Annotated in this window: 55 protein-coding genes (2 of these 55 cut by a window edge); 39 read left to right on the forward strand and 16 right to left on the reverse strand. The window is 62.8% G+C overall.

Translation table 11 applies throughout. The features are described from left to right. The 3 genes from hemA to PQU95_RS03555 form a co-directional block, all read left to right on the forward strand. Nucleotides 1-530 carry the 3' end of a glutamyl-tRNA reductase gene (hemA, locus tag PQU95_RS03545; RefSeq protein WP_272750720.1) on the forward strand. Its footprint begins 724 nt before the window's first position, so the window shows 530 of its 1,254 coding nt (coding positions 725-1,254); its start codon lies beyond the left edge, outside the window; its stop codon occupies nt 528-530. Further along, nucleotides 530-1,606: a peptide chain release factor 1 gene (prfA, locus tag PQU95_RS03550; protein ID WP_272750721.1), complete on the forward strand. Its 1,077-nt coding sequence runs from the start codon at nt 530-532 to the stop codon at nt 1,604-1,606. The genes hemA and prfA overlap by 1 nt, the downstream gene beginning before the upstream one ends. 206 nt (nt 1,607-1,812) lie before the next feature. Beyond that, nucleotides 1,813-2,016 (forward strand): YgaP family membrane protein, encoded by a 204-nt coding sequence (locus PQU95_RS03555; RefSeq protein ID WP_227301803.1) that lies wholly within the window; start codon nt 1,813-1,815, stop codon nt 2,014-2,016. Between the two features lie 77 nt (nt 2,017-2,093). On the opposite strand, the gene PQU95_RS03560 is transcribed toward PQU95_RS03555, so the two are convergent. The 3 genes from PQU95_RS03560 to PQU95_RS03570 are packed head-to-tail and all read right to left on the reverse strand — an operon-like array spanning nt 2,094 to nt 4,222. Next, nucleotides 2,094-2,954: a septal ring lytic transglycosylase RlpA family protein gene (locus tag PQU95_RS03560; protein WP_272750722.1), complete on the reverse strand. Its 861-nt coding sequence runs from the start codon at nt 2,952-2,954 to the stop codon at nt 2,094-2,096. Between the two features lie 36 nt (nt 2,955-2,990). Beyond that, nucleotides 2,991-3,455: a tRNA (uridine(34)/cytosine(34)/5-carboxymethylaminomethyluridine(34)-2'-O)-methyltransferase TrmL gene (gene trmL, locus PQU95_RS03565; RefSeq protein WP_026107703.1), complete on the reverse strand. Its 465-nt coding sequence runs from the start codon at nt 3,453-3,455 to the stop codon at nt 2,991-2,993. A gap of 38 nt (nt 3,456-3,493) precedes the next feature. Further along, nucleotides 3,494-4,222, reverse strand: coding sequence for a ComF family protein (locus PQU95_RS03570; RefSeq protein ID WP_272750723.1), 729 nt, complete (start codon nt 4,220-4,222; stop codon nt 3,494-3,496). 60 nt (nt 4,223-4,282) lie between these two features. Between PQU95_RS03570 and bioB the strand changes: the two genes are divergently transcribed. The 10 genes from bioB to creD all read left to right on the forward strand — a co-directional run bounded on the left by bioB (nt 4,283) and on the right by creD (nt 16,801). Further along, nucleotides 4,283-5,266, forward strand: coding sequence for a biotin synthase BioB (bioB, locus tag PQU95_RS03575; RefSeq protein WP_272750724.1), 984 nt, complete (start codon nt 4,283-4,285; stop codon nt 5,264-5,266). Between the two features lie 82 nt (nt 5,267-5,348). Next, nucleotides 5,349-6,500, forward strand: a complete 1,152-nt coding sequence (gene bioF, locus PQU95_RS03580) for an 8-amino-7-oxononanoate synthase (protein ID WP_272750725.1) — start codon at nt 5,349-5,351, stop codon at nt 6,498-6,500. A 251-nt stretch (nt 6,501-6,751) separates the two neighbouring features. Next, the gene (locus PQU95_RS03585; RefSeq protein ID WP_272750818.1) at nt 6,752-9,445 is read left to right on the forward strand and encodes a putative bifunctional diguanylate cyclase/phosphodiesterase; all 2,694 of its coding nucleotides are present in this window, start codon (nt 6,752-6,754) and stop codon (nt 9,443-9,445) included. A gap of 95 nt (nt 9,446-9,540) precedes the next feature. Further along, a complete protein-coding gene (bioH, locus tag PQU95_RS03590) occupies nt 9,541-10,305 on the forward strand; it encodes a pimeloyl-ACP methyl ester esterase BioH (protein ID WP_227301799.1) in 765 nt (254 codons plus the stop codon). Next, nucleotides 10,302-11,207 (forward strand): malonyl-ACP O-methyltransferase BioC, encoded by a 906-nt coding sequence (gene bioC, locus PQU95_RS03595; RefSeq protein ID WP_272750726.1) that lies wholly within the window; start codon nt 10,302-10,304, stop codon nt 11,205-11,207. Before bioH ends, bioC begins: the two co-directional genes overlap by 4 nt. Nucleotides 11,208-11,218: 11 nt before the next feature. Next, nucleotides 11,219-12,106, forward strand: a complete 888-nt coding sequence (locus PQU95_RS03600) for a patatin-like phospholipase family protein (RefSeq protein WP_272750727.1) — start codon at nt 11,219-11,221, stop codon at nt 12,104-12,106. A gap of 91 nt (nt 12,107-12,197) precedes the next feature. Further along, nucleotides 12,198-13,100, forward strand: coding sequence for a patatin-like phospholipase family protein (locus PQU95_RS03605; RefSeq protein WP_373321374.1), 903 nt, complete (start codon nt 12,198-12,200; stop codon nt 13,098-13,100). A gap of 66 nt (nt 13,101-13,166) precedes the next feature. After that, complete coding sequence (gene creB / locus PQU95_RS03610; protein WP_272750729.1) at nt 13,167-13,847, forward strand: two-component system response regulator CreB; 681 nt, start codon at nt 13,167-13,169, stop codon at nt 13,845-13,847. Further along, nucleotides 13,847-15,301, forward strand: coding sequence for a two-component system sensor histidine kinase CreC (gene creC / locus PQU95_RS03615; RefSeq protein ID WP_272750730.1), 1,455 nt, complete (start codon nt 13,847-13,849; stop codon nt 15,299-15,301). Before creB ends, creC begins: the two co-directional genes overlap by 1 nt. 90 nt (nt 15,302-15,391) lie before the next feature. After that, entirely contained in the window at nt 15,392-16,801 is a 1,410-nt protein-coding gene (gene creD / locus PQU95_RS03620) for a cell envelope integrity protein CreD (protein WP_272750731.1), read from the forward strand. 9 nt (nt 16,802-16,810) lie between these two features. On the opposite strand, the gene dinB is transcribed toward creD, so the two are convergent. From dinB to PQU95_RS03635, 3 genes are all read right to left on the reverse strand, one after another. Beyond that, on the reverse strand, nt 16,811-17,890 hold the full coding sequence (gene dinB, locus PQU95_RS03625) for a DNA polymerase IV (protein WP_272750732.1): 1,080 nt from the start codon (nt 17,888-17,890) through the stop codon (nt 16,811-16,813). Between the two features lie 9 nt (nt 17,891-17,899). Further along, nucleotides 17,900-18,205: an Rdx family protein gene (locus PQU95_RS03630; RefSeq protein ID WP_272750733.1), complete on the reverse strand. Its 306-nt coding sequence runs from the start codon at nt 18,203-18,205 to the stop codon at nt 17,900-17,902. Nucleotides 18,206-18,566: 361 nt separating this feature from the next. Next, on the reverse strand, nt 18,567-21,338 hold the full coding sequence (locus PQU95_RS03635) for an EAL domain-containing protein (protein ID WP_272750734.1): 2,772 nt from the start codon (nt 21,336-21,338) through the stop codon (nt 18,567-18,569). Nucleotides 21,339-21,451: 113 nt separating this feature from the next. Here PQU95_RS03635 and PQU95_RS03640 point away from each other — a divergent pair, with 113 nt between their 5' ends. Next, nucleotides 21,452-22,609, forward strand: coding sequence for a glycerophosphodiester phosphodiesterase (locus PQU95_RS03640; RefSeq protein WP_272750735.1), 1,158 nt, complete (start codon nt 21,452-21,454; stop codon nt 22,607-22,609). A 70-nt stretch (nt 22,610-22,679) separates the two neighbouring features. Here PQU95_RS03640 and PQU95_RS03645 read toward each other — a convergent pair whose 3' ends face one another. Continuing rightward, complete coding sequence (locus PQU95_RS03645; RefSeq protein WP_272750736.1) at nt 22,680-23,138, reverse strand: copper chaperone PCu(A)C; 459 nt, start codon at nt 23,136-23,138, stop codon at nt 22,680-22,682. Nucleotides 23,139-23,370: 232 nt separating this feature from the next. Here PQU95_RS03645 and PQU95_RS03650 point away from each other — a divergent pair, with 232 nt between their 5' ends. The 4 genes from PQU95_RS03650 (at nt 23,371) to PQU95_RS03665 (ending at nt 26,036) form a co-directional block, all read left to right on the forward strand. Continuing rightward, complete coding sequence (locus tag PQU95_RS03650; protein WP_272750737.1) at nt 23,371-24,015, forward strand: MarC family NAAT transporter; 645 nt, start codon at nt 23,371-23,373, stop codon at nt 24,013-24,015. Between the two features lie 45 nt (nt 24,016-24,060). Beyond that, nucleotides 24,061-24,888 carry an AraC family transcriptional regulator gene (locus tag PQU95_RS03655; protein WP_272750738.1) on the forward strand — a complete coding sequence of 276 codons (828 nt, stop codon included), beginning with the start codon at nt 24,061-24,063 and terminating at the stop codon, nt 24,886-24,888. Nucleotides 24,889-25,002: 114 nt separating this feature from the next. After that, nucleotides 25,003-25,719 (forward strand): AzlC family ABC transporter permease, encoded by a 717-nt coding sequence (locus PQU95_RS03660; protein WP_272750739.1) that lies wholly within the window; start codon nt 25,003-25,005, stop codon nt 25,717-25,719. Further along, the gene (locus PQU95_RS03665; protein WP_272750740.1) at nt 25,716-26,036 is read left to right on the forward strand and encodes an AzlD domain-containing protein; all 321 of its coding nucleotides are present in this window, start codon (nt 25,716-25,718) and stop codon (nt 26,034-26,036) included. Before PQU95_RS03660 ends, PQU95_RS03665 begins: the two co-directional genes overlap by 4 nt. Here PQU95_RS03665 and PQU95_RS03670 read toward each other — a convergent pair. The 7 genes from PQU95_RS03670 to PQU95_RS03700 form a co-directional block, all read right to left on the reverse strand. Beyond that, complete coding sequence (locus PQU95_RS03670; RefSeq protein WP_272750741.1) at nt 26,009-26,893, reverse strand: sterol desaturase family protein; 885 nt, start codon at nt 26,891-26,893, stop codon at nt 26,009-26,011. The genes PQU95_RS03665 and PQU95_RS03670 overlap by 28 nt on opposite strands. Nucleotides 26,894-27,110: 217 nt before the next feature. Next, nucleotides 27,111-28,205, reverse strand: a complete 1,095-nt coding sequence (gene rodA / locus PQU95_RS03675) for a rod shape-determining protein RodA (protein ID WP_272750742.1) — start codon at nt 28,203-28,205, stop codon at nt 27,111-27,113. Next, nucleotides 28,186-30,138: a penicillin-binding protein 2 gene (gene mrdA, locus PQU95_RS03680; protein ID WP_272750743.1), complete on the reverse strand. Its 1,953-nt coding sequence runs from the start codon at nt 30,136-30,138 to the stop codon at nt 28,186-28,188. The genes rodA and mrdA overlap by 20 nt, the downstream gene beginning before the upstream one ends. Nucleotides 30,139-30,140: 2 nt before the next feature. After that, on the reverse strand, nt 30,141-30,644 hold the full coding sequence (mreD, locus tag PQU95_RS03685) for a rod shape-determining protein MreD (protein WP_272750744.1): 504 nt from the start codon (nt 30,642-30,644) through the stop codon (nt 30,141-30,143). A gap of 3 nt (nt 30,645-30,647) precedes the next feature. Then, nucleotides 30,648-31,553 (reverse strand): rod shape-determining protein MreC, encoded by a 906-nt coding sequence (gene mreC, locus PQU95_RS03690; RefSeq protein WP_272750745.1) that lies wholly within the window; start codon nt 31,551-31,553, stop codon nt 30,648-30,650. 48 nt (nt 31,554-31,601) lie between these two features. Continuing rightward, entirely contained in the window at nt 31,602-32,645 is a 1,044-nt protein-coding gene (locus PQU95_RS03695; protein WP_017507473.1) for a rod shape-determining protein, read from the reverse strand. 40 nt (nt 32,646-32,685) lie between these two features. Next, the gene (locus PQU95_RS03700; RefSeq protein ID WP_272750746.1) at nt 32,686-32,874 is read right to left on the reverse strand and encodes a hypothetical protein; all 189 of its coding nucleotides are present in this window, start codon (nt 32,872-32,874) and stop codon (nt 32,686-32,688) included. Here PQU95_RS03700 and gatC point away from each other — a divergent pair. The 19 genes from gatC to lpxC all read left to right on the forward strand — a co-directional run bounded on the left by gatC (nt 32,860) and on the right by lpxC (nt 54,325). After that, nucleotides 32,860-33,147 carry an Asp-tRNA(Asn)/Glu-tRNA(Gln) amidotransferase subunit GatC gene (gatC, locus tag PQU95_RS03705; protein ID WP_026107698.1) on the forward strand — a complete coding sequence of 96 codons (288 nt, stop codon included), beginning with the start codon at nt 32,860-32,862 and terminating at the stop codon, nt 33,145-33,147. The two genes, PQU95_RS03700 and gatC, sit on opposite strands and share 15 nt — an antisense overlap. Before the next feature lie 66 nt (nt 33,148-33,213). Beyond that, complete coding sequence (gene gatA, locus PQU95_RS03710; RefSeq protein ID WP_272750747.1) at nt 33,214-34,665, forward strand: Asp-tRNA(Asn)/Glu-tRNA(Gln) amidotransferase subunit GatA; 1,452 nt, start codon at nt 33,214-33,216, stop codon at nt 34,663-34,665. Between the two features lie 156 nt (nt 34,666-34,821). Further along, nucleotides 34,822-36,255, forward strand: coding sequence for an Asp-tRNA(Asn)/Glu-tRNA(Gln) amidotransferase subunit GatB (gene gatB, locus PQU95_RS03715; RefSeq protein WP_272750748.1), 1,434 nt, complete (start codon nt 34,822-34,824; stop codon nt 36,253-36,255). Nucleotides 36,256-36,547: 292 nt separating this feature from the next. Then, nucleotides 36,548-36,994, forward strand: a complete 447-nt coding sequence (gene mraZ / locus PQU95_RS03720; RefSeq protein ID WP_272750749.1) for a division/cell wall cluster transcriptional repressor MraZ — start codon at nt 36,548-36,550, stop codon at nt 36,992-36,994. Continuing rightward, a complete protein-coding gene (gene rsmH, locus PQU95_RS03725) occupies nt 36,991-37,950 on the forward strand; it encodes a 16S rRNA (cytosine(1402)-N(4))-methyltransferase RsmH (RefSeq protein ID WP_272750750.1) in 960 nt (319 codons plus the stop codon). The genes mraZ and rsmH overlap by 4 nt, the downstream gene beginning before the upstream one ends. Next, entirely contained in the window at nt 37,947-38,225 is a 279-nt protein-coding gene (gene ftsL, locus PQU95_RS03730; RefSeq protein ID WP_017507467.1) for a cell division protein FtsL, read from the forward strand. The genes rsmH and ftsL overlap by 4 nt, the downstream gene beginning before the upstream one ends. Then, nucleotides 38,222-39,970 carry a peptidoglycan D,D-transpeptidase FtsI family protein gene (locus tag PQU95_RS03735; protein WP_272750751.1) on the forward strand — a complete coding sequence of 583 codons (1,749 nt, stop codon included), beginning with the start codon at nt 38,222-38,224 and terminating at the stop codon, nt 39,968-39,970. The genes ftsL and PQU95_RS03735 overlap by 4 nt, the downstream gene beginning before the upstream one ends. After that, nucleotides 39,967-41,457, forward strand: coding sequence for a UDP-N-acetylmuramoyl-L-alanyl-D-glutamate--2,6-diaminopimelate ligase (locus PQU95_RS03740; RefSeq protein WP_272750752.1), 1,491 nt, complete (start codon nt 39,967-39,969; stop codon nt 41,455-41,457). Before PQU95_RS03735 ends, PQU95_RS03740 begins: the two co-directional genes overlap by 4 nt. After that, on the forward strand, nt 41,441-42,808 hold the full coding sequence (locus tag PQU95_RS03745) for a UDP-N-acetylmuramoyl-tripeptide--D-alanyl-D-alanine ligase (RefSeq protein ID WP_272750753.1): 1,368 nt from the start codon (nt 41,441-41,443) through the stop codon (nt 42,806-42,808). Before PQU95_RS03740 ends, PQU95_RS03745 begins: the two co-directional genes overlap by 17 nt. Before the next feature lie 6 nt (nt 42,809-42,814). After that, nucleotides 42,815-43,897 carry a phospho-N-acetylmuramoyl-pentapeptide-transferase gene (mraY, locus tag PQU95_RS03750; protein WP_370630730.1) on the forward strand — a complete coding sequence of 361 codons (1,083 nt, stop codon included), beginning with the start codon at nt 42,815-42,817 and terminating at the stop codon, nt 43,895-43,897. 12 nt (nt 43,898-43,909) lie between these two features. Beyond that, entirely contained in the window at nt 43,910-45,274 is a 1,365-nt protein-coding gene (gene murD, locus PQU95_RS03755) for a UDP-N-acetylmuramoyl-L-alanine--D-glutamate ligase (protein ID WP_272750820.1), read from the forward strand. Beyond that, complete coding sequence (ftsW, locus tag PQU95_RS03760) at nt 45,274-46,437, forward strand: putative lipid II flippase FtsW (RefSeq protein WP_272750754.1); 1,164 nt, start codon at nt 45,274-45,276, stop codon at nt 46,435-46,437. Before murD ends, ftsW begins: the two co-directional genes overlap by 1 nt. Before the next feature lie 186 nt (nt 46,438-46,623). Then, nucleotides 46,624-47,721: an undecaprenyldiphospho-muramoylpentapeptide beta-N-acetylglucosaminyltransferase gene (gene murG / locus PQU95_RS03765; protein WP_272750755.1), complete on the forward strand. Its 1,098-nt coding sequence runs from the start codon at nt 46,624-46,626 to the stop codon at nt 47,719-47,721. Between the two features lie 40 nt (nt 47,722-47,761). Next, nucleotides 47,762-49,156, forward strand: a complete 1,395-nt coding sequence (murC, locus tag PQU95_RS03770) for a UDP-N-acetylmuramate--L-alanine ligase (protein ID WP_272750756.1) — start codon at nt 47,762-47,764, stop codon at nt 49,154-49,156. 43 nt (nt 49,157-49,199) lie between these two features. Beyond that, nucleotides 49,200-50,111, forward strand: coding sequence for a D-alanine--D-alanine ligase (locus tag PQU95_RS03775; protein ID WP_272750757.1), 912 nt, complete (start codon nt 49,200-49,202; stop codon nt 50,109-50,111). After that, nucleotides 50,101-50,829: a cell division protein FtsQ/DivIB gene (locus PQU95_RS03780; protein ID WP_272750758.1), complete on the forward strand. Its 729-nt coding sequence runs from the start codon at nt 50,101-50,103 to the stop codon at nt 50,827-50,829. Before PQU95_RS03775 ends, PQU95_RS03780 begins: the two co-directional genes overlap by 11 nt. Before the next feature lie 15 nt (nt 50,830-50,844). Next, nucleotides 50,845-52,080: a cell division protein FtsA gene (gene ftsA / locus PQU95_RS03785; RefSeq protein WP_441374560.1), complete on the forward strand. Its 1,236-nt coding sequence runs from the start codon at nt 50,845-50,847 to the stop codon at nt 52,078-52,080. 51 nt (nt 52,081-52,131) lie between these two features. Further along, the gene (gene ftsZ, locus PQU95_RS03790) at nt 52,132-53,316 is read left to right on the forward strand and encodes a cell division protein FtsZ (protein WP_272750759.1); all 1,185 of its coding nucleotides are present in this window, start codon (nt 52,132-52,134) and stop codon (nt 53,314-53,316) included. A gap of 97 nt (nt 53,317-53,413) precedes the next feature. Then, nucleotides 53,414-54,325 (forward strand): UDP-3-O-acyl-N-acetylglucosamine deacetylase, encoded by a 912-nt coding sequence (lpxC, locus tag PQU95_RS03795; RefSeq protein WP_272750822.1) that lies wholly within the window; start codon nt 53,414-53,416, stop codon nt 54,323-54,325. A gap of 49 nt (nt 54,326-54,374) precedes the next feature. On the opposite strand, the gene PQU95_RS03800 is transcribed toward lpxC, so the two are convergent. Together PQU95_RS03800 and PQU95_RS03805 are read right to left on the reverse strand one after the other, a co-directional pair. Next, on the reverse strand, nt 54,375-54,920 hold the full coding sequence (locus PQU95_RS03800; protein WP_272750760.1) for a CNP1-like family protein: 546 nt from the start codon (nt 54,918-54,920) through the stop codon (nt 54,375-54,377). Beyond that, a complete protein-coding gene (locus tag PQU95_RS03805; protein ID WP_272750761.1) occupies nt 54,917-55,690 on the reverse strand; it encodes an NRDE family protein in 774 nt (257 codons plus the stop codon). Before PQU95_RS03805 ends, PQU95_RS03800 begins: the two co-directional genes overlap by 4 nt. 82 nt (nt 55,691-55,772) lie before the next feature. On the opposite strand from PQU95_RS03805, the gene PQU95_RS03810 reads away from it, so the two are divergent. Continuing rightward, complete coding sequence (locus PQU95_RS03810; RefSeq protein ID WP_272750762.1) at nt 55,773-56,003, forward strand: sulfurtransferase TusA family protein; 231 nt, start codon at nt 55,773-55,775, stop codon at nt 56,001-56,003. A gap of 55 nt (nt 56,004-56,058) precedes the next feature. After that, on the forward strand, nt 56,059-56,440 hold the 5' end (the start) of the coding sequence (gene pyrC, locus PQU95_RS03815; RefSeq protein ID WP_272750763.1) for a dihydroorotase. It continues 650 nt past the right edge of the window; 382 of the gene's 1,032 nt are visible here — the first part of the coding sequence; it begins with the start codon at nt 56,059-56,061; its stop codon lies off the right edge, out of view.

The raw sequence follows: 56,440 nt of genomic DNA on the forward strand, positions 1-56,440 counted from the left end.
TGGTGAGCTCCACCGCCAGCCAGCTGCCGATTATCGGCAAGGGCATGGTAGAGCGTGCCATCAAGGCGCGCCGCCACCGCCCCATGTTCATGCTGGACCTGGCCGTGCCGCGCGACATCGAGGCCGAGGTTGGCCGCATGGACGACGTCTACCTGTACACGGTAGACGACATCGCCGGCATTGTAGAGGTAGGCCACCAGGCGCGTAACCAGGCGGCAGAAGAGGCCGAGCTGATTATCGGCCACCGCGTGGCCGAGTTTACCGACTGGCTCAAGCGCCGCGAGTCGGTGCCGCTGATCCGCGCCCTGCGCGACGAAAGCGAACGTGTCCGCCGCCACGCACTGGAAGCGGCCATGAAGCAGCTGGCCCGTGGTGACAACCCCGAAAAAGTGCTGGAGGCGTTGTCCGTCCAGCTCACCAACAAACTGATGCACCCGCCGACGCAGGCGCTGTCTAGCGGCAGCGGCGCGGCGCACGACGCGCAGGTCGAGCTGATCGCGCGTTTGTATCGCTTATACCCGGAGCAGTAATGAAACCGTCGATCGCGGCCAAACTCGCCCAGCTGGTAGAACGGCTGGAAGAGGTTACCCACCTGCTGGCAGCAGAAAACGCCACCGCCAATATGGACGCCTTCCGCAAGCTGACGCGCGAGCACGCCGAGCTGACCCCGGTGGTCGAAGCGTTCAACGCCTACCGCCAGTGCGAGGCCGACGTGGCCACCGCCAGCGAGCTGCTGGACGACCCGGACATGAAAGAGTTCGCCCTGGAAGAAATCGCCGCCGCCAAAGACAAGCTGGCCGCGCTGGACGTGGAGCTGCAAAAGCTGCTGCTGCCCAAAGACCCGAACGACGACAAGAACATCTTCCTGGAGATTCGCGCCGGTACCGGTGGCGACGAGGCCGCGCTGTTTGCCGGCGACCTGCTGCGCATGTACACCCGCTTTGCCGAGCGTAACCGCTGGCAGGCCGAGATTGTGTCCGCCAGCGAGTCTGACCTGGGCGGCTACAAAGAGGTCATCGTGCGCCTGATCGGCCAGGGTGCGTACTCGCGCCTGAAGTTCGAGTCCGGCGGCCACCGCGTGCAGCGCGTGCCAGCCACCGAAACCCAGGGCCGCATCCACACCAGTGCCTGCACCGTGGCGGTGATGCCGGAAGCCGACGAAATTGCCGAGGTGGTGCTGAACCCGGCCGACCTGCGTATCGATACCTACCGTGCCAGCGGCGCGGGTGGCCAGCACATCAACAAAACCGACTCGGCGGTGCGCATTACCCACCTGCCTACCGGCATTGTGGCCGAGTGCCAGGACGGCCGCTCGCAGCACGCCAACAAGGCCAGCGCCATGCAGGTGTTGGCCGCACGTATCTACGATATCCAGCTGCGCGAGAAAAACCAGAAAGAAGCGGCCGAGCGCAAGAGCCTGATCGGCTCCGGCGACCGTTCCGAGCGCATCCGCACCTACAACTACCCGCAAGGCCGCATTACCGACCACCGCATCAACCTGACGCTGTACAAGCTGGACTACGCCATGGACGGCGACCTGTACGAGCTGACCGATGCGCTGGTGGCCGAGCAACAGGCCGAGCTGCTGGCCCAGCTGGCCGAGTAAGACCGCGCGGCCAACAGGCTGCCGCGATAAAAAACACCCCTTTGCGCCCGGCACACAGGGGTGTTTTGCATGGGGCACGCGGTGTGGACGCGATGTGGCGGGCAGGGCACACCGCAGCGGTTTTATGCGGTGCTAGTCCATCCGATATTGTTTTTCAATATATTTAATAATATATTGAAAGGGTATCTCATCAAAAGGTGGCCATCATGTTCCAACGCAATATTGGTAGTACCGAGCGTGTCATCCGTATCGTCGCCGGGCTGGCTATTACCGCCCTGGCCTTTGTCGGCCCGCAAACGCCGTGGGCACTGCTGGGCCTGGTGCCGCTGGCTACCGGCCTGATGGGCTGGTGCCCGCCGTATGCCATTTTTGGCATCAACACCTGCAAGCTGCCACCCAAGCAAGACTAAGCCTGGGTAGATAAGCCCGGGTAGCAATGAAAAACGCGAGGCAGATGCCTCGCGTTTTGTTTTGGCCTGCGCACAGGCTAACGGGTGATCACCGGTGGCACATCCAGCGCCAGCGCGGCCTGGATGGCATCGTCGTCTTCATGGAAGGGGCCGATGCGGACACGGTACAGACCCTGCTGGTTCACTATGGCCAGCTTGTCGTTATAACTGCTGGCTTCCTCGCGCATCAGCTGCTTGAGCTGTGCTTCGGCAGTGGCCAGGCGGTCGTAAGCACCCAGCTGCAGGAAGTAGGGCTCGCCGTTGTTATCCGGCTTTTGCAGTGCGGCCGGCTTGGTGGCAATGCGGTCACTGCCTTCCACCGGAAACACGCGCTCTACCACGACGCTGCCAGAACCGCTGCGCACGATATTCAGCTTGTGGGCTGCGGCGTAGCTCAGGTCCATCAGGCGGCTTCTATGAAACGGGCCGCGGTCGTTAATGCGCACAATGACGGATTCGCCATTCTTCACATTGGTTACCCGGGCATAGCTCGGGATGGGTAGCGTCGGGTGCGCCGCCGTCATGGCGAACATGTCGTAGCGCTCGCCAGAGCTGGTCTTGCGACCGTGAAACTGCTTGCCGTACCACGAGGCCTTGCCAGTCTGGCGATAAGGCTTCTCGGAGGGGTCCGGGCGGAAACTCATGCCCAGTGCCGAGTACGGTTTGTTGGCCGAAGCAATCAGTGGTTCCGATTGCGGGATGGCATCTGGCACCAGGTCCAGATTGACCGGAATCCGGTCTGCCGGGCCGTCGTTCTGGAAAAAAGCCCCAGTATTACTGCCCGGTTTCTTCACATTGGCCTTGGCAGACTGCGTCGCAGTTGCCGGCCTGACAGTGGTACAAGCTACCAGAAAAATGCTGGCACACACGAGCCACAGCCATCGGTAAAAAGGTTTCATGACCTCTCCTTATGCTGTTGTGCCAACCGTGAATTGCTAAATCCCTCCGGCAAAACCATGCTGGCGCCAGGCTTCGAATACGAGCACGGCGACGGCGTTGGAGAGATTCAAGCTGCGCGATTCGGGCTGCATGGGCAGCCTAACCCGCTGTTCCGTCGGCAGGGTTGCCACAATATCTGCTGGCAAGCCGCGGGATTCGGGGCCGAAAAGCAATACATCGCCGGGTTGGAAGGCGATGTGGTCGTGCCGCGTGGCACCTTTGGTGGTGGCTGCAAAGATTCTGCGGCCAGCCAGGTGGGCCAGACAGGCTTCCCAGTTCTCGTGAACCACCATGCGCGCGTACTCGTGATAATCGAGCCCGGCACGCTTCAGTTTGGCGTCCTCAAGCGGAAAACCCAGCGGTTTGACCAAGTGCAATTCACAGCCGGTGTTGGCACAGAGTCGAATAATATTGCCTGTATTAGGCGGTATTTCCGGCTGGTAGAGAACAACGGTAAACATCGTTGCGGGTCGAATATTCCAATGAATCAACAGGTTGGTCAAGCTTGACGAGCAATGGCCCTGGCCAGCACCCAGGCATCTACCTGTTTTGCCCCTGATTTTCTCAGGGTTTTGGCCAGGGAATGCAGGGTGGCGCCGGTACTGGCGACATCGTCCACAATGGCGATATGAAGCCCGTCACAGCGGCGTTTTACGCCGAAGGCATCGCGTACGTTTTTCAGCCTTTCGCGGCGGTTCAGGGCGGCTTGGCTGTCCGTGTTGCGTTTGCGCCAACACAGCTGGTCGTCAAATCGGACGCGCATTGTATCAGCCAGCGCGTGCGCCAGGGCATCTGGCAAGTTAAAGCCCCGTTGGCGCAGCCGCGCCTCAGCCAGCGGCACGGGGACGACCAGGTCGGGCTGGTAGTAGCCGGCACTGCCTTGTGCGTGCTGCAGTGCTTGCGGCATCAGGCTGGCCAGCACGCCTTGCAGTGCGGGTGACGGGGCGTACTTGCAGCGTGTGATCAGGCCTTCCAGCGGGTAGTCGTAATCGTAGGCACTGTACAGGTGGCTAAAGGCGGGGTGCTTGCCCTGGCAGTCGCCGCAGGGGGCCTGGGCACTGGCAGCGGGGGCCTGGCATATCGGGCAGCGATGGCCCGGGCGCCATGGCAGCTGCTGGCGGCAGGGCTGGCATAAGCCGTGACGGGTGGCACGTTGGCCGCACAATTGGCAGTGCTGTTCAAATAATGGGCAGCTGTCAATTATGTGTCTGCACAGGTTTGACAGCATCGGTCGGCTCCCGCAAGATTCGTTTCATGTTTTTACTCTAATGACGAGCGATTGCCCACCATGAACCAGGCCACCATCCAATTTACCCGCCCTGCTACGCCGCACGCGGAAACCACGCTGTGGTCACAGGCCGAGATCGAGGCACTGTACGACCTGCCGTTCATGGAGCTGGTATTCCGCGCCGCCGAGGTACACCGCCAGCATTTCGACCCCAGCCGCGTGCAGCTGTCCACGCTGGTTTCCATCAAGACCGGCGGCTGTCCGGAGGACTGCGGCTACTGCCCGCAGTCGGTGCACCACGATACCCCGGTAGAAAACCAGCCGATGATGACGGTGGACGAGGTGGTGGAAGCCGCGCGCAACGCCAAGGCCAACGGTGCAGGCCGCTTCTGCATGGGCGCCGCCTGGCGTGGCCCGAAAGATGCCGACCTGGAAAAAACCCTGGACATGGTGCAGCAAGTCAAAGCGCTGGGCCTGCAGACCTGCGCCACCTTTGGCTTGCTGAAAGACGGCCAGGCGGAAAAGCTGAAAGACGCCGGCCTGGACTTCTACAACCACAACCTGGATACCGCACCGGACAAGTACGCCGACATCATCCAGACCCGCGAGTACGAAGACCGCCTGGACACGCTGGGCAAGGTGCGCGGTGCTGGCTTGTCGGTATGCTGTGGCGGCATTGTGGGCCTGAACGAAACCCGCGAGCAGCGCGCCGGGCTGATTTTGCAGCTGGCCAACCTGGAACCGCAGCCGGAATCGGTGCCGGTCAATAACCTGGTGAAAGTCAGCGGCACGCCGCTGGACGATGCCGACGCGCTGGACTGGACCGAATTCGTGCGCACCATCGCCGTGGCGCGCCTGACCATGCCCAAGAGCTATGTCCGCCTGTCGGCCGGCCGCCGCGAGATGCTGGAAGCCATGCAGGCGCTGTGCTTCCTGGCCGGTGCCAACTCCATTTTCTACGGCGACAAGCTGCTCACCACCGGCAACCCGGATGTGGACGCCGACCGCGCGCTGATGGACAAGCTGGGGCTGCAGCCTTTATAAGCAGGGCCTTGTCCCGAACAATGTTCCGAGCACCTGCTTTGCCCAGGTGCTTTTTTTATGTACTGCCAGAAAGGTTGGCCGCATGCACCCGGATCAGCTAGAACCCGCCCTGGCCGCGCTGGCGGCCGAGCACCGCCTGCGCCAGCGCCACGCGCTGCACAGCCCGCAAGGCCCACGCGTCAATATTGATGGCCGCGACTACCTGGCCTTTGCCAGCAACGATTACCTGGGCCTGGCCAACCACCCGGCACTGAAGCGCGCCATGCAGCAGGCTATTGAGCAGTGGGGCGTGGGCGCGGGTGCTTCCGAGCTGGTGGCCGGCCACTTTGCTATCCAGCAGCAGGCCGAAGCCGCCCTGGCCGACTGGGTAGGCTGCGAGGCTGCGCTGGTGTTCGGCTCTGGCTATGCGGCCAACCTGGGGGTGATTACCAGCCTGGTGGGTCGCGGCGACGCGGTGTTTGCCGACAAGCTCAACCATGCCTCGCTGAACGATGCTTGCGTGCTGTCGCGCGCCGATTTCCAGCGCTTTCGCCATAGCGACCTGGCGCATCTGGAAGCACTGTTGCAAAAAACCCCAGCCCGGACGCGGCTAATTGCCGTGGACGCGGTGTACAGCATGGATGGCGACGAGGCGCCATTGCGCGAGCTGCTGGCGCTGGCCGAGCGCTACGATGCCTGGCTTTATCTGGACGATGCCCACGGTTTCGGCCTGCTGGGCGAAGGGCGCGGTGCGTTGGTGGAATACGCCTTGCATCACCCGCGCGTGGTGTACATGGCCACGCTGGGCAAGGCTGCCGGGGTCGCCGGCGCCTTTGTGGCGGGGAGCCATGCTTTGGTGCAGTGGCTGGTTAATACCGCCAGGACGTATATTTTCACCACCGCGCATCCCCCGGCGCAGGCGGCGGCCATTCTGGCCAGCCTGCAGGTGATGCAGCAGGAGGGCTGGCGACGGGAGCAAGTGCAGCAGCATATTTTGACATTACGACAATTTATGCAGGATAAATCTTTGCGATTGCTCTCTTCCCGTTCGCCAATTCAAGCGATTATTATTGGCACCAACGAGGCTGCGGTAGGAATGGCTGCCGCCCTGCGCGAGCGGGGTGTGTGGATACCAGCCATTCGGCCTCCCACGGTACCGGCAGGAACGGCTAGATTGCGCGTTTCCTTGTCGGCGGGTCATACCGCAGGTGATCTGGCGGCGCTGTTGGCTGCGCTACAGCAGGTAGCGCGATAAAGCGGCCGCCCGAAACGCCAAGCAGTAAGACCACACGAGAATAATAGCCACCGCGCGCTAATGATGACGAGTGGGTCAATAAAGACTGTATGAACAGTACGGCTGATTTTCTGTTTACACCAGAAGAAGCTGCCGAAGCGGCACTGGATTTTTTGTTCCGCTTGCAGGCTCCTGAAGGTGCAGCAGTTTGGGGGAAACCGGGAACCGTCTGGCAATGCCTTGCCAGCCGGGGAGATTGCACTGGCTTGCCAGTGCCTACCGCACTGTCGGGCGAGCTGTCCTGGCAGGCACCGGTGCAGTGCCACCCCCTGGGTAGCCCGGGCCAGCCGCTAGGCTGGCTGTTGTGGCATGGTGCGCGCCAGGCCGACGAGCTGACCCGGCGCCTGGCGGTATTGCTGTCCGGCCACCTGGTGGCAGGCAGCGTGCAGGGCGAGCTGGCCGTGGCCCGTACTACCCACGAAGCCCTGCTGGAAATCAGCCGCCTGGCCAACCACGCCGACAGCGTGGACGACTTTTTGCCGCGCATGCACCGCGCCGTCAGCCGCCTGATGCCGGCAGACAATTTCTATATCGCCCTGTTTGACGAAGAAGCCGGGCAGATCCGCTTCCCCTATTTTGTTGACCAGCATGAGCCCGCGCCGCCAGACGTTGGCCGCGCCTACCCGCTGCGCGGGCCCAGTGCCTCGCTGACAGCGTGGTTAATCCGCGAAAACCACTTCTTGCTGCTCAAGGGCGACGAAATCCGCGTGCTGTGCCAGCGCGAGCGCATCCGCTTCATGGGCGTGCCGCCGCACTGGTGGATGGGCATGCCACTGGTCAGCGGGGCGGGCAAGGTGATGGGCGCGGTGGTGGTACAGGGCTACGACAGCGGCTACACGCCCGTACTGGCGGACGAATCCACCTTTTTGTACGTGGGCCACCATATTTCCTGCGCGCTGGACCGCCTGCTGTATCGCGCGCACCTGGAGCAACAGGTGTGGCAGCGTACCAGCGAGCTCGAAGGCATCAACGCGCGCCTGCGTGCCGAAGTCGTCGAGCGCCAGCGCAGCGAGCAGCTGCAGCACATGCTGTTCCGCATTGCCGAGCTGTCCAATACCAGCCTGTCGATGGAAGCCTTCTTTGTCGGCCTGCACCGTTTGTTGTCCGAATTCATCGATGCCAGCAACTGCATGGTGGCGCTGTACGACCAGAGCCGCGACGAGCTGAGCTTCCCGTATTGCTCCGACCTGCGCCTGGCCGAGCTGTCGCCGCGCGCGCCGGGCCGCGGCCCGGTAGAGCAGGTGCTGCATAGCGGCCGCCCGCTGCTGCTGGCCGACATGCACAGCCACCCGCTATTCGGCCTGCAGAACGATAACGGCACGCCGCCGCATAGCTGGCTGGGCGTGCCCTTGTACAGCGGCAATATGCTGCGTGGTGTGCTGTCGGTGCAGAGCTACCAGGACAACACGCGCTACAGCTGGCGCGACCAGGAAATCCTGGAGTTTGTGGCCAACCATATCGGCAGTGCGTTGGCGCGCGTGCAGGCGCTGGATGACCTGCAGCGGGCCTACGTCGACCTGGAGCAGCGTGTACGCGAGCGCAGCGACGCACTGGATGCGGCCAACGCCCAGCTGCAGCACGACAGCCTGCACGACCCGGTGACCAAGCTGCCCAACCGCAACCATTTCTCGCGCGTGCTCAAGCGCAGCTGGGACCACTTCCAGCTGGCGCCCGAGCAGCGCTTTGCCGTCTTGCTGATCGACCTGGACCGCTTCAAGCTGGTCAACGATACGCTGGGCCACCTGATTGGTGACCAGCTGCTGGTAGAAGCCGGCCAGCGCATCCGCCAGAGCCTGCGCTTTGGTGACTTCATGGCGCGCCTGGGCGGCGACGAATACGCCGTACTGCTGGCCTCGGTAGACGATATGGCCGAGTGCGAACAGGTCGCCCGTGACCTGGTGGCCGCCTTCGAGCGCCCTTTTGTATTGTCAGGCCGCGAGGTGTTTTCCACCGTCAGCGTGGGCGTGGTACTGGCCAGCAAAGAGCACTACAGCCGCGCTGAAGACCTGCTGCGCGACGCCGACCACGCCATGTACCGCACCAAACAGAATGGCCGCCACGGCTATACCCTGTTCAACCACGCCCTGCGCTGCAACCAGGCCGACCAGCTGGCGCTGGAAGCCGAGCTGCGCCATGCGTTGTCCAACGGCGGCGAGCTGGTGCCGTACTACCAGGCCATTGTGGATAGCCACAGCGGCCGCCTGGCCGGTTTCGAGACGCTGGTGCGCTGGCATCACCCCGAGCTGGGCATGATCGCGCCGGGTGTGTTCCTGCCCATGGCCGAGGAAAGCGGGCTGATCCTCAAACTGGACCGCTACATGATAGAGCGTGCCTGCGCCCAGCTGGCCCAGTGGTACGCCGACGGCACCATTACCCACGAAGTGTGCCTGCACATCAACCTGTCCAGCGCCCACTTCCACGACACCAAGCTGGTGGACTGGATGCTGCGCCTGATTCAGCAGCATCAGCTGCCGCCGGGCACCCTGCACCTGGAAGTGACCGAGAGCGCGCTGATCGACGTGCCCGACGTGGCCATCGAAGTGATGCGCCAGCTCAAGACCCACGGCATTTGCCTGGCGCTGGACGACTTCGGCACCGGCTACTCGGCGCTGTCCTACCTGCACCGCTACCATTTCGACGTGCTCAAGATCGACCAGGCCTTCGTGCGCGAGGTGCATTGCCAGGAGGAGTCCATCGCCATCGTGCGTGCCATCGTGGCCTTGGCCGAGGCGCTGGGTATGGACGTGGTGGCCGAGGGCGTGGAAACCGAGGTACAAGTGCGTGCACTGCGCGAGCTGGGTTGCCCGCGCCTGCAAGGCTACTACTTTGCCCGCCCGGCTCCGGCCGCCGAGCTGGACTGGCTGCGCCTGGCCGGCATGCCGGCCGAGCTGGCGCGCAGCGCCTGATCCCGACGCCCCTGTCTGGCTGCCTGCCGGGCAGGGCGGTATCTTTCCGCCGCCTTTATTGCGAAAATGCCGCTTTGCCCCCATATGGCTGTTCCATGAGCCTTTTCATTGAAACCCACGGTCGCGGCCCGGATGTGGTGCTACTGCACGGCTGGGGCCTGCACGGAGGCGTGTTCGACCGCGTAGCGGCCAACCTGGCCGCTGACTTCTGTGTGCATCGCGTCGACCTGCCCGGCCACGGCGCCAGTGCCGCTGTCGACATTTTCCATCCCGACCCGATCGCCGCCACGCTGGCCGAACGCTTTCCCCTGCCGGTGCACGTGGTAGGCTGGTCGCTGGGTGGCCTCATTGCCCAGCACTGGGCAGCGCGCTACCCGTCGCTGGTGAAGAGCCTGGCGCTGATTGCCACCAGCCCGCGCTTTGTGCGCGACGACAGTTGGCCGCACGCGCAGCAGCGCAGCGCCATCGAGGGCGTGGGCGCCAGCCTGGACAGCCAGTTCGAGCTCACGCTGGAGCGGTTCCTGGCCTTACAGATGCTGGGTGCCCCGGCGGCGCGGCAAACGCTGGCCGACCTCAAGGCGCAGCTGTTTTCGCACGGCCGCCCGCAAGGGCTATTGCCGGCGCTGGAATGCCTGCTGGCTGCCGACGCGCGGGAACTTGCCGCCGATATCCATTGTCCTGTAGGGCTGTTCTTCGGTGCGCGTGACGCGATTACGCCGATAGGCGCTGGCCGCTGGCTGGCCGATGCCCTGCCGGATGCTACCCTGTACGAATTTGCCCAGGCTTCGCATGCGCCGTTCTTGTCACACGAGAACGTGTTTATCGACCACCTGCGCCACCACCTGGAACAACACGCATGAGCGAAGCGTTTTACACCGACAAATCCCGCGTCCGCGCCTCGTTCGAGCGCGCTGCCGCCAGCTACGATTCGGCCGCCGTGCTGCAACGCGAAGTGTGCGACCGCATGGCCGAGCGCCTGGACTACATCAAGCTGCAACCGCAAGTGATCCTGGACGCCGGCAGCGGCACCGGTTACGGCAGCGCCGCCTTGCGCCAGCGCTACCCGGACGCGCGCGTAGTGGAGCTGGACCTGGCGCACGCCATGCTGGCCGCCTCGCGCGAAAAACAGCGCGCCGGGCAGGGCATGCTGTCGCGGCTGTTCAAGCCGCAGCAGCCGTGGCAGCTGTGTGCCGACGTCGAGCGCCTGCCGCTGGCCGACAACAGCGTGGACATGATCTGGTCCAGCCTCACCATCCAGTGGGTGAACGTGCCGGACCAGGTGTTTGCCGAGTTCCAGCGCGTGCTCAAGCCAGGCGGCATGCTGATGTTCGCTACCCTGGGGCCGGACACGCTGTTCGAGCTGCGCGAAGCCTTTGGCCACGCCGACGGCGCCACCCACGTGAACCAGTTCATCGACATGCACGACCTGGGCGACGCGCTGATGGCGGCGCAGTTCAGCGAGCCGGTGATGGACATGGAAAAAATCGTGCTCACCTACGAGCACGCCCGTGAAGTGATGCAGGACCTGAAAGCCATCGGTGCCCATAACGCCACCGCCGGCCGTGGCCGCGGCCTGATGGGCAAGCACGCCTGGCAACGCGTGGTGGATGCCTACGAGCAGCGCCGCCATAACGGCCAGCTGCCCGCCAGCTACGAAGTGCTGTACGGCCACGCCTGGAAGGGCGAGCCGAAGAAAAAACCGACCATCCTGCCCGACGGCAGGCAGGTTATCGAATTTACCCGTAACGCGCCCAAGCGCTGAGAAAAGCCTTTATGTTGTCTGTTCGCCGTTTTGTTGCCCTGTCCCTGCTGGCAGGCCTGGCCGCCTGCACCACCCCCACCTCTGCCCCGGTAGTGCAGCAGCCGCTGCCCAAGCCCAAGCTGGCTTTTGCCCTGGGGGGCGGTGCCGCCAAGGGCTTTGCCCACGTGGGGGTGATTCGCGTGCTGGAGCAAAACGGCATCAAGGCCGACATCGTCACCGGCACCAGCGCCGGCAGCATTGTCGGTGCCATCTACGCCAGCGGCGTGGACGGCGAAGCGCTGCGCTACCGCGCCATGCGCATCAACGAAGACGACCTGAAAGACTTCACCTTTTCCACCAGCGGCTTTCTGAAGGGCGAGAAGCTGGCCGCGCTGGTGAACCAGCAGGTGGACGGCAAGCGCATCGAACAGCTGCCGCGCAAATTCGGCGCAGTGGTCACCGATCTGGATAGCGGCGCCCGTGTGGTGCTGAAAAGCGGCGACACCGGCACCGCTGCCCGTGCTTCGGCCGCCATCCCCAATGTGTTCCAGCCGGTTACCATCAATGGCCGCCGCTACGTGGACGGTGGCCTGGTGAGCCCGGTACCGGTGATGGCCGCCCGCGAAATGGGCGCCGACATCGTGATCGCCGTGGACATCTCGGCCAAGCCCACCGGCAAGGCCAGCAGCGGTTTTCTGAGCCTGCTGGACCGCAGCCTGAACATCATGAACCTGACTGCGCTGAATCTGGAGCTGAAGCAGGCCGACGTGGTGCTGCGCCCTGCCGTGCTGCACATCGGCGCGGCCGACTTTGACGAGCGCGCCAGCGCCATCGCCGAAGGCGAGAAAGTGGCCAAAGCGATGCTGCCGCAAGTAAAAGCCGCCATCGATAACTGGGTGAAGCGCAAACGTGCCGCCTAAGCCGCTACCGCGCAGCCTGCGCGCCCTCGCCCCGCTGCTGTTGGCCGCGTGTAGCAGCGTCACGCCGCCAGCCCAGCCACCTGCGGTAACGCTGCCCGCTACCCCGGCCAGCGCGCCAGTGGCCGAGGCACCGGTGCCCGTTGCGTCGCCGCCGGCCAAACCCGCTGCGGCCAACCCTGCACCGGCCAAGCCGGCCACGCCAAAAGTCGTGCGCCAGCCGCGTATCGCGCTGGCGCTGGGCGGTGGCGCCGCCAAGGGCTTTGCCCACGTGGGCGTGATCCGTGTGCTGGAGCAGCAGGGCATCGTGCCAGACATCATCACCGGTACCAGCGCCGGCAGCGTGGTGGGGGCTATCTACGCCACGGGTATGAGCGCCGACAAGCTGCGCCGCCGCGCGCTGGCGCTGAACGAAGACGAGCTGAAAGACTTCAGCCTGTCCGGCGGCGGCTTCCTGAAAGGCGACAAACTGGCGGCGATGGTGAACCGCGAGGTTGGCCGCAAGCGTATCGAACAGCTGCCGCGCACCTTTGCCGCCGTGGCCACCGACTTTGACAGCGGCGCGCGCGTGGTCTTCCGCAGTGGCGACACCGGCACCGCGGTGCGCGCCTCGGCCGCCATCCCCAATGTGTTCCAGCCGGTCACCATCCGTGGCCGCCGCTACGTGGACGGCGGCCTGGTCAGCCCGGTGCCGGTCAGCGCCGCGCGCGAGCTGGGCGCCGATATTGTCATCGCAGTCGATATCACCGCCAAGCCGGCGCAGCGCAAAAGCGGCGTGCTGGGCACCTTCGACCAGAGCTTGTCCATCATGACCCAGGCCGCGCTGGCCAACGAGCTGAAAGGCGCCGACGTCATCCTGCGCCCGCAGGTGCTGGGCCTGGGCGCCGCCGACTTCGACCAGCGCAGCCGCGCCATCCGCGAAGGCGAACGCGTCGGCAAACAGGGCATCCCCGCCATCCGCCGCATCATCGCCGCCTGGCAGCAGCGGCAGCGTTAAGGCGCGGGCTTTACGGCGGCAGCGTGCTCGGGCAAGCTGCCGTTTTCCTTGCCGCATGCCGTTTCCATGTCTGCTTACCGCATCCTGCTGGCCGAAGACGAGCCGGCCATCGCCGATACTTTGCTGTATGCCCTGCAACGCGAGGGCTGGCAGGTGCGGCACTGCACGCTGGCGCGCGATGCCGAAGCCGCGCTGGCGGCCGAGCCGCCGCAGCTGCTGATCCTGGATATCGGCCTGCCGGACGATAGCGGCCTGGCGCTGCTGGGCCGTTTGCGCCGCTACAGCGAGCTGCCGGTGATGCTGCTGACCGCCCGTGCCGACGAGGTGGACCGCGTGCTGGGGCTGGAGCTGGGCGCCGACGACTACGTGGTGAAACCATTCAGCCCGCGCGAGGTGGTGGCGCGGGTGCGTGCCATCCTCAAACGCAGCCAGCCCGCGGCGGCGGCGGCCAACCCTGGCGGCCTGTTCTGCCACGAGGCGGCGGCGCGGCGCATCCGCTTTGCCGGCCAGGCGCTGGCGTTGACGCCGTCCGAATACCGCGTGCTGGCCACGCTGCTGGCACGGCCGGGGCAGGTGTTCAGCCGCAGCCAGCTGCTGGACGCGCTGGGCGAGGCAGCCGAGGACAGCTTCGAGCGTACCATCGATAGCCATATCAAGAGCCTGCGCGCCAAGCTGCGCCAGGTGCGCGCCGACCTCGACCCCATCGTCACCCATCGTGGCTTCGGCTACGCGCTGGAGCAGGGCTGATGCGCTTTTCCTGGCGTATTTTTGCGGGCTACTTCCTGCTGCTGGGGCTGTTGGCCGCCTACGTGGTGAGTGTGGTGCGCGACGAGATCAAACCGGCGATGCGGCGCTCGGCCGAAGCGGTACTGCTGGACACCGCCAACCTGCTGGCCGAGATGGTGCAGCCGGACATGGTGGCCGGCCGGCTGGACGATGGCCGCCTGGCGGCCACGCTGCAGCGCTTTGCCGCGCGCCAGCCGCAGGCCGAGGTGTGGGGCGTACGCCAGGATCATACCCAGCTGCGCGTCTACCTTACCGACGCCCGTGGCGTGGTGTTGCTGGATTCCGCCGGCCAGGCGGTGGGCCAGGACTACAGCCGCTGGCGCGACGTGGCGCTGACGCTGCGCGGCCAGTACGGCGCGCGCAGCACGCTGGCCGATGCGGCCAACCCCTTGTCTACCGTGATGTACGTGGCGGCGCCGGTGCGCGATGGCCAGCGCATTATCGGCGTGCTCACCGTCAGCCGGCCCAATCTGGCGATGCAGCCGCATATCGAACGCAGCGAGGCCAAGCTGGGGCGGCTGATCGGCGTGGTGCTGTTGGCCGCGCTGCTGCTGGGGGCGCTGTTTTCGTGGTGGCTCAGCCGCGGCATTACCCGCCTGACGCGCTTTGCCGACAGCGTCAGCGCCGGGGGCAGCGCACCGGTGCCGCATTTCGCCGCCAACCGCGAGCTGGACACGCTGGCGCAAGCGCTGGGCCGCATGCGCAGCGAGCTGGACGGCAAGGCTTACGTGGAACACTACGTGCACGACCTGACCCACGAGCTGAAGTCGCCGCTGGCCGGCCTGCGCGCGTCGGCCGAGCTGCTGCAGGACGACCTGCCGCCGGCCGAGCGCGCGCGATTTTTGCAGCACATCGACAGCGAAAGCGTGCGTTTGCAGCAGATTGTCGACCACCTGCTGCAGCTAGCGTCGCTGGAGGCCACCGGCCGCCTGAAGCAGCCGCAGCCGTTGCCGCTTACCGAGCTGCTGGCCGGCGAACTGCAGGCGCTGGCGCCGCAGCTGGGCGCGCGCCGCGTCACGCCGGTGGCCACGCTGCCGCAGGCCATGGTGGCGGGCGATGCCTTCCTGCTGCGCCAGGCGCTGCGCAACATCCTGCAAAACGCCATCGACTTTACCGCCGACGAGGGCTGCATCAGCCTGCAATTGCTGCCGGTAGCCAAGGGCTGGCAGCTGCAGATCGCCAACGACGGGCCACCGGTGCCGGACTACGCGCTGGGGCGGCTGTTCGACCGTTTCTACTCGCTGCCGCGCCCGCACGGGCCGAAGAGCAGCGGCCTGGGCCTGGCGCTGACGCGCACCATCGTGCAGCTGCACGGCGGCGATATCACGCTGACCAACCAGCCACCGGGCGTGTGCGTCACGCTGCGGCTGCCCGCCAGCGATGCGGCCAACCCGCTGGCGCGGGTGCTGGCCTGACACCGTCTCCACACAATCTCCACATAGCGTCCACGTTCCCTCCATACGGCGGCGGCAAGCTGCCGGCATCGCCAATCACGGAGGGAGAGCATGATGAAAATGGGATGGAAAGCGCTGGCACTGGCCGGCATCGCCTTGTTGATGCTGCTGGCACTGGGCCTGGTGCGCAGCCTGCTGGACGAACGCCAGCAGCGCGCCGAGGCGGTACAACACGAGATTGCGCAGTTCAGCGCCGGCGAGCAGGCGCTGGGCGGCCCCTATCTGGTGCTGCCCTACACCGTGACGGTGGGCAAGTGGCAGCCGGCCGACAGCGGCAAGGGTGGGCGCTGGGTGGAAAGCCAGCAGAGCAAGCAGCTGTTGCTTAGCCCGGCGCAGTTGACGGTAGACGGCAAGCTGGCGGTGGAGCTGCTCAAACGCGGCCTGTTCGAGGCGCCGGTGTACCGTAGCCAGCTGCAGCTGGCCGGGCAGTTTCGCATCCCCGCACTGGCGGCTTACGAAGAGAAAGCCGGCAGCGACAGCGAGCGGCGCAGCACGCGCTGGGGCACACCGTATCTGGCGCTGGGGGTGGACGACGTGCGCGGCATCCAGCAGCTGCAAGGCCAGGCCGGCAAGCAGACGCTGACTTTCGTGCCGGGGGCACGGCTGGCGCACAACCCGCGTGGTGTGCACGCGCCGCTGGCACTGGCGGCGGCCGAGCCGTTACTGAGCCAGGGTCAGGTGCTGGGCTTCCGCCTGGGGCTGCAGCTGGCCGGCAGCAGTGCGCTGCTGGTGGAGCCTGCCGGCGACAGCACCACCGTCAACCTGGCGGGTAACTGGCCGCACCCGAGCTTTGCCGGCAATTTTGCGCCGCAAAGCCGCAGCGTGGACGCGCAGGGCTTTCGCGCCCGCTGGCAGACTACCGAGCTGGCCACCGGCGGTAACGCCTGCCTGCAGGCCAAGAGCGGCTGCGAGCCCAATCGCGTTGGCCTGCGCCTGCTGGACCCGGTAGACCGCTATGTGCTGAACGAGCGCACCATGAAGTACGCCGAGCTGTTTGTGTTGCTGATGATGGGCGGCGTGTTCCTGCTGGAGGTGATGCACCGCGTATCGGTGCACCCGGTGCAGTACACCTTGCTGATGCTGGGCCTGGCGCTGTTCTTCCTGCTGACATTGTCGCTATCCGAGCATCTGGGTTTCAACGCGGCCTACTGGCTGGCGGCGCTGGCGTCGGTAGCCATGCTGGGCAGCTACGGCAGCAGCGTGCTGGCTAGCTGGCGCGGTGGCGGGGTATTTGCCGCCATGCTGGGGGCGCTGTATGGCCTGATGTTCATGATCTTGCAGTCGGAAGACATGGCCTTGCTGATGGGCAGCCTCAGCCTGTTCGGCCTGCTGGCGCTCACCATGTATTTCACCCGCGGTATTGACTGGAGCAGCCTGGGCGGCGGTAACCAGCCCGATACCTTGGCTGTTGCAGCTGGCGATGGCGATGGCGATGCGGCCAACCCGCCACCAGCAGCGTAGCGCCCGCCGTCAGCCCGGGGGCTGGCGGTATTGCAGCGGCAGCTCCAGCTGCTGCATGGCGGGGTCGGTTTCCTGCAGCCGTACCCCTACGCCCAGCAGGCGCACCGCCTTGCCGCCACGGGCGTAGCCGGTGTGCAGCAGCTGGCAGTAGTTGGCCGCATCCAGGCTGTGGCCGCTGCATTCCACCGTGGTCTGGGTGAAGTCGGCAAATTTGATCTTGACGGTGAGCCCGCGAAAACGCGGGCTGCCGGTGCGTTCCAGCCGCTGCGCCAGCGTGGCCAGCAGGCCGGGCAGCTCGGCTTCGCAGCTGGCCAGGTCGGGCAGGTCGCGGGTGTAGGTTTCTTCCACGCTTACCGATTTGCGCTCGCGTTCCGGCTCTACCGCGCGGCTGTCCTGGCCGCGTGACAGCTCGTACAGCGTTTTGCCCAGCTTGCCAAAGCGGCGCAGCATGTCGGCCAGCGGCAGCTGTTGCAGGTCACCGCAGGTGTAAAAGCCCTGATGGCGCAGCTTGCTGGCGGTGACTTCGCCTACGCCCCATATTTTTTCTACCGGTAACACGCGCACAAATTCGGCCACCTCATCCGGCCGCACCAGAAACTGCCCGTCCGGCTTGCGCCAGTCGCTGGCGATCTTGGCCAGGAATTTGTTGGGGGCGATGCCGGCCGAGGCGGTAATGCCCACCTCGCTACGGATGGCGTCGCGGATAGCCTGCGCCATCAGGCTGGCGCTGCCCTGGCAGTGCGGTTGGCCGCTCACGTCCAGGTAGGCTTCGTCCAGCGACAGCGGCTCGATCAGCGCGGTATAGCGCTGGTAGATGGCGTGTACCGCCAGGCTGGCGTCGCGGTAGCGGGCAAAGTCCGGCGGCACGATCAGCAGCTGCGGGCACTGCCGCAGCGCCAGCGACGACGGCATGGCGCTGCGCACGCCGAAACGGCGCGCTTCGTAGTTGCAGGTGGCGATCACGCCGCGCTGGCCGGGCTGGCCGCCCACCGCCAGCGGGATGCCGCGCCACTCGGGGCGGTCGCGCATTTCCACCGCGGCAAAAAAGCAGTCGCAGTCGATGTGGATGATCTTGCGTTGTACGCTCAAGGCGCCGCCTTACTGCCCGCTATCGGCGGCGCTGTGGTCGCTGTGGCCCAGGTGGCGCTCGGGGGCGATGCGGTCGCGCACGCGCTGTTTCAGCAGCTTGATGTCGGGGAAACCACCATCGGCGGCACGATCCCAGATCTGCACGCCATCGACGTGCACGGTAAATACGCCGCCGCTGCCGGGCTGCAGCGCCACTTCGCCCACGTCTTTTTCAAAGGTGGTGAGCAGCTCTTGCGCCATCCAGGCGGCACGCAGCATCCAGCGGCAGCCGGTGCAATAGCGAATGGCAATACGGGGCAGGGCAGGGGGTGTCATGAAGGTTGGCCGCAGGAGTAAAGAGGGCCATGGTAATGCCGACGCGAGGGCTTGCAAACTGCAGGGTGGGGGACGTTGCACCGCCGCCTTGATCCGCTACTTTCTGTGTTGTATGTGTTGTGGCTCCTGTGGAGCTCGTCTCTCCTCCATCACCCGGTCTTCTTTGGAAACCTGGCGCAATGCTTTGGGAGGCAGGGTGCAACGTGGGGGCCAGTGTGCATCAAGTTGGCATGTCAGGCCAGCACAGTGCTTGCTTGTCAGACAATATTGCGCTGCAGCATGTTACATCCAAGCAACGTTTGGTTTGCTATTGCTTGCAATTCAGTTTCAATAAGCTCTGTTTATGACAAAGGCGATGCACTTACCGTATCGGCAGCGGCTGGGCATCAGCCAGGAAGCGCTCCAGTGCGCCGGCCGGTAGTGGCTTGCTGATCAGGTAGCCCTGGGCGTAGTCGCAGCCATGACGCGCAAGGAAGCGTGCCTGCTCTATGTTTTCGATGCCTTCTCCGGTGACAGACGCGCCCAGGGTGTGGCCCATCGCCACAATCATGCGCACCAGGTTGCTGCCGGCTTCGCTGTCGGGCACGCGGTCCAGGAATAGCTTGTCGATTTTCAGTTTTTCCACCGGAAAACGGCGCAGGTAGCTGAACGAGGCGTAGCCGGTACCGAAGTCGTCAATGGCGATGGCAATGCCCTGTGCGCGCAGCTTGTGCAGATTGCTGTCGATCTCCGGGGTGTTGCGCAGTGCCAGGCCTTCGGTCACCTCCAGCTCCAGCGCTTCGCCCGGCAGGTGGTGGGTGGCCAGCAGGGCGGTCACACTTTCGGCAAAATGCGGGTCTTCCAGCTGTAGCAGCGAGATGTTGATGGAAATGGTGAAGTGTTCCAGAAAGCGCAAGCGCCAGCTGGCCGCGTGACGGATGCCTTCTTCCAGCACCCAGGCACCAATGGCGTGGATGGCACCGGTTTCTTCGGCCATGGGGATAAAGTCGGCAGGGGATATCAGCCCCATTTCGCTGTGCTGCCAGCGCACCAGCGCTTCGGCACCGGCGATGCTGCCGTTTTTCAGCGACACGTACGGTTGATAGTTCAGTAGCAGCTCATTGCGGGTAATCGCCTGGCGCAGTTCGGTCTGCAGGCGGTTGCGCCGCCGCCAGTTGCTATTGATGTCGGGGTGGAAGCGTACCCAGTCGCCCGGGCCTTCGCGTGACATCTGCAGTGCCATCTCGGCGTGTTCCAGCAGTGATTCGGCGTCGTTGGTGTCGTGCGGGTAGAGCGCCAGGCCGATGCTCAGGCGGATGTACAGCTGCTGCCCCTGGATGTCCAGCGGCCGCGCCAGCAGGGTGCTCAGGTGGTCTACGCGCTGGCACAGGCTGTCTTCCTCTGGGCTGAGGATGAGCAGGGCAAAGCGGTTATCGGCATTGCGTGCCACCATTTCGCCATGCCCGATGACGCTTTCCAGCCGTTTGCCCAGTTCGCGGATAACGTGGTCGCCGTTATCGCGGCCGTATAGCTCGTTGATATTGGTGAGGCCTTCTACCGCCAGCATCAGGCAGCCTAGCGGCTCGCAGTTCTGCGGGCTCTGGCTTTCTTTCTGCTGGATCAGCTCGTCCAGTTGCATCAGCAGCCGGCTGCGGTTGGGCAGGCCGGTAAAACGGTCGTAGTAGAACTGGCGGTATAGCTCGCCCTCGGCGTGCAGGCGCGCGCGCGACTCCATCACCAGCGCCAGGATGTCGGCGGCGGAACAGACAAAGTTGATCTCGTCCTGCTGCCATTGACGGTGCGGCGTTTGCGACTCGGCACACAAAATGCCCTGGTGCAGCCCGCCTACCACAATGGCAGCGTCCAGCATGGCGCTGACATCACGCGCTACCAGATAGGTACGCAGTGAAGCCAGGCGCTCGTCCAGCTGTGCCTGGTGGCTGGCCAGATAGCGGTGCTGGCGCATGGCCTGGAAATAGTCTGCGTGGCTGCTTTGTTCCAGCTGTTCACCGTGGCTGAATTGCCCGCTGATGGCGTTCAGGCTGGCCAGGCAGAGCAGCTCTTTGCCGTCAGGGCTGAATTGCCACACGCTGATACGGTTTACTTTCAGGGTCTGGCTCAGTAGCGGTATGACTTCTTCCAGGTATTCGCGCAGCTCTTGCTGGTCGTCGCGGCGGCTGGTCACCAGGTTTTGCAGGGCCTCGCCTTGCTGCTGCAGTCGCTCGGCCTGCCGCAGGCTATGGCGCTGCCAACGCTCTGCCATGCGCACGATGGCGGCACCCAGCAGCAGGATCACGCACAGCAGCAGCAGGCTTTGCGGCAGGATGCGCTCCAGCATGTTGTTGCCGGGGGTGCGGCTTGGCCACGCCAGCCAGGCCAGCGTCTGGCCGTTGTTATCCTGCAGTGGCAAGGCAGTCAGCTCCGGCGGGCTTTGCGGGGTGAAGTACAGGCGCATCTGCGGAATCAGAAAGTCGGCACTGAGCTGCTGCAGGCTTGGTTGGTCCATATAGCGTGCAAACACCAGATAGCGCTGCTGCGGGCTGCGCGGTGTCTTGCTCAGCTCTGGTGTAATGCGCTGGATGGACAGCATCAGGATGCGTGGTTCGGGGTGGCCGGTGAGCGGGTTGACCGTATCGAGGCGCAGGAGCTGGCTGGGCATGGCGCCCGCGCTGGCCTGGCTGTAGCGGTCGGTATGGCGCAGCAGGGCCAGCCATTGATGGTCGGGCAGGGGCAGCGCGCGTTCTGGCGGGTTCACCAGTATGCCGTTCTGCCGTGCCTGCAGCACGCCCGCGCTGGCATCGACCAGCAGGGCCAGATGCACGTTCAGGTTGTGGTACACCGAGGCGGTAAGGTTGTCATTCAGCCACGCCAGGTCAGGTTGGGCGCGGTTGATCTTGTCGTTCATCTCGTCCCAGTTGGCGTAGTCCTGCAGCGCATTGGCCAGCTGGCGGCGCTCACGAGCCATCTCCTGGCTCAGCGCCAGCTGGCTGATGCGCCGGGCCTCGTCGTCCACATCGCTGGCGGCAGACGCAGCCAGCCACCAGATGCCCAGGGTGCCGGACAGGAAAATCAGCACCAGCAGCAGGGCAGGGCGAAAGGGTTTATGCAGGAACGGGCTCATGGCGGCAGACAGCATCGGACAGGTACAAAGCATAGCAGTTTGCACCCCGCCCCTGCAGGCAAAGGCGCCGCCTTGTCAAAAAAGCATCATATGCGTGTGACAGACTGGCGGCTTTCATCGACACGTGTATTACTCAGGGGGTAGCAATGAACAACAAGATCATTATCGCCATGGCAGTGTCCGCTACGTTGGCCGCACCGGCCTGGGCGGCAGAGAAACCGGTTTTCCCGACACTGACTGGCAAGGCACCCTTGGTGATTGCCCACCGTGGCGCGTCCGGCTATATGCCCGACCACACGCTGGAAGGCTACGCCAAGGCCATCGAGCTGGGGGCTGATTTTATCGAGCCGGACCTGGTGGCCACCAAGGATGGCGTATTGATTGCCCGCCACGAGCCGAACCTGAAAGACACCACCGACGTGGCCAAGCGCCCCGAGTTTGCCAGCCGCAAGCGCACCATGAAGGTAGACGGCAACGATGAAGAGGGCTGGTTTGCCAGCGACTTTACCCTGGCCGAGATCAAGACCCTGCGCGCCATCCAGCCGCGCGGCGACCGCAGCAAGGTCTTTGACGGCCAGTTCCAGGTGCCGACTTTCGAAGAAGTGCTGGCGCTGCGTGAAGCCAAATCGAAGGAAACCGGCCGCCAGATCGGCGTTTATCCGGAAACCAAGCACCCGACCTACCACCAGCAACTGGGCCTGGGCCTGGAAAAACCGTTGGTGGCGCTGCTGCAGCAATACAAGCTGAACCGCAAGGATGCACCGGTGTTCATCCAGTCGTTCGAAGCGGCCAACCTGAAACAGTTGCGCAAGCTCACTGCCAACAAGCTGGTGTACCTGCTGGACGCCAACGATGTCCGCCCGGACGGCAGCATTGACGCCAACGTACCGTACGACCACGTGGTGGCCGGCGACAAGCGCACCTACGCCGACATGCTGACCCCGGCGGGCCTGAAAGAGATCAAATCGTTTGCCGACGGTATCGGCCCGTGGAAACCGTACCTGCTCAGCTGGCAGGCGATGGTAGACCCGAAAACCGGCAAGGCTGCCGACGTGGATGGTGACAAGGTAGTCGACCAGCGCGATATGACGCTGACCGAGCCAAGCGACGTGGTGAAAAACGCGCACAAACTGGGCCTGCTGGTGCACCCGTACACCTTCCGCAACGAGTCCAAGCACCTGGCGGCCAACTTCCAGGACAGCCCGCTGGAAGAATACCGTGCCTACTTTGCGCTGGGCGTGGATGGTGTGTTTACCGACTACACCGACACCGCCGTAGCCGCGCGTCGCCTGTTGCAAAAATAAGCAGTTGTTGCTGACAAAAAAGGCTGCCTTCGGGCAGCCTTTTTCATTGATCGTGCGATAGCGCAGCCGCTTAGTGGGCGTGGGCAGCCGGCGCGCCGTCTTCCACTTTCACGTCTACCTTCACTTCACCGGCTTTCTCGAACTTCAGTACCAGCGGGAATTTGTCGCCCACCTTGGCTTGTTGCTTGATGTCGAACAGCATCACGTGCAGGCCGCCCGGGGCCAGTTTGGTGGCTTCGCCAGCCGGTACGGCGATGCCGCCCGCTACTTCGCGCATGCGCATCACGCCGTTGTCGTTAACGTGAGTGTGCATCTCGATCTTGCCAGCTTGCGGGCTGGTGGCCGAAATCAGCTTGTCGGCGTCCTTGCCGGTGTTGTTGATGGTCATGAACACGCCGGCAGTCGGGCTGGTGGCCGGCATGGCACGGCTCCACGGGTGGCCGATTTTCAGCGCGCCGGCGGTGTATTCGTGTGCCAGGGCAGGCAGGGACAGCAGGGAGGCCAGGGCCAGGACGGCGAGTTTGCGCATGGGAGATTCCTTTGCAGAAGTAAATGACATCAAGGTTGGCCGCAAGGCTACCACTGCCGCGCCTGCGGCACATTGCCCTGCGACAAAATGCCGCACCCGCAATGCCTGTACCTGCGGCAGACATGTGCGTCATGTCGGGCTCGCGCCGCAATTTTATTGTCTTTGGCCGTGACGGCGTGCAGGGCGGTGCCAGCTGGCTACAATGGCGGCCAACCCATCCGTGAAGTGCATCATGATCAAGGCGCTGTATCTGCAGTTTTTCTTTGGCGGGCTGGTGAGCCTGCTGGTGATTACCAACCCGCTATCCAAGATTCCGCTGTTCGTCAGCCTGACGCAGGGCATGAGCGAGCTGCGCCGTGCGCACCAGGCGCGCATGGCCTGCGTGTACGCGGCGGCCATCATGCTGGTATCACTGCTGGCCGGTAACGTCATCCTGGGTGCGTTCGGCATTAGCTATGGTGCGTTGCGTATTGCCGGCGGTTTCGTGGTGGCCACACTGGGTTACCGCATGCTGTTTCTGTCGCAAGACCCCGGCATGACGCCCAGCACCAAGCGGCGCGAGGATTACTCGTTCTTTCCGCTGGCGATGCCGGGTATCAGCGGGCCAGGCACCATCGCGGTGGTGATCGGCATGGCCACCGAAATCGCCGAGCTGGATAACCATACCGCGCGCCTGCTGGCCTTGGGTATGACTACGCTGGCCATCTTTGCCACCTGCGCCGGTATCTTCCTGCTGCTGCGTTCGGCCGGCTGGATCGCGCAGCGCATCGGCCGCGCCGGTACCGAGGTGCTGGGGCGGCTGATGGGCTTTTTGCTGATCTGTGTCGGCGTGCAGTTTATTGGCTCCGGCATCCGCACCTTCATGGCCGGTTCCTGACAAGATCGTTCAAAACGGCGTGGTGGCCTTGTGCCAGAATGCAGCATGACTGCCGCCCGCCCCGAACACGCCCGCTTCTTCCGCGCCGACGACATCGCGCCGCTGGAGCTGCTGGACGCCTTCTACACCCGCCAGGTGTTTGCCCCGCACTTCCATGAGGAGTACGTGGTGAACACCCTGCACTGGGGCGCGCAGTCGTATCACTGGCGTGGCGGTACCCACGTGGCCGGGCCGGGGGCGCTGATCCTGATCAACCCCGGCGAGGTGCACACCGGCCGCTCGGCGCACGACGCCGGCTGGGGCTACCACGGCTACTACCCGTCGGCGCAGCTGATACAGGGCCTGGCTAGCCAGATGGCGGGCAGGCCGGTGTCCCCTTTTTTCCGCGACACCGTGGTGTACGACCCCGAGCTGTGGCAGCGGCTGTGGCAGCTGCAGCCCTTGCTGCGCGACAGCCACGACCGCTTGCTGCGCGAAAGCGTGCAGCAGGGCATCTTTGCCGACGTATTGACCCGTCACATGGGCGTGCGCGAGGCGGCCTTGCCCGACGCCGCGCCGGCGCTGCAGCGGGTACGCAGCCTGCTGGCCGACCGGCTGGCCGATAACCTGTCGCTGCAGCTGCTGGCCGACGAAGCCGGGCTGTCGCCGTGGCACCTCAATCGCCGCTTCCGCCAGCAATTCGGCTTGCCGCCGGTGGCGTGGCGCAACCAGCTGCGCGTGGCGCGTGCCCGCAGCCTGTTGGCGCAAGGTATGGCACCGGCGCAGGTGGCGGCGCAGCTGGGTTTTGCCGACCAGCCGCAGCTGACGCGTGCTTTTCGCGCCGCACTGGGCATCACCCCTGGCGCCTACCAGCGTACGGTAAGGGGCCGCTAGCCGCCCGGCGCAAGATCGTTCAAGCCACTACCGCGCGGCTGCTGCAAAGTGTAATGAATCAGCCGGCGCTATCGCAGCGATACTGCGGCCAACCTTCAACCTGTGGAGTCTTGCATGAACCCTACCCGTTCCGCCTTGCTGGCGGGCGTACGCGACACGGTGCCGATGCTGGTGGGCGCGGCACCGTTTGGCGTGATCTTTGGCACGCTGGCCATCGCCAGCGGCATCCCCGCCTGGGCGGTGCTGGCGCTATCGGCGCTGGTGTTTGCCGGCTCGTCGCAGTTTGTGGCTGTCAGCCTGATTGGCGGCGGTGCGGCGCTGCCGGTGATCTGGCTCACCACCTTTGTGGTGAACCTGCGCCACGCGCTATACAGCGCCAGCCTGCTGCCCTACGTGCGCGATTTGCCGGCGCGCTGGCGCTGGCCGCTGGCGTTCTGGCTGACCGATGAAACCTACGCCGTGGTGGAGCACCACCTGCGCGCGCACGGTACGGCGCAAGGCGGGGTGTGGTACTGGCTGGGCTCGTCGCTGGCGATGTACCTGAACTGGCAGCTGTGGACGGTAGCTGGCGTGCTACTGGGGCAAAGCGTGCCGGGCCTGGCTAGCCTGGGGCTGGACTTTGCCATGGTGGCCACCTTTGCCGCCATCGTGGCGCCGCAGCTGCGGCAATACCCGGTGCTGGCCGCCGCGCTCGCGGCGGGTGCGGTGGCGCTGCTGGCGCGCCATCTGCCCTACAAGCTGGGGCTGATGCTGGCGGCGCTGGCCGGGGTCGGGGCCGGGATGTTGGCCGAAAGGTTGGCCGCAGGTCGTACACAGGAGGAACAAGCATGACGCAGCCATTGTGGTTGGCCATCCTGGGGATGGTGGTAGTGACCTACGGTATCCGGCTGAGTTTTCTGGTATTCGGCCACCGGCTGGCGTTTCCGCCGGCCTTGCAGCGGGCGCTGCGCTACGTACCGGCGGCGGTGCTGACCGCGCTGATCGTGCCGATGGCGCTGGCGCCGCAGGGCGACATCGACTTGAGCCTGGCCAATGCCTACCTGCCGGGTACGCTGGTGGCCGGGGCGGTAGCGTTTTACAGCCGGCAGACGCTGCCGGCCATCGTGCTGGGTTTTATCGCCTACGGCGTGTGGCGCTGGCTGTTTTGAGCTAGCTGCCCGGCAATGCGCTCGGCGGCTTCGGGCGGGCCAAAGAGCAGTGTCAGCCGCTGGCGCCAGCTGCGTGCGGCCAAGGCTTCGCGCAGCATGTCGCGCCACTCCACCACGCTGACCCACAGCGGGTTGTGGCTGTTGACCGGCTTGATGGTGCCGTAGTCGCACGGCGTATCGTCGCGCTCGGCCACGTAGCTGCCGAACAGGCGGTCCCAGATCACCAGCACGCCGGCGTAGTTACGGTCGACATAGCAGGGGTTGCGTGCGTGGTGGCTGCGGTGGATGGACGGCGTGTTGAATACGTATTCCAGCCACCCCAGCTTGGGGATAGCCTGGGTATGCACAAAAAACTGGAACGCCAGGTTCAGCAGCACCACGCCCACCACCAGCGGCGGGGCAAAACCCAGCCACGCCAGCGGCAGCCAGAATGCCCACATGCCGGCCAGCGGGTACATCAGGCTCTGGCGGAATGCAGTAGAGAAGTTCATGCGGGTGGAGCTGTGGTGCACGCTGTGCGCCGCCCACAGCCAGCGCACGCGGTGGCTGGCGCGGTGGAACCCGTAATACAGAAAGTCTTGCGCCAGAAACAGCAGCACAAAATGGCCCCAGCTGTGGCCCAGATCGAACAGCCGGTGCTGCTGGTATACGTACTGGTACAGCGGTATCACCGCCAGCCAGGCCAGTTTGTCGGCGCCCTGGTGCAGCAGCGCCAGCGCCGCGTTGCAAAGGGTGTCGCGCCAGCTGTAGATGTCGTGGCGGCCGCGCCTGGCCCAGTACCATGCCTCCCATGCCACGCAGCCCAGAAAGACGGGGGCCAGTGCCAGTAGCAGCAGCTCGATATTGAAACCCATCATGCCTCCTCGTGTTGTGGCCGCGCCGTCGTGGCGGTGCGGTCCGTATAGCGGCCTTGTCTAGAGTCGCAGCTCTATATTGCGGAGGGTGAGGTGGTTTTGCAACGATCGTTTGAATGAAGGTGGTATCAAACCAGCCCGATGTACCCAAAGTACCACGCATAAAAATGCGGCCAACCCCGGGCAGGGTTGGCCGCAATGTGGCACGGGCCAGGCGTGTTCAGCGTTTGGTGTTGCCGATACTCATCAGCATGCCCAGCGCCACCGCCAGCGACACCGTGGCGGTGCCGCCGTAGGACATGAACGGCAGCGGTACGCCTACCACCGGCAGGATACCGGCCACCATGCCCATATTGACGAACACGTAGACGAAGAACGACAGCGTGATGGCACCGGCCAGCAGGCGGCCGTACAGGGTTTGTGCGCGGGCGGTAATCAGCATGCCGCGGGTAATCACCCCCAGATACAGCGCCAGTAGCAGCAGGTTGCCGGCCAGGCCGAACTCTTCCGAGTACACGGCAAAGATGAAGTCGGTAGTGCGCTCGGGGATGTAGTCCAGGTGCGTCTGGCTGCCATTGAGCCAGCCTTTACCCCACGGCCCGCCCGAGCCGATGGCGATCATGGACTGGATAATGTGGTAGCCGTCGCCCAGCGGGTCTTGCATGGGGTCGATCAGCGTCAGTACGCGGCGGCGCTGGTAGTCGTGCAGCAGGTTCCACACCACCGGCAGGCTGGCGAGGAAGGCTACCAGGCCGCCGATGATGATCTTCCACGACAGGCCGGCAAAAAACAGCACAAAGAAGCCGGCACCCATGATGAGCACGGCGGTTCCCAAATCCGGCTGCTTCAGCACCAGCGCGCCAGGTACGGCAATCAGCGCTACTGCCACCAGATAGTGCCGCCAGTTCAGCGTGCTTTCATACTTCTGGAAATACCAGGCCACCATCATCGGCAGCGCGGTTTTCATGATCTCGGATGGCTGGATGCGCACAATGCCCAGGTTCAGCCAGCGGGTGGAGCCGTTGACCGTAACGCCGAACAGCTCTACGCCGACCAATAGCAGCACGCCGGCCGCGTATAGCGGCGGGGCAAAGTTCATCACCGTTTGCGGGCGGGCATTGGCCATGATCCACATCACGGTAAGGGCCATCACGGTGTAAACCAGCTTGTTGTCTATCTTGTGCCAGCTCTGGTTGGACGCCGAGAACAGCACCAGCATGCTCATCACGAAAATGCCGGCCAGGAACGCCATCAGCCAGCCGTCAAACGGGGCGGCAATGGCATCCCAGATTCGTTTAGCGAGCGGCGCTTGCATCTTGCTTGTCTCCTGCCTGTGCCGGCTGCGGCATGGTAATCAGTTTGCCTTGCAGCTCGGCCGGTACTTTACCGGTGAGGGCAAAGTCGCTGACCGCACGGGCAATCGGCGCGGCGCTGGCGGCACCGAAACCGGCGTTTTCCACAATCACGGCAATGGCAATGCGTGGCGCTTCCACCGGTGCAAAGGCAATAAACCACGAGTGGTCGCGGTACTGCTCTGCCAGTGCCGCCGCGTTGTACTTGGCGCCTTGCTTGATCTGTACCACCTGGGCAGTACCGGTTTTGCCAGCCATGGTATAGGTCAGCCCTGCGGCCAACCTGGCGGCGGTACCACCGGGGCGCATCACGGCAACCATGCCGTCTTTCACGTGCGCGTACAGCTCGGGGCGGAAGGCCAGTGTGCGAACCGGCTTGGGCTCCACCAGCCGCACCTTGCCGCTGCCGGCCTGGGTAATTTCCTGCACCAGGTGCGGTTTGAACACCTTGCCGTCGGCCGCCAGGATGGCGGTGGCGTTGGCCATTTGCAGCGGGGTATAGGCGTTAAAGCCTTGGCCGATGCCCACGCTGACCACGTCGGCCGGGTACCAGCGGCGAACCTCGGGCTTGAAGCGGGCAAAGCGTTTTTCTTTCCACTCTTTCGAGGGCAGCACGCCGCTGGCTTCGCCGTCCAGGTCGATGCCGGTTTTTTGCCCCAGGCCAAACTGCCCCACCAGCGGGTGGATGCGGTCTATGCCCATATCCCAGGCCACGCGGTAAAAGAAAGTGTCACTGGAAACGGCAATGGCCTTGCTGATGTTGACCATACCGTTGCCGCGCGGGTTGGAGTCGCGGAACTGGTGGCTGGAGCCGGGCAGGGTAAAGAAGCCTGGCGCCGGGCGCAGATCGTAGGGGCCGATGGCGCCAGACTGCAGCGCAGCCATGGCCATGAACGGCTTGAAGGTGGAGCCCGGCGGGTACAGGCCGCGCACGGCGCGGTTGACCAGCGGTTTTTGCCAGTCTTCGTTCAGGCTTTTCCAGGTGGCACTGTCGATGCCATCGATAAACAGGTTGGGGTCGAAGCCTGGTTTGGATACAAAAGCCAGCACGCCGCCGGTTTGCGGGTCGATGGCCACCAGCGCGCCACGGCGCTGGCCAAACAGTTTGTCGGCTACCTCTTGCAGGCGGATATCCAGCGCCAGCTTCAGGTTGTTGCCGTGTAGCGGCGGTGTGCGGCGCAGGCTGCGCACGGCGCGGCCGCCGGCATCGGTTTCTACCTCTTCAAAGCCGTTGGTGCCGTGCAGCTCGGCCTCGTACACCGCCTCCAGCCCCAGCTTGCCGATATGGGTGGCACCACGATAGTTGGCCAGCTTGTCGTCTTCTTCCAGCTTTTGCTGGTCGCGCTGGTTGATGCGGCCGATATAGCCCAGCACATGGCTGGTGAGCTCTTTGTACGGGTAATCGCGGAATAGCCTGGCTTTCACTTCTACCCCGGGAAAACGCCAGGCGTTGGCCGCAATGCGCGCCGCTTCTTCTTCGGAGAGCTTCAGTTTGAGCGGTACCGGCTCGAACTCCTTGCTTTCGGCGAGAAACTTGCGGAAACGGCGATCATCGCGCGGCGTGATCTCTACCAGGCTGCCCAGCGCCTTGATGGTAGCTTCCATGTCGTCCATTTTGGCCGGGGTGATTTCCAGCGTATAGGCAGCGTGGTTCTGCGCCAGTACCACGCCGTTGCGGTCCATGATCAGGCCACGGTTGGGCTGTACCGGCACCAGCGAAATACTGTTGTTCTGCGCCAGCGTGGCAAAGTGCTCGTACTGCATGACCTGCAGCCAGATAAAGCGTGCGGCCAGGGTCAGCAGCATCAGCACCATGAAGCCGTAAGCAATCACCAGGCGCAGCTGGAACTGGCTTTCTTCGGCCTGCGCGTCTTTCAATCGGGTAGGGCGGTGCATGCTTATAGGGTGTGGTGACGGTAGGGCAGCAGCAGCAGCTTGGTCAGCAGCGGCCACAGCAGTGCGCCCATCAGCGGGGGCAGGAAGTAGCCGGCGCCGACAAAGGCCGAGCCCAGCGCCAGGCGTGCCAGCGCCATGATCAGCTGGTTGGCCAGCATCAGGGTCAGCACGACCAGTGCTTGCTGGCCCAGGTTGAACATCACCAGCTGGCGCTGGCGCAACATCACCAGATAGGTGGTGACCGAGTAGGCCAGCGCGTGCTGGCCAAACAGGCTGTTGGTGCTGACGTCAACTACCAGCCCGATCAGGAAACCCATGCCGATGCCGATACGGCGCGGCTGGTTGATGGCCCAGTACAAGATAAGCAGGCCGACAAAATCCGGCAGCCAGCGGGTAGAGCCTACCGGCAGCGGTAGCAGCTCCATCATCAGTGCCAGGGCGAAGGTCAGGGTGATGAAGCGGCGCTTCACCGGCTTGAGCAGCTCTTGCGGGCGGTCGTAGCTCATGAATCAGCCTTCATCCTCGGTGTCTTTTTTCTTTTTTGGCTTGGCAGGCTGCGGCGCTGGCGCCGGGCGTGGCGGCATGGCGGCACGTGGTGGCAGCACCAGCATGTAGCGGCTGGACTGCACACCGGCAATGCTCTGGCACAGCACACGGGCAAACGAGGCCCCTGCCGGGCGGTCTACCCGGGTAACGCGTGCTACGGGGATGCCTTCGCTGTACAGGCCGTCAATGCCCGATGTTACCAGCAGGTCTCCCTGCTGGATGTCGGCGGCTGCCGGCAGGTAGCGTACTTCTACACCGCCGCCATAGCCGTATAGCAGCGAGCGCTGGCCGGTACGCTGGTTGACTACCGGCACCATCTGGTTTTTGTCGATAATCAGCGTGACTTCGGCGGTAAGCGGTTGCACACGGGTGACCTGGCCTACCAGGCCACGCTCGTCCACTACCGGCAGGCCTGCGGCCAACCCTGCGTCCAGCCCCTTGTCGATGATGATTTTGTAGGAGAACGGGTCGCGCGCAGTGTATAGCACCTCGCCCAGCTGCCCGGCTCGCAGGCTGTCGGTGCGCAGGCTGTTCAGTGCCTTGAGCTGCTGCACTTCCTGCTCCAGCGAGGTCAGCCGCGCCAGCCTGGCGGACTGCGCCAGCTCGCGGCTGCGCAGGGCAGCGTTTTCCTGCTTGAGCGCAGTCTGGGTAATGAAAAATTCGCCAATATGCGCTGCGGCCGCCATGGGCATGTTTACGGCACGCTGTATCGGGTAAAGCACCACCGACAGGGCATCACGGGTGCGATCCATCAGGCCGAACTGGCTGTCTCCCACCAGCAAGGCCAGCGAGGTGAGCGTGCACAGCAGCAACTGCGAGCCGGGGCGCAGGCCCTGGTTGGAAAATCTGGGGGTATTGGCGAAGTTCATGCAGCCGTGCGCCACCCTTTGCAGAGTGGCGCCTGAAGAAGCGGTAAATTACGGTACGTTGGTGAAGATGGTGCCAGTCTTGTCCATCTTGTCCAGCGCCTTGCCGGAGCCGCGTACTACGCAGGTCAGCGGCTCTTCGGCCACGAATACCGGCAGGCCGGTTTCTTCGGCCAGCAAGCGGTCGATGTCCTTCAGCAGCGCGCCGCCACCGGTCAGCACCATGCCCTTGTCGGCAATATCGGCACCCAGCTCTGGCGGGGTTTGTTCCAGCGCGATTTTCACCGCAGACACGATCTGGTTCAGCGGCTCGGTCAGCGCTTCCAGGATTTCGTTGCTGGACACGGTAAAGGCACGCGGAATGCCTTCGGCCAGGTTGCGGCCTTTCACTTCCATTTCGCGCACCTCGGCCCCCGGGAAGGCGGAGCCGATGGTCTTCTTGATCTCTTCGGCGGTGGTTTCGCCGATCAGCATGCCGTAGTTGCGGCGGATATAGTTGATGATGGCTTCGTCAAACTTGTCACCACCAACGCGTACCGAGTTGGAGTACACCACGCCACCCAGCGAGATCACGCCTACTTCGGTGGTGCCGCCACCGATATCCACCACCATGGAACCGGTGGGCTCCTCTACCGGCAGACCGGCACCGATGGCGGCTGCCATCGGCTCTTCGATCAGCTCGACACGGCGGGCACCGGCAGCCAGAGCCGAATCCTTGATCGCACGGCGCTCTACCTGGGTAGAGCCGCACGGTACGCAAATCACGATGCGCGGGCTGGCCGAGAAGAAACGGCTGGGGGTGACTTTCTTGATGAACTGCTTCAGCATCTGCTCGGTCACGGTGAAGTCGGCGATCACGCCGTCTTTCATCGGGCGGATGGCCTGGATGCTGCCCGGCGTGCGGCCCAGCATTTTTTTGGCTTCCAGACCTACGGCCAGGATGGATTTCTTGTTGGTTGGCGCATCGCTGTGGATGGCTACTACCGAAGGCTCGTCCAGGACGATGCCCTTGCCGCGCATGTAAATCAGGGTGTTGGCCGTGCCAAGGTCGATGGCCAGATCATTGGAAAAGTAGCCGGTGAGCGAGCGAAACATATGGCAGTCCTGAGAATGGTATTTGTGCGGCGGCATGAGTTTACCGCATCGCAATGGTGGCGGTTTTGGACACCGCGCCGGCAAAAGGTTCACTATTTTTTTCAGTAAAACCGCTGGCATTTTTATAGCGCGATGCCCTTGTATTCTTGGGCGAAACAAACCAGTTATGATACCCTACAACGCTTGAATTATTAAAGGTTTTGACGAGGACGCCATGTCGCTGACCCATCAGGATGTTGCGCGGATTGCGCGACTCTCCCGCATCGCCGTGACCGACGCCGAAATCGAGGCGGTCGGCAGCCAGCTCAATAATATTCTTGGCCTGATCGAACAGATGCAGGCAGTGAATACCGACGGAATAGAACCGATGGCGCACCCGCAGGATGTTTCCCTGCGCCTGCGCGAGGACGCGGTGACCGAGCCCAACCGCCGCGACGCCTGCCAGGCGGTGGCGCCGCAAGTGGAAAAAGGTCTGTTCCTGGTTCCCAAGGTCATCGAATAACGCGGCCAACCCTGGCCGCAGGCTGCCCCGCATGGGCAGGCCATTCTGGACGAACATCAAGACAAGATGATTAACGCCACGCTCAAACAATTATCGCAACAGCTCGCCACCGGCCAGGTATCGGCCGTGGAGCTGGCCAATGCCTATCTGGGCCGCATCGAGGCGCTGAACCCGGCGCTGAATGCCTTCATCACCGTAGACCGTGAAAAGACCCTGGCCGAGGCACTGGCAGCCGATGCGCGCCGCGCCGCTGGCCAGGCCGGCCTGCTGACCGGCGTGCCCATCGCGCACAAGGACATTTTCTGCCAGCAGGGCTGGAAGACCAGCTGCGGCTCGAAGATGCTGGATAACTTCATCTCGCCATACAGTGCGCACGTCATCGAGCAGTGCCAGGCCGCCGGCCTGGTGACGCTGGGCCGCGCCAATATGGACGAGTTTGCCATGGGCTCGTCCAACGAGAACAGCTTCTACGGCGCGGTGAAAAACCCGTGGGATGTCAACGCCATTCCGGGCGGCTCGTCCGGTGGTTCTGCTGCTGCCGTGGCTGCGCGCCTGGCGCCGGTGGCTACCGCTACCGATACCGGCGGCTCCATCCGCCAGCCGGCCAGCCACTGCGGCGTGACCGGCATCAAGCCGACTTATGGCGTGGTATCGCGCTTCGGCATGGTGGCTTACGCCAGCTCGCTGGATCAGGGTGGCGTGATGGCGCAGACTGCCGAAGACTGCGCGCTGATGCTGAACGTGATGGCCGGTTTTGACGAGCGCGACTCCACCAGCCTGGAGCGCGCCCGCGAAGACTACGCCCGCGACCTGGCGCAGCCACTGGCCGGCCTGCGTGTGGGCCTGCCGCGCGAGTACTTTGCCGATGGCCTGGCGGCAGACGTTGGCCGCATCATCGACAACGCCGTGTCCGAGCTGAAAAAGCTGGGTGCCGAGGTGGTGGAGGTGAGCCTGCCCAATACCCAGCTGTCCATTCCGGCTTATTACGTGATTGCCCCGGCAGAAGCGTCGGCCAACCTGTCGCGCTTTGACGGCGTGCGCTACGGCCACCGCGCCGACGAGTACAAAGACCTGGTGGACATGTACGAAAAATCGCGCGCCGAAGGCTTTGGCAGCGAAGTGAAGCGCCGCATCATGGTGGGTACCTATGTGCTCAGCCATGGTTACTACGATGCCTACTACATCAAGGCGCAGAAAATCCGCCGCCTGATCGCCAATGATTTTGCCGCCGCCTTTGCCGGCTGCGACGTGATTCTGGGGCCGGTAGCGCCGACTGCCGCGTTCAATCTGGGCGAAAAATCCGGCGACCCGGTGCAGATGTACCTGTCCGATATCTACACGCTGTCGGTTAACCTGGCTGGCTTGCCGGCCATGAGCGTGCCGGCCGGTTTTGCCGACAATGGCCGCCCGGTAGGCCTGCAGATCATCGGCAACTACTTTGGCGAAGCCAAAATGCTGAACGTGGCGCACCAGTTCCAGCAGGTCACCGACTGGCACAGCAAGGCGCCGGCGCTGTAAACATTTTTTCGCCACGGAACCACGCGGAAAGCACGGAATGCAGTCTGGGAGCGGTATGTTGTTTTTGACAAAGCTGTCTGCTGAGCAGGCGTTCCAGTTTCTTCTGTGTTTTTGGTGTGTTTCCGTGGCAAAACCAGCTTTTAGAGGATTTTCCAAATGAAATGGGAAGTCGTAATCGGTCTTGAGGTGCACGTGCAGCTCAACACCGTCTCCAAGATTTTCTCCGGCGCCAGTACCGCTTTTGGCGCCGAGCCCAACACCCAGGCCTCGCTAGTCGAGCTGGCGCTGCCGGGCGTATTGCCGGTGATGAACAAGGCCGTGGTGGATAAATCCATCCGCCTGGGCCTGGCGCTGGATGCCACCATCAACCAGAAGAACATTTTTGCCCGTAAAAACTACTTCTACCCCGACTTGCCCAAGGGCTACCAGATCAGCCAGATGGAGCTGCCCATCATCGAGCATGGCAAGCTGAGCATTCTGGTGGGGGAAGAAGAAAAGGTCATTCGCGTTACCCGCGCGCATATGGAAGAAGATGCCGGCAAATCGCTGCACGAAGACTTTCATGGCCTGTCCGGTATCGATCTGAACCGTGCCGGTACGCCGCTGCTGGAAGTGGTGTCCGAGCCGGATATGCGCTCGCCGGAAGAAGCGGTTGCCTACGCCAAAGCATTGCACACGCTGGTGACCTGGCTGGGCATCTGCGACGGTAATATGCAGGAAGGCAGCTTCCGTGTGGACGCCAACGTATCGGTACGCCCGTTTGGCCAGGCCGAGTTTGGCACCCGCCGCGAGATCAAGAACCTGAACTCGTTCCGTTTCCTGGAGCAGGCGATCAAGTACGAGATCCAGTGGCAGATCGACACCATCGAAGATGGCGGCAAGATCCAGCAAGCTACCGTACTGTTCGACCCCGATAGCGGCGAAACCCGCATGATGCGCAGCAAGGAAGACGCGCACGATTACCGCTACTTCCCCGACCCGGACTTGCTGCCGGTGCGCATCAGCCAGGCGCAGATCGATGCTACCCGCGCCGACATGCCGGAGCTGCCGGGCCAGATGAAGGCCCGCTTCGTCGAAGCCTTCGGCGTGTCGGCCTACGACGCGGCGCTGCTGACCAGCAGCCTGGCGCAGGCGCAGTACTTCGAAGCCGTGGCTGCGGCGACAGGCCAAGGCAAGCTGGCGGCCAACTGGGTAAATGGCGAAATCGCCGCCCGCCTGAATCGTGACGGTCTGGATATTGCTGGCTGCCCTATCGGTACCGGGCGTCTGGCCGGCCTGATCGTGCGCATTGCCGACGGTACGCTGTCCAACAAGCTGGCCAAGCAGGTGTTCGATGCGCTGTGGGAGTCCGAGCTGGGTGCTGACGCCATCATCGAGCGTGACGGCCTGAAGCAGGTGTCCGACGTGGGTGCCATCGAGAAAATGGTGGAAGAAGCCATTGCGGCCAACCCCAAGGCGGTGGAAGAGTTCCGTGCCGGTAAGGAAAAGGCGTTGAATGCACTGGCGGGCCAAGTGATGAAGGCGTCCAAAGGTAAAGCCAATCCGGCCCAGGTGCAGGATATCCTGAAGCAGAAGCTTGCTCAGGCATAGTTTCGATAAATACTGCTAAGAGCGGCGCGCCGGTGGCGCGCCGCTGTTTTTTTCTGTCGCGAAAAGCGGGCATTAACCACAGTTCACACCCTTTCTGCAGATCATTTTGTAAGCCGCTGATTTCCCTTGCTTTCTGCTTTGTTGCATTCCGGTAAGTCTTTGTCGGCAAAGGCGAATTGCCTCATGGCGATGTTGACCGAGTAGAGCCGATTCCCTATAGTGGCGAAAAGTGGGGTGAAGTGGGTAATTGTGGGGCGACGGCTCCTAATTCCAGTGCGGTGAAATAGCCAAAATGTTCGGCGGCGTAAGTCATATCTCTCTCGATGCCAAAGGGCGTCTGGCCATCCCGGCCAGGCACCGCGAGAGCCTGTTGTCTGCGTTTGGCCACCGCCTGGTCGTTACGCTCGAATCCCCTGATCACCTGCTGATTTACCCCGAACCCAACTGGAAACCTGTCGAGCAGCGTTTACTGGCACTGCCCACTGGCAACCCCACGCTAAAACGCTATCAGCGCTTGGTGCTGGGCCATGCGGAAACGCTGGAAATGGACGGCGCCGGCCGCATTTTGCTGCCTGCCAGGCTACGTGAGCTGACTGGCCTGGATAAAGAGGTAGCGCTGGTGGGGATAGGGAACCGCTTTGAACTGTGGGATGCCCCTGAGTGGGACGCCCAAACGAATACCGCACTGGATATTGATCCTGCTGAGCTGGCTCAGCACCTTGGAGATTTCACACTTTGACCGACGCAGTATTTGCTCACCGCACGGTGTTGCTCGACGAGGCCGTTGCGGCACTGGCCGTTCAGCCTGATGGCGTATACGTCGACTGCACGTTTGGCCGCGGTGGCCACAGCCGGTTGATTTTGCAGCAGCTGGGCCCGCAGGGTCGGCTGATTGCCTTTGATAAAGACCCGGAAGCCATTGCAGTAGCCACTGCACTGGCGGCAGAAGACCCGCGTTTCAGTATCGTGCATAACGGTTTTGCGCATTTTGCCAGCGAGCTGGACGCCTTGGGCGTGCAGCAAATCAATGGCGTACTGATGGATCTGGGGATTTCGTCCCCGCAAATTGATGACGGTCGCCGCGGTTTCAGCTTCCGTTTTGACGCGCCGCTAGACATGCGCATGGACACCACCCGCGGCCAGACAGCAGCGCAGTGGCTGGCCAGTGCAGATGAAGCGGACATAGCAGAGGTTATCAAGACATATGGTGAAGAGCGGTTTGCTCGCAAGATTGCAGCAGCCATTGTTGCGCAAAGGCTTGAACAGCCCCTCGAAACGACGCGTGAGCTCGCTGTCCTCGTTGGGAAAAACGTCCGTACTCGCGAACAAGGTCAAGACCCCGCGACGCGAACCTTCCAGGCGATAAGGATCTTCATCAATCGCGAGCTGGACGAGCTGAAAGACGTGCTGCCGCAAACCATCTCGCGTCTGACGCAAGGTGGCCGCTTGGCAGTGATCAGCTTCCACTCGCTGGAAGACCGTATTGTGAAGAATTTTGTGCGCGACGCCAGCACGACCGACACGCTACCGTCCTGGGTGCCGGTGCGGGCGTGTGATATTGCCGAAGCGGCAGTCAAGCCGGTGGGCAAGGCGGTGCGGGCAAGCGAAGCCGAAGTGTCGGCTAACCCGCGTGCCCGTAGCGCCATCATGCGTATCGCCGAGCGTACCGGCGGGCAGTGGCAGGGGGGCGTGTGAGCCTTAACAAGCTCAATGCAGTGCTGCTGCTGGGGGTGATCGGCTGTGCGATGTCGGTAGTGACTTCGCAGCACGTTTCGCGCCGATTGTACGGCGAGCTGGAAAAAGAACAGAAGCTTCAGCGCCAGCTCAACGTGGAATACGGCCAGCTGACCCTGGAGCAAAGTACTTGGGGTGCCCACGCCTTGATCGAAAAATCGGCGGTGGCACGTATGGATATGCTGACGCCAACACAACGTCAGGTGCACGTGATTACACCGGAGGGGGTGCGATGAGCCGTGTCTACACCCCGCCGATGCGCCAGCATCTGAAGCAGCCGATGCGCCTGGCACCAGGCCGGGTCACCATGGTACTGGTGTTACTGGGCGGCTTGTTGCTGGCCTTGCTGGCGCGTGCGGTTTACCTGCAGGTGGTGCAGCAGGACTTTTTGCAGAATCAGGGCGATGCGCGTTTTCGCCGCACACTGCTGCTGGAGGCTAACCGTGGCGTGATTGCCGACCGTAACGGCGAGCCATTGGCGATCAGCACACCGGTGCAATCCATCTGGGCCAGCCCGGAAGACATGAGCCCGGTGCCGGCGGCCAAGCTGGCCGCTTTGTCCCGTTTGCTGGAAATGCCGGTGGCGGAGCTGCAAGAGAAGTTTGCCGACAAGAAGCGCGAGTTTGTCTACCTGAAACGCCAGATCAGCCCGCAATTGGCGCAGCAAGTCATGGCGCTGGAGATTCCGGGGGTGGCCAAGCAGCAAGAGTACCGCCGCTACTACCCGGCGGGCGAGATGCTGTCGCATGTGATCGGTTTTACCGGGGTGGATGGCAAAGGCCAGGAAGGCCTGGAGCTGACCCGCGAAAAGATGCTGGCTGGCAAGCACGGCAGCCGGACGGTGCTGAAAGACCGCCGCGGCCATATTGTGGAAGACCTGGCGGTAATCGAGCCACCGCGCGATGGCCAGACGCTGACGCTGTCCATCGACAAGCGTATCCAGTACCTGGCCTATCGCGAGCTCAGCGCGGCGATGGTGGCCAATAAAGCCAAGGCGGGCGGTGTGGTGGTGCTGGACGCGCAAACCGGCGAGGTGCTGGCCCTGGCCAATACACCATCGTACAACCCGAACAACCGGGCGGTGCTGGAGCCGGAAATGCGCCGTAACCGTGCGGTGGTGGATATGTTCGAACCGGGTTCGACCATGAAGCCGTTCCCGGTTTCGATGGTGCTGGATGCGGGCAGGATTACGCCGAATACGGTGTTCGATACCCGGCCTTATACCATTGGCCCGGCTAGCGTACGCGATACCCACCCGAACCCGTCGCTGACGGTGACGGGCATTATCCAGAAGTCGTCCAACGTGGGCTCGTCGAAGATTGCGGCGATGTTTTCACCGGAGGACATGTGGACGTTTTATCGCAAGTCGGGTTTTGGGCAGAGCCCGCAGTCCGGCTTTCCGGGCGAAAGCGCTGGCCGGCTGCGTGACTGGCAAGGTTGGCGGCCTATTGAACAAGCCACCATGTCTTTTGGTTATGGTGTGACGGTAAGCCTGGTGCAGCTGGCCCGGGCTTATACCATTTTTACCCACGATGGTGCCTTGTTGCCGCTGTCGTTTACCAAGTTGGCCGCGGCCAACCCTGGCCGCCCGGTGATTCGCCCGGAAACAGCCAAGAAAATGCGCGACATGATGATAACCGTCACCGAAGAGGGCGGTACCGCAGTACGCGCGCAGGTGCTGGGTTACCACGTAGGTGGCAAGTCGGGTACGGCTCGCAAGCTGGTCGGCGGGCGTTATGCCGCCGACAAGCATATCGGTTTGTTTGTCGGCTTTGCGCCGGCGACTAACCCGCGGCTGATTGTGGCGGTAATGATTGACGAGCCGGGCGCCGGTTTTTACTACGGCGGCACGGTAGCAGGCCCTGCCTTCTCCAACATCATGGCGGGCAGTTTACGCATTCTGGGGGTCGAGCCGGACGCTCCCTCCAATAACACTCTGATTCCGGAACACAAGATTTCGGATGTGCGGGAAGAAACATGAAGACCAGTTTGATCGATCTGCCGGATTGGGACCCCGCCGCCTTGGCGGGTCTTGGCGTTTCCGTGGCACGTGTAGAGGCGGATAGCCGCCGCGTGTTTCCCGGAGACGTGTTTTTGGCATGTCGTGGCGAATACACGGATGGCCGCGATTTTATTGCGGCGGCCATCGAAAAAGGGGCTGCAGCGGTGGTGTGGGACCAGGATGATGCGTTCCAATGGCAGCCGGGCTGGACCGTGCCGAACCTGCCGGTAGCTCGCTTGCGCGAGCGCGCCGGTATTGTGGCCGCGCACGTGTACGCCTACCCCAGCCGTGACATGCAGGTGGTCGGCATTACCGGCACCAACGGCAAAACCTCCATTTCGCACTGGCTGGCGCAAGCCTACGCATTGCTGGGCGAGAAAGCTGCGCTGATCGGCACCGTCGGCAACGGCTTTTACGGCCACCTGACCGAAACCACCCACACCACGCCCGACCCGATTACCGTACAGCAGAAGCTGGCGGAGTACCGTCGCCAAGGCGCCAGCGTGGTGAGCATGGAAGTGTCCAGCCACGGCCTGGACCAGTTCCGCGTCAACGGCGTGGAATTCACTACTGCGGTATTCACCAACCTCACCCGTGACCACTTGGACTACCACGGCAGCATGGAAGAGTACGGCGCGTCCAAGGCCAAACTGTTCCACTGGGACGGGCTGAAGCACGCTGTCATCAATGCCGACGACGCCTTCGGTCGCCAGCTGGCTGCCGGTATCGACGCCAGCCGCACCCGTATCATTACTTACGGCCTGGAGCAGGGTGATGTGCGCCCGCTCAGCCTGGCGGCCAACCTGGACGGCCTGCAGCTGAGCGTCACTACCCCATGGGGCGACGCCGACATCAAGAGCCCGCTGCTGGGGCGCTTCAATGCGGCCAACATGCTGGCCTGCCTGGCGGTAATGTGCGCCGGTGGTGTACCGCTGGCCGACGCCGTACGCGTACTGGGCAAAATCCAGCCGGCGCGCGGCCGTATGCAGCGCATCGGCAACGGCCTAGAGCCGCTGGTGGTGGTGGATTACGCCCACACGCCGGACGCGCTGGAAAAAGCCTTGGCCACGCTGGCCGAGATCCGCCCTCAGGGCAGCAAGCTGTTTTGCGTGTTCGGCTGCGGTGGCAACCGCGACAAAGGTAAGCGCCCGCTGATGGGTGGCATCGCCGAGAAGATTGCCGACATAGCGGTAGTGACCAGCGACAACCCGCGCCTGGAAGACCCGCAAGCCATTCTGGATGACATCCTGGCCGGCATGCAGCAGCCCGGCCACGTGGAAATCAGCCGCGAGGCCGCCATCCACTGGGCAGTGCTGCAAGCCCGCATGGGCGATGTGGTGCTGATCGCCGGCAAGGGCCACGAGGAGTACCAGGACATCGGCGGCGTGAAGCAGCCGTTCTCCGACTTCCGCGTAGCCGAAGACGCACTGACACTGTGGGGGGCTGCGCATGCTGATGCTCTCTGATGCCGCCCGTGTGCTAAGTGGCCAGCTGATCGGCAGCGACGCCCGCTTTCAGCGTGTGGTGACCGATAGCCGCATCGTGCAAGCCGGCGACCTGTTTGTGGCGCTGGTGGGCGAGAAATTCGACGCCCACGACTTCGTGCCCGATGTGCTGGCCAAAGGCGCCTACGCATTGGTAAGCCGCGATGTGGCAGGGCAGGGCAGTGTGATTCGCGTAGCCGATACCCGTCTGGCACTGGGTACCTTGGCCGCAGACTGGTGCGCGCGCCTGGACGTGAAGCGCATCGGCATTACCGGCTCCAACGGCAAGACCACGGTGAAGGAAATGGTGGCGGCTATTCTGCGCACGCACGCCGGCGACGCTGCCGTGCACGCTACCGCTGGCAACTTCAATAACGACATCGGCCTGCCGCTGACGCTGCTGGGCCTGAGCGCCGTACATCGCTACGCGGTGATCGAAATGGGCATGAACCACCATGGCGAGATCCGCTACCTCACCGGGCTGGCCCGGCCGCAGGTGGCGCTGGTCAACAATGCCCTGCGTGCCCACGCCGGCCACTTCAGCGGCACCGACGACATCGCCCGTGCCAAGAGCGAAATCTTTGAAGGGTTGGCCGCAGATGGCGTGGCGGTACTGAACGCTGACGATGCGCAACTGGCGGTGTTCGATGCTGCCGCCCAAGGCCACGCGCAGCTGCGCTTTGGTTTGAGCGCTGCGGCCAACGTGACCGCCCGTGATATCGCGCTGGGTGTGGGCGAGTGCCGCTTTGTACTGGTTTGCCCGCAAGGCGAGCAGGCCATCCGCCTGCCTGCTGCCGGCGAACACAATGTGCGCAATGCCTTGGCCGCCGCCGCCGTGGCGCTGGCGCTGCACGTGCCGCTGACGGCCATTGCTGTCGGCCTTGCGGCCTTTGGCGGCGTCAAAGGCCGCCAGCAGCTGAAGCGCGCTGCGTGTGGCGCCACCGTGATCGATGACACCTATAACGCCAACCCGGACTCGATGAAAGCCGGTATCGACGTGCTGGCCGCTTATCCGGCGCCGCGCGTGTTCGTGATGGGCCAGATCGGCGAGCTGGGCGATACCGCCCCGCAGCTGCACGCCGAGGTTGGGGCCCACGCCCGCGCGCGTGGCATAGAGCACCTGCTGTGCCACGGCGAGCTGGCGCGCCACGCTGCCGCCGCTTATGGCGAGGGTGGCGAGTATTTTGACGATTTCGATGCTTTGCTGGCGCGGCTGGGCGGTGTGGTATCGCCAGCCAGCACCGTGCTGGTGAAAGGGTCGCGCTTCATGCAGATGGAGCGTGTGGTTGCCGCACTGGTAACACCTCAACAACAAGAACAAGGAAAGGGCTGACCGGTGCTGCTGCTACTGGCTGATCTGCTGCGCGAACATATCCGCGCTTTTAATGTACTGAACTACGTGACCCTGCGTGCGGTGATGGCTGCGCTCACCTCGCTGACCATCTCGCTGTGGATGGGCCCGTGGGTAATCAGCAAGCTGACCGAGCTGAAGGTAGGCCAGGCCGTGCGTAAAGACGGCCCGCAAACCCATCTGGTGAAAACCGGCACCCCGACCATGGGCGGCACGCTGATCCTGCTGGCCATGACCGTGACCACGCTGCTGTGGGCCGACCTGTCCAACCAGTACGTGTGGCTGCTGTTGGCCGTGACCCTGGGTACCGGCGCACTGGGCTTTTACGACGACTGGCGCAAGGTGGTGTACAAAGACCCGAACGGCGTGTCCGCCCGTTTCAAGATGGTGTGGCAATCCACTATCGCCATCGCGGCAGGCGTGTTCCTGATTACTACCGCCAAGCTGCCGGCTTCTACCGAATTCATCGTGCCGTTCTTCAAGAATGTGATCTACCCGCTGGGTGGTATCGGTTTTTGCGTACTGACCTACTTCGTGATCGTGGGTACGTCCAACTCGGTCAACCTCACCGATGGCCTGGACGGCCTGGCCGCACTGCCGGTGGTGCTGGTGGCAGCCGGCTTGTCGATTTTTGCCTACGTAGCCGGCCACGCGGTGTTTTCCAAGTATCTGGGCATGCCCTTTGTACCGGGTGCGCACGAGGTGGTGGTGTTCTGCGCCGCTATCTGCGGTGCCTGCCTGGGCTTCTTGTGGTTCAACGCCTATCCGGCACAAGTGTTTATGGGTGACGTCGGCGCGCTGGCGCTGGGTGCCGCGCTGGGTACCGTAGCCGTGATCGTGCGCCAGGAAATCGTGCTGTTGATCATGGGCGGCCTGTTCGTGATGGAAGCGCTGTCGGTGATGATCCAGGTGGCGTCGTTCAAGCTTACCGGCAAGCGCGTGTTCCGCATGGCACCGTTGCACCATCACTACGAGCTCAAAGGCTGGAAGGAAACCCAGGTTGTGGTGCGCTTCTGGATTGTCACCATGATGCTGGTGCTGGCCGGCCTGGCCACCCTGAAACTGCGTTAAGGAAACCACGTGATGCGATTCGACAACCGCCACATCATCGTTATCGGCCTGGGCGACACCGGCGTTTCTGCCGCGCGCTGGCTGCTGGCGCATGGCGCGCGCGTCACCATTGCCGATAGCCGCGACAACCCCGCCAATGCGGCCAACGTGGCCGCCGAGCTGGGCGTGACCCTGCGCCTCGGGGCGTTTGATGCGCAGACCTTTGCCGACGCCGACATGCTGATGGTCAGCCCCGGTGTCAGCATCCGTACCCCGGCCATTGCCGAGTTCGCCCGCCGTGGCGGCGAGGTAGTGGGGGATGTAGAGCTGTGGGCGCGCGCCATCACCGGCAGCGGTGCCAAGGTTATCGCCATTACCGGCTCCAACGGCAAGAGCACCGTCACCAGCCTGGTAGGCCACCTGTGCGAGGCCGCCGGCCAGGACACCGTGGTGTGCGGCAATATCGGCCTGCCGGTATTGTCTGCGCTGGCCGAACGTGAAGCGGCCGGCAAGCAGCCCGACGTGTGGGTGGTAGAGCTATCCAGCTTCCAGCTGGAAACCACCACCAGCCTGCGCGCCGACGCGGCGACGGTACTGAATATTTCCGAAGACCATCTGGATCGTTATCACGACCTGCTGGATTACGCGCACAGCAAGACCGCCATTTTTGCCGGTAGCGGTGTACAGGTGTTGAACCGCGACGATGTGTTCTGCCGCGCCATGGTGCGCGCCGGCCGCCGTGTGGCCTGGTTCTCGCTGCGCGAGACAGCAGATTACGCACTGCAACAGACGGATGGCCGCTATCTGCTTACTATCGCCGGCTCGCCGGTGTTCGACAGCGCCGACATGCAGCTGCAAGGCTTGCACAATGCGGCCAACGCGCTGGCGGCGCTGGCGCTGACCGAAGCCATCGGCCTGCCGCGCGAGGCTTTGTTGGCCGCATTGCGCAGTTTCTGTGGCTTGGCGCACCGTGTGGAATACGTGGACGAGTTCGCTGGCGTGATGTTCATCGACGACTCCAAAGGCACCAATGTGGGCGCCACCGAGGCGGCCTTGAACGGCATGACCCGGCCAGTGGTACTGATTGCCGGTGGCGATGGCAAGGGCCAGGATTTTGCGCCGCTGGCGCCGGCCTGCCAGCGCATTGCCCGCGCCGTGGTGCTGATCGGCCGTGACGCGCCGGCCATCCAGGCCGCGCTGGCTGGCTGCCGCGTGCCGCTGCACAGCTGCAGCACACTGGAGGAAGCAACCCGTCTGGCGGCTAGCCTGGCACAAAGCGGCGACGTGGTGTTGCTGTCGCCGGCCTGCGCCAGCCTGGATATGTTCAAGAACTATGCACACCGTGCCCAGGTATTTGTCGATACGGTGGCAGCGGTCAAGGCGGGGATGACAGCCTGATGAGCAGCGTTAGCCGGCGTCATCACCATGCAGCCCCCGTCACTGTGCTGGACGAAGCGCTGATGTGGGCCATCGCCCTGTTGCTGTCCATCAGCCTGGTGATGGTGTATTCGGCATCGATTGCGTATGCCGAAGCGGATGCCGCCACCAATAACCGCTATTTCTACCTGTTCCGCCACATGATCTTCATGACCATTGGCCTGGCAGGGGCGGCGATTACCTTTCAGGTGCCTACCAGCATCTGGCAGAAATACGCGGGCAAGTTCTTCCTGCTTGCCGGCTTCCTGTTGGTGCTGGTGCTGATACCGGGTATTGGCAAGGTGGTAAACGGCTCGCGGCGCTGGATCAATCTGGTGGTGCTGAACCTGCAGCCTTCCGAGGTGATGAAGTTGGCTGCCGCGATCTATGCCGCTGACTACACGGTGCGCAAGGCAGCCAAGCTGCATAGTGTGCGCGAAGGTTTCCTGCCCATCCTGGCCGCCATTGTGGTGGTGGCCTTGCTGTTGTTGCTGGAGCCGGACTTTGGCGCGCTGATGGTGGTGATGAGCATCACCATGGGCATCGTGTTTCTGGGCGGTATCAACCTGCGCATTTTTGCCGGTCTGGCGGTGATGGCGGTGTTTGCGGTGGTCCTGCTGATCATCACCTCGCCTTATCGCCTCAAGCGGGTGCTGGGTTTTCTGGACCCGTGGGACGATCCCTACGGCAAAGGTTACCAGCTGAGCCACTCGCTGATAGCCATTGGCCGCGGTGAGTGGTTTGGCGTGGGGCTGGGCGGCAGTGTGGAGAAGCTGTTTTACCTGCCGGAGGCGCATACCGACTTCATCATGGCAGTGATTTCGGAAGAGTTCGGTTTTGCCGGTATTTGTGCGGTGCTGGGCCTGTATGCCTGGATTGTGCGACGTGCTTTCCATATCGGTACCGAATCCAAGCAGCTGGAGCGCTATTACCAGTCGCTGGTGGCGCAAGGCATAGGCATTTGGCTGGGGGTGCAGACTTTCTTCAATGTGGGCGTGAACATGGGTTTGCTGCCGACCAAGGGGCTGACGCTGCCGCTGATGTCGTTTGGTGGCTCGGCCATGTTGTGCAACCTGGCCTCGCTGGCGGTGTTGCTGCGTGTGGATTATGAAAATCGCCGGCTGATGCGCGGCTTTAAGGTGTAAGCCGGGGTATCCGCTGCCCTCGGGCAGCACGCTGCGCTGCAGCGTAGCCGGTGTAGCAGCCCGAGCCGTCACGCGGCGAAGGAAAAATCGCCGGCTGATGCGTGGCTTTAGGGTGTAACGCCAGGTGGCCAGGGTTGGCCGCTAGGCAAAGTAAATGGGCTGCAGCCCGGTAACAAGAGAAGTGGAATGATGGCAAAGCGTACGGTGATGGTGATGGCAGCAGGTACCGGTGGGCACATTGTCCCGGGCATCGCCGTGGCACGCGAACTGGAAAACCGTGGCTGGAAAGTACTGTGGGTAGGTACCGAGCGCGGCATGGAAAACAAGCTGGTACCGCCAACCGGCTTCGAGCTGATTCGCCTGGCTTTCCACGGTATTCGTGGCAAAGGGGCGCTGGGCTCGGTGAAGGGGGTGTTCCAGCTGCTGGCGGCATTTGTGCGCAGCCTGGTGTTGATGTTCCAGCATCGCCCGGACGTGGTGCTGGGCATGGGCGGCTATGTCTGCCTGCCTACCGGTTTGGCTGCCGCACTGCTGTGGAAGCCGTTGGTAATGGTGAATGCCGATGCTGGCTTGTTGTTAAGCAATAAAGCCTTGCTGCCTTTCGCGGATCATCTGGCTTGTGGCTTTGATGGTGAAGCCGCGCGTAGCGTGAAGAAATCGGTGGTCACCGGCAACCCGGTGCGCCGCGAAATCGAGGCTTTGCCGGAGCCTGCCGTGCGTTTTGCCGGTCGCAGCGGGCCGCTGCAAGTGCTGGTGGTAGGTGGCAGCCTCGGTGCCAAGGTACTGAATGACACCCTGCCCGCCGCGCTGGCCTTGCTGCCGGCTGATCAGCGCCCGCAGCTGGTGCACCAGACCGGCGACAAGAATTTTGCCGCGGTACAGGCTGCTTACCAGGCCGCCGGGCTGCAAGTTGGCCGCGACGTGACGCTGCTGCCGTTTATCGATGACATGCCGGCGCGCTTGGCAGCTTGTGACGTGATCGTGTGCCGTGCCGGTGCCATCACCGTCAGCGAGCTGTGTGCTGCCGGTGTGGCCAGCGTACTGGTGCCGCTGGTGGTATCGACCACTTCGCACCAGCGCGACAACGCCGCCTGGATGGCGGCCGCCGGGGCAGCGATTCACCTGCCACAGCAAGACATGAGCCCGACCCAGCTGGCAGCACTGCTGGGCGGTTTGCAGCGCAGCCAGCTACAGCAGCTGGCCGAGCGTGCCAAGGGGCTGGCCAAGCCCGGGGCGGCGGGTGCCGTCGCCGATTTGTGCCAGGCCCTGGCTGATCAGGATTAAGTAACTGCCGCCGTGTGGCGGGCAGTGGGTGAGAAGAACGATGAAACATAGAGTCAAACACATTCATTTTGTCGGTATCGGCGGCGTGGGCATGTGCGGTATCGCCGAGGTGTTGCTGAACCTGGGCTATACCGTGTCCGGCTCTGACATGGCCGACAACGCGGCCACCAAACGCCTGGCCGAGCAGGGCGCGCATATCTACTTTGGCCACGATGCGACCTATATCAAGGGCGCCGATGTGGTGGTGACCTCTACGGCGGTAAAAGCAGACAACCCGGAAGTGCGTGAAGCGCAGCAAAACCACATCCCGGTCATTCCGCGCGCCATGATGCTGGCCGAGCTGATGCGCTTCAAACAGGGCATTGCCATTGCCGGTACCCACGGCAAGACCACAACCACCAGCCTCACCGCATCGGTGCTGGGCGCCGCTGGTCTGGACCCGACCTTCGTGATTGGCGGCAAGCTGACCGCCGCCGGCACTAACGCCCGCCTGGGTAGTGGCGAGTACCTGGTGGCCGAAGCCGACGAATCGGACGCTTCTTTCCTGTACCTGCAGCCGGTGATGTCGGTGGTGACCAATATCGACGCCGACCACATGGACACCTACGACCACAGCTTTGACAAGCTCAAGCAGGCGTTTGTGGACTTCATCCACCACCTGCCGTTCTACGGCCGTGCCGTGCTGTGCGTGGACGACGAGCACGTGCGCAGTATTGTGCCGCAGCTGAAAAAACCGGTAACCACCTACGGCCTGGACGACAGCGCCGACGTGTATGCGGCCAACCTGGTGGCCGATGCCGGCCAGATGCACTTTGACGTGGTGGTAAAAGCAGAAGGCCTGCGCTTCCCGGTCACCCTGAATATGCCCGGTCGCCACAACGTACTGAACGCGCTGGCCGCCACCGTCATCGGCCTGGAGTGCGGTGCCGAGATCGACGCCATCCAGAAAGGCCTGGCCGAGTTTGCCGGTGTGGGCCGCCGTTTCCAGCGTTACGGCGAGCTGCCGGCCAAGGATGGCGGCAGCTACACCTTGATCGACGACTACGGCCACCACCCGGTGGAAATGGCCGCAACGTTGGCCGCAGTGCGTGGTGCTTTCCCGGAAAAACGCCTGGTGCTGGCTTTCCAGCCGCACCGCTACAGCCGCACGCGCGACCTGTTCGAAGACTTTGTGAAAGTGCTGGGCCGCGTGGATGCCCTGCTGCTGGCCGAGGTGTACGCCGCTGGCGAAGCACCGATCGTGGCCGCCGATGGCCGCGCGCTGGCGCGTGCCGTGCGGGTAGGCGGCAAGGTAGAGCCGCTGTTCGTGGAGCAGATTACCGATATGCAGCAAGCCATTACCGATATGGCGCGTGACGGCGACGTGGTGATCACCATGGGTGCCGGGTCGATTGGTGGTATCCCCGCCAAACTGGTAGCGGCCGCCAAGGCCTGACAGATAGCATTCCGCCACCACACGGTGCGGTAGTGAGGACAGCATGAAGCAGTTTGGCAAAGTAGCAGTAATGATGGGTGGCAGCTCCGCCGAGCGTGAGGTCTCGCTGATGAGCGGTAGCGGCGTGCTGGCCGCCCTGCAAAGCAAGGGCGTGGACGCACATGCGTTCGACCCTGCAGAAAAACCGCTGTCGGCACTGAAGGAAGAGGGCTTTGCCCGCGTCTTCAACATCCTGCACGGCCCGTTTGGCGAAGACGGCACCCTGCAGGGCGCACTGGAAGCGCTGGGCCTGCCGTATACCGGCTGCGGCGTGATGGCCTCGGCCATCTGCATGGACAAGTGGCGTACCAAGCTGCTGTGGAAAGGCGCCGGCTTGCCGATCCCCGCCTTTGAGCTGCTGAGCGATGACAGTGATTTCGACGCCATCGAGCAGGCGCTGGGGCTGCCGATTTTCGTGAAGCCATCCACCGAGGGCTCCAGTATCGGCGTGACCAAGGTGAAAACCCATGGTGGCCTGAAAGCCGCCTACGAAGAAGCGCGCCAGTACGACAGCATCGTGATCGCCGAGCAGTTTATCGGTGGTGGCGAGTACACCTGTGCCGTGATTGATGGCCAGGCCTACCCCACCATCAAGATCGAGCCGGCTACCGAGTACTACGACTACCAGGCCAAGTATTTCCGTGACGACACGGTATACCGCTGCCCAAGTGGCCTGGCGCCCGAAGTGGAGGCGCGTGCCCGTGAACTGGCACTGCAGGCATTCAGGGTGCTGGGTTGCCAGGGCTGGGCGCGGATTGACTTCCTGATGGACGAACAGAACGGCATTTACCTGCTGGAAGCCAATACCAACCCGGGCATGACCAGCCACAGCCTGGTGCCGATGGCGGCGCGGGTAGAAGGCCTGAGCTACGAGGACCTGTGCGTCAAGGTGCTGGCAGCGGCTCATGTGGGATAACCATGCGGTATTGCGGGCAGTGGCCAACTTGCTGCTGACCGCCTCGTTATTGATGTTGTTGTATGCCGGGGGCTACTGGCTGACGCACTCGCCCTTGTTCCCGGTAAAGCGGATTCACATTGCTGGCCAGGTGGCCAAGGTGACACCGGTGCAGCTGAAGTACATTGCGCAGAACGAACTGACCGGCACGTTTTTTACGCTGGACATCAACAAGACGCGCCATGCCTTCGAAAAGCTGCCCTGGGTAAGCCAGGTACAGGTAAGACGAGCCTGGCCTGACCGGCTGGACATTACCGTCAGTGAGCACGTGGCACTGGCGCGCTGGGGGGATCAGGGGCTGATCAGTACCGAAGGGCGCTGGTTTGATGCCGCCAGCGACCAGCCGCTGCCGGTGATGTACGGCCCGGCGGCGAGTGAGAAAGAAATGATGCAAGCCCTGCAGCAGTTCCGGCAGCGCTTGCAGCCGGCCCGCTTGCAGCCACTGCGGTTGTGGCTGTCAGAGCGCAGGGCCTGGCGGATGGAACTGGACAACGGTGTAACGCTGGAACTGGGGCGTGGCCCGGTGGCTGAACGGTTGACGCGTTTTGTCGACCACTGGCCGCACAGCCTGGCCACGTTGCCTTACCGCATTACGTATGTGGACTTGCGTTATCCCAATGGATTCGCTGTGCGGATGCCCGATTACAAGGCACCGCCTACGACAACAAACAAGCTTTAAGCGTTGGAGCGACAGGTGAGCAAACCTAAGGAAAGCAAAAACATGCTGGTGGGCCTGGATATCGGCACCTCGAAGATCGTCGCGATCGTCGCCGAAGTGCTGGAAGAAGGCCAGATCAACATCGTGGGCATGGGGCAAGTACCCTCGCGCGGCCTCAAGCGCGGCATGGTGGTGAATATCGAATCCACGGTGCAGGCCATCCAGCGCGCGCTGGAAGAGGCCGAGCTGATGGCCGATTGCAAGATCAATGAGGTGTACACCGGCATCGCCGGTAGCCACATCAAGGGTGTGAATTCGCACGGCATGGTGGCCATCAAGGACCGTGAAGTGACGCAGATGGACATCGACCGCGTGATTGAAACCGCGCGTGCGGTGTCGATCCCGCCCGATCACCAGGTACTGCACATCCTCACGCAGGAGTACAGCATCGATGGTCAGGAAGGAGTGCGCGAGCCGCTGGGCATGAGTGGTGTGCGCCTGGAAGCCAAGGTACACATTGTGACCGGTGCCATTTCTGCCGCGCAAAATGTGGCGAAGTGCGTGCGTCGCTGTGGCCTGGAAGTCACCGACCTGGTACTGCAGCCGATGGCCAGCGCCAACGCGGTACTGTCCGAGGACGAAAAAGAACTGGGCGTGTGCCTGATCGACATTGGTGGTGGTACCACCGACATTGCGGTGCTGGTGAGCGGGGCTATCCGCCATACCGCGGTGATTCCGATTGCGGGTGACCAGATAACCAACGACATCGCCATGGCGCTGCGTACGCCGACCAAGGAAGCCGAAGACATCAAGATCCAGCATGGCGTGGCCTTGGTCGGCCTGGCCGATGCCGCCCAGATGATCGAGGTACCAGGCGTAGGCGAACGTGGCCCGCGTCAGATGTCGCGCGCCACCTTGGCCGAGGTGATCGAGCCGCGCGTGGAAGAGCTGTTCCAGCTGGTGCAGCAAGAGCTGCGTCGTAGCGGCTTTGAAGAAATGTCTACCGGTATTGTCATTACCGGTGGCGCCAGCCTGATGCCGGGCATGGTGGAGTTGGCCGAAGAGGTCTTCCATCTGCCGGTGCGCATCGGTGTACCCAAGTATGTAGGTGGCTTGTCCGAGGTAGTAAAAAACCCGCGCTTCTCGACTGGCGTCGGTTTGCTGCTGTATGGCAAGGACCAGATGCATCCCCGTGTTGGCCCGAAAAGCGAAAGCGCCGGCGTGGGGCAAGTGTTCCAGCGTATGAAGGCTTGGTTTGCCGGTAATTTCTAAGGCAAAACGGAATATTCCGACAATAGCTCATCTTTTTACAGGAGAGGAAAAATGAGCGGCATGGTATTCGAAGTAATGCAGGAGACTGCTACCGAGGCAGTCATCAAGGTGATCGGTGTAGGCGGTGGCGGCTGCAACGCTATCGACAACATGATCAGTAACCAGGTGCAAGGCGTGGAGTTCATCTGCGCCAATACGGATGCCCAGGCGCTCAAGCGCAACAAGGCACCGCAGAAACTGCAGCTGGGCAATAATCTGACCAAGGGCCTGGGTGCAGGTGCCAACCCCGATACTGGCCGTAATGCCGCGCTGGAAGACCGTGAGCGCATTGCTGAAATGTTGCGCGGTGCCAATATGGTGTTTGTGACCGCAGGCATGGGTGGTGGTACCGGTACCGGTGCCGCACCGGTGGTGGCCGAAGTGGCCAAGGAGCTGGGTATCCTGACTGTGGGCGTGGTAACCCGCCCGTTCGAATACGAAGGCAAGCGCTTGCGTGTGGCCAACGATGGTATCGAGCTGCTGAAGAAGCACGTCGATTCCCTGATCGTGATCCCGAACGAAAAACTGATGGCCGTACTGGGCGAAGATGTCACCATGCGCGAAGCTTTCCGCGCCGCCGATGACGTGCTCAAAGGCGCGGTAGCCGGTATTTCCGAAGTGATTACCTGCCCGGGCCTGATTAACGTCGACTTTGCCGACGTGCGCGCGGTGATGAGCGAAATGGGCCTGGCCATGATGGGTTCTGCCTTTGCTTCCGGTATCGATCGTGCGCGTGTGGCTGCCGAGCAGGCCGTAGCTAGCCCGCTGCTGGACAACATCACACTGGAAGGCGCCCGCGGTGTGCTGGTGAACATTTCTACCGCACCAGGCTGCCTGAGGATGAGCGAGTACCGCGAGATCATGGGCATTATCCGTCAGTACACTGACGAAGACGCCCAGGTGAAGTTCGGTACTGCCGAAGTGGAAGACATGCCGGAAGACACCATCCGCGTGACCTTGATCGCGACCGGTCTGGGCCAGAAACCCGCCAGCAACCGCGACGAGCGCCCGGATTACATCAAGATCGTCAAAACCGGTACCGATAATGTTGCCATGGAAATGGATTTCAACGACCTGAATACGCCGGCCGTGATGCGCAACCGTGGTCGTCGGGCACCGATTTCCACTGACTTTTCGGACCCGGAAGTAAGCGAGTCTTACGATATTCCGGCTTTCCTGCGTAAACAGGCTGATTGATAGTTTAGGGCAATTGATTGTTCGATAGTAATCAATTAGCCGCATGGCGCGGCTATGCTAAACTGTCGACAATCGCTATGCCCGAAAGCCCGTCATGATCCTGCAACGCACGCTGAAACAGGCCATCAGCGCCACTGGCGTTGGGCTGCATTCCGGCGAGCGGGTCAAACTGACCCTGCACCCGGCTGCACCCGATACCGGTATTGTGTTCCGCCGCACCGACCTGCCTGCGCAGGACGAGGTGGCGGTACGGCCTGCGCTCGTGAACGACACGCGCCTCTCCTCGACACTGGTCACCGAGACCGGTGTGCGTGTCGGCACGATTGAACATCTGATGTCTGCCTTTGCAGGGCTGGGCATCGATAATGTGATAGTCGATGTAACAGGCGCCGAGATGCCCATCATGGATGGCTCGTCGGCGCCGTTCATCTTTCTGCTGCAAACAGCGGGAATCGAGGAGCAGCCAGCGGCCAAGAAGTTCATCCGCGTCAGGCAGACGATAGAGGTGATCGAGGGCGACAAGTGGGTAAAACTTGTGCCTCACGATGGCTTTAGTGTGCAGCTGTCTATCGAGTTTAACCATCCGGCGTTCAATCGTGCGCCGCAGATGGTAAGCGTGGACTTTGCCAGCCATTCCTATATCGAAGAGATCAGCCGCGCCCGTACTTTCGGTTTCATGCACGAAGTCGAGTACATGCGCAGCCACGGGCTGGGGCGGGGGGGCAATCTTAACAACGCCATCGTGATCGACGACGAGTATGTATTGAATCCGGAGGGGCTACGTTTTCCGGACGAATTTGTGCGGCACAAGATTCTGGATGCCATCGGTGACTTGTATATCGTAGGCCACCCGCTGATTGCTGCATTCAGCGGCCATAAATCCGGCCACGCCATGAACAACAAGCTGCTGCGGGTGATGCTGGAAACGCCTGGTGCATGGGAGTTTGTGACGTTCGACAACCCGGAGGATGCGCCAGGCAGCTTTCACCCCTTGCCGGAAGTAGCCTGAAGTCTAGACATGAAAAAACCGTGCTTCTGCACGGTTTTTTGTTTGGCATTTATTTGCGGATAGGGTCTATTTTTGTGGGCCCGGCCATGGTGCTTGCCTTTGCCAGGTTGCTGCTCAATTCTGTCGCATTGAGTGGTGGCGTGTTGTCTGGGCAAAGTGCCTGTATTACAGTTTTCATGGCCAGATTGTTGGGGTCCAGCTTGCGCCACTCTTTGCGTATGGATTCAAACCAGCGCTTATTGACGCTGTCACCATAGGCATAACTGCGTTGGGTGCGCTCGCCACAATGCACGCCTTCGTGGCTGATGTTCTCAATGCCACCACTACTTAACTGTAGCAGGGTAAAACGTATGGTACGGTCATCGGCCAATAGCAGAGTTTTGCTATCGATGAATAATTGTCCCTTGAGCGAAGCTGGCTTCACCAGCTCTACCCACTCCATCCCCCCATAGCTTGGCAGCGCTAAGACTTGCTCTTGCCAGGGGCCTTCATCCACGTAATTGCCAGTTTTTTTTTCTCTGCCTTTGCCGGATAGGTCGGCATGGGCAAGGTTGGCCGCACATAGCATGCCTAGTATGATAAGACGGGTTTTCACAGTGTTTTCCTGAGTTGTCCAATACGAAGCTGGTGGCGGCGGCGTCCGCTTTCGCGCCCACCGATACCGTAGCTTACCTCGGTAAAGCTGACATCGCCGCGAGCGGAAACGTTCACAATGCTACTGCAGCGGGTACCGTAGTCGCGGCCAACGATAAACACCGGCGACAGCATTTTTTCCAGCGCGGAGCCTATGCCGGTATTGGGTAGCTGTTCTGGCGGAGCGCTTTCCGGGTTCATTAGCCAAGGGAGAACTTCGCTGTCAGCGGGTGGCCGCTTCAAGGTTGTCATCTTCTGGCGTAGCTGCTCAGCCTTGAACCAGCGCGTATCCATGTCGGCATTCGAGAGCACATGGATACCTGGCGCGATGCGGTTGAGTGACTTTGTCCTGCTGTTGAAATGCAGCAGATCATTAACCTGCCCAAACACCAGATTAAACGGGCCGTAGTCGCCGGTGTGCGCCTTGAGCCAGGCCGCGTACGCCAGGGCACTGTCGTCACCACTGACAAAGCGTTGCACCAGCTCGCCACGCGACCGTGCCGCGGCGACCGCGCGCCCTTCGCGGATGTGCGTGACTGCGGCAAAACGGCCGCGCGTATCGATCGCCATCCAGCTACCGCCTGCCTGCACATCTCGGCCACCCAGTATTTGCGGATAGTCGGTCCAGAAATCCAGGGGCAGGGCAGGCCGCGTGTAGTATTCGTCACGGTTGGCCAGTAAAACCAGCGGCCCGAGCGCCGGTGTCTTGTAGGCAAGGGCAATGATGCACATGGTGGCTGTCCTTGGGCATTTTGCCGAAGGCCTTTAAAATAACGTTTTGATTGTAACCGCTCTACGCCTGGAGGAAGTGTGTATGCAGCCAGATCTTGCGCTGGACTTGTCGGGGCTAAACTGCCCCTTGCCCATCCTGCGAGCCAAAAAAGCACTGGCGACCATGGAAAGTGGCAAGGTGCTGTCCGTTTTGGCGACCGATCCCGGGGCACCCAAGGATTTTGAGGCATTTTGCCGCCAGACAGGCAATGTATTGCTGACTTCCACCGTTCTGCAAGACGGGCGCTTTTCCCTGTCGATTCGCCGTAAGTGATAAAGGACGCCATATGGCGCCTTTCTTTATATTGATGATTGCATAAGGTTGCTACATGAAACTGACCATTACCCGCCCTGATGACTGGCACTTGCACGTACGCGACGGTGTTGCGCTGGCTGCCGTGCTACCTGATACCTGTCGCCAGATGGGCCGCGCCATCATCATGCCTAATCTCAAACCGCCGGTAACCACGGTGGAAATGGCTGCCGCCTATCGTGAGCGCATTCTGGCCGCGCGCCCGGCAGGCAGCAATTTTGAGCCGTTGATGACACTGTATCTCACCGAGACCACTACAGCCGAGGAAGTGCGCAAGGCCAAGGCCAGCGGTTTTGTACACGGCATCAAGCTGTACCCGGCGGGTGCCACCACCAATTCGGATGCCGGTGTACGTGACGTGAATAACGCCATGGTGGCACTGGAAGCCATGGCCGAAG

The organism is Vogesella aquatica, from assembly GCF_028548455.1.
GTDB lineage: Bacteria > Pseudomonadota > Gammaproteobacteria > Burkholderiales > Chromobacteriaceae > Vogesella > Vogesella aquatica.

Coding starts and splice junctions, on each gene's coding strand:
- prfA (WP_272750721.1), top strand. CDS start 530: ATGAAACCGTCGATCGCGGCCAAACTCGCCCAGCTGGTAGAACGGCTG.
- PQU95_RS03555 (WP_227301803.1), top strand. CDS start 1,813: ATGTTCCAACGCAATATTGGTAGTACCGAGCGTGTCATCCGTATCGTC.
- PQU95_RS03560 (WP_272750722.1), bottom strand. CDS start 2,954: ATGAAACCTTTTTACCGATGGCTGTGGCTCGTGTGTGCCAGCATTTTT.
- trmL (WP_026107703.1), bottom strand. CDS start 3,455: ATGTTTACCGTTGTTCTCTACCAGCCGGAAATACCGCCTAATACAGGC.
- PQU95_RS03570 (WP_272750723.1), bottom strand. CDS start 4,222: ATGCTGTCAAACCTGTGCAGACACATAATTGACAGCTGCCCATTATTT.
- bioB (WP_272750724.1), top strand. CDS start 4,283: ATGAACCAGGCCACCATCCAATTTACCCGCCCTGCTACGCCGCACGCG.
- bioF (WP_272750725.1), top strand. CDS start 5,349: ATGCACCCGGATCAGCTAGAACCCGCCCTGGCCGCGCTGGCGGCCGAG.
- bioH (WP_227301799.1), top strand. CDS start 9,541: ATGAGCCTTTTCATTGAAACCCACGGTCGCGGCCCGGATGTGGTGCTA.
- bioC (WP_272750726.1), top strand. CDS start 10,302: ATGAGCGAAGCGTTTTACACCGACAAATCCCGCGTCCGCGCCTCGTTC.
- PQU95_RS03600 (WP_272750727.1), top strand. CDS start 11,219: ATGTTGTCTGTTCGCCGTTTTGTTGCCCTGTCCCTGCTGGCAGGCCTG.
- creB (WP_272750729.1), top strand. CDS start 13,167: ATGTCTGCTTACCGCATCCTGCTGGCCGAAGACGAGCCGGCCATCGCC.
- creC (WP_272750730.1), top strand. CDS start 13,847: ATGCGCTTTTCCTGGCGTATTTTTGCGGGCTACTTCCTGCTGCTGGGG.
- creD (WP_272750731.1), top strand. CDS start 15,392: ATGATGAAAATGGGATGGAAAGCGCTGGCACTGGCCGGCATCGCCTTG.
- PQU95_RS03630 (WP_272750733.1), bottom strand. CDS start 18,205: ATGACACCCCCTGCCCTGCCCCGTATTGCCATTCGCTATTGCACCGGC.
- PQU95_RS03635 (WP_272750734.1), bottom strand. CDS start 21,338: ATGCTTTGTACCTGTCCGATGCTGTCTGCCGCCATGAGCCCGTTCCTG.
- PQU95_RS03640 (WP_272750735.1), top strand. CDS start 21,452: ATGAACAACAAGATCATTATCGCCATGGCAGTGTCCGCTACGTTGGCC.
- PQU95_RS03645 (WP_272750736.1), bottom strand. CDS start 23,138: ATGCGCAAACTCGCCGTCCTGGCCCTGGCCTCCCTGCTGTCCCTGCCT.
- PQU95_RS03650 (WP_272750737.1), top strand. CDS start 23,371: ATGATCAAGGCGCTGTATCTGCAGTTTTTCTTTGGCGGGCTGGTGAGC.
- PQU95_RS03655 (WP_272750738.1), top strand. CDS start 24,061: ATGACTGCCGCCCGCCCCGAACACGCCCGCTTCTTCCGCGCCGACGAC.
- PQU95_RS03660 (WP_272750739.1), top strand. CDS start 25,003: ATGAACCCTACCCGTTCCGCCTTGCTGGCGGGCGTACGCGACACGGTG.
- PQU95_RS03665 (WP_272750740.1), top strand. CDS start 25,716: ATGACGCAGCCATTGTGGTTGGCCATCCTGGGGATGGTGGTAGTGACC.
- PQU95_RS03670 (WP_272750741.1), bottom strand. CDS start 26,893: ATGATGGGTTTCAATATCGAGCTGCTGCTACTGGCACTGGCCCCCGTC.
- rodA (WP_272750742.1), bottom strand. CDS start 28,205: ATGCAAGCGCCGCTCGCTAAACGAATCTGGGATGCCATTGCCGCCCCG.
- mrdA (WP_272750743.1), bottom strand. CDS start 30,138: ATGCACCGCCCTACCCGATTGAAAGACGCGCAGGCCGAAGAAAGCCAG.
- mreD (WP_272750744.1), bottom strand. CDS start 30,644: ATGAGCTACGACCGCCCGCAAGAGCTGCTCAAGCCGGTGAAGCGCCGC.
- mreC (WP_272750745.1), bottom strand. CDS start 31,553: ATGAACTTCGCCAATACCCCCAGATTTTCCAACCAGGGCCTGCGCCCC.
- PQU95_RS03695 (WP_017507473.1), bottom strand. CDS start 32,645: ATGTTTCGCTCGCTCACCGGCTACTTTTCCAATGATCTGGCCATCGAC.
- gatC (WP_026107698.1), top strand. CDS start 32,860: ATGTCGCTGACCCATCAGGATGTTGCGCGGATTGCGCGACTCTCCCGC.
- PQU95_RS03700 (WP_272750746.1), bottom strand. CDS start 32,874: ATGGGTCAGCGACATGGCGTCCTCGTCAAAACCTTTAATAATTCAAGC.
- gatA (WP_272750747.1), top strand. CDS start 33,214: ATGATTAACGCCACGCTCAAACAATTATCGCAACAGCTCGCCACCGGC.
- gatB (WP_272750748.1), top strand. CDS start 34,822: ATGAAATGGGAAGTCGTAATCGGTCTTGAGGTGCACGTGCAGCTCAAC.
- mraZ (WP_272750749.1), top strand. CDS start 36,548: ATGTTCGGCGGCGTAAGTCATATCTCTCTCGATGCCAAAGGGCGTCTG.
- PQU95_RS03735 (WP_272750751.1), top strand. CDS start 38,222: ATGAGCCGTGTCTACACCCCGCCGATGCGCCAGCATCTGAAGCAGCCG.
- PQU95_RS03740 (WP_272750752.1), top strand. CDS start 39,967: ATGAAGACCAGTTTGATCGATCTGCCGGATTGGGACCCCGCCGCCTTG.
- PQU95_RS03745 (WP_272750753.1), top strand. CDS start 41,441: ATGCTGATGCTCTCTGATGCCGCCCGTGTGCTAAGTGGCCAGCTGATC.
- murD (WP_272750820.1), top strand. CDS start 43,910: ATGCGATTCGACAACCGCCACATCATCGTTATCGGCCTGGGCGACACC.
- ftsW (WP_272750754.1), top strand. CDS start 45,274: ATGAGCAGCGTTAGCCGGCGTCATCACCATGCAGCCCCCGTCACTGTG.
- murG (WP_272750755.1), top strand. CDS start 46,624: ATGATGGCAAAGCGTACGGTGATGGTGATGGCAGCAGGTACCGGTGGG.
- murC (WP_272750756.1), top strand. CDS start 47,762: ATGAAACATAGAGTCAAACACATTCATTTTGTCGGTATCGGCGGCGTG.
- PQU95_RS03775 (WP_272750757.1), top strand. CDS start 49,200: ATGAAGCAGTTTGGCAAAGTAGCAGTAATGATGGGTGGCAGCTCCGCC.
- PQU95_RS03780 (WP_272750758.1), top strand. CDS start 50,101: ATGTGGGATAACCATGCGGTATTGCGGGCAGTGGCCAACTTGCTGCTG.
- ftsZ (WP_272750759.1), top strand. CDS start 52,132: ATGAGCGGCATGGTATTCGAAGTAATGCAGGAGACTGCTACCGAGGCA.
- PQU95_RS03805 (WP_272750761.1), bottom strand. CDS start 55,690: ATGTGCATCATTGCCCTTGCCTACAAGACACCGGCGCTCGGGCCGCTG.
- PQU95_RS03810 (WP_272750762.1), top strand. CDS start 55,773: ATGCAGCCAGATCTTGCGCTGGACTTGTCGGGGCTAAACTGCCCCTTG.